At 57.6% G+C, this 53,708-nt stretch carries 68 protein-coding genes and 2 pseudogenes (2 of these 70 running past the window's edge); 37 read left to right on the top strand and 33 right to left on the bottom strand.

What is annotated here, in order from left to right; translation table 11 throughout:
* From AAEZ06_RS13520 to AAEZ06_RS13400, 25 genes are all read right to left on the bottom strand, one after another.
* Window positions 1-133 carry the start of a phage major tail tube protein gene (locus AAEZ06_RS13520; protein ID WP_350614728.1) on the bottom strand. Its footprint begins 371 nt before the window's first position, so only the first 133 of its 504 coding nucleotides appear in the window; its start codon is at window positions 131-133; the stop codon falls past the left edge of the window.
* 12 nt (window positions 134-145) lie between these two features.
* Window positions 146-1,312, bottom strand: a complete 1,167-nt coding sequence (locus AAEZ06_RS13515; RefSeq protein WP_350614726.1) for a phage tail sheath subtilisin-like domain-containing protein — start codon at window positions 1,310-1,312, stop codon at window positions 146-148.
* Between the two features lie 459 nt (window positions 1,313-1,771).
* Complete coding sequence (locus tag AAEZ06_RS13510; RefSeq protein ID WP_350614724.1) at window positions 1,772-2,113, bottom strand: hypothetical protein; 342 nt, start codon at window positions 2,111-2,113, stop codon at window positions 1,772-1,774.
* Complete coding sequence (locus tag AAEZ06_RS13505) at window positions 2,113-4,122, bottom strand: phage tail protein (RefSeq protein WP_350614722.1); 2,010 nt, start codon at window positions 4,120-4,122, stop codon at window positions 2,113-2,115. Before AAEZ06_RS13505 ends, AAEZ06_RS13510 begins: the two co-directional genes overlap by 1 nt.
* Window positions 4,119-4,724, bottom strand: coding sequence for a phage tail protein I (locus AAEZ06_RS13500; RefSeq protein WP_350614720.1), 606 nt, complete (start codon window positions 4,722-4,724; stop codon window positions 4,119-4,121). Before AAEZ06_RS13500 ends, AAEZ06_RS13505 begins: the two co-directional genes overlap by 4 nt.
* 1 nt (window position 4,725) lies before the next feature.
* Window positions 4,726-5,607, bottom strand: coding sequence for a baseplate assembly protein (locus AAEZ06_RS13495; RefSeq protein WP_350614718.1), 882 nt, complete (start codon window positions 5,605-5,607; stop codon window positions 4,726-4,728).
* Entirely contained in the window at window positions 5,604-5,930 is a 327-nt protein-coding gene (locus AAEZ06_RS13490) for a GPW/gp25 family protein (RefSeq protein WP_350614716.1), read from the bottom strand. Before AAEZ06_RS13490 ends, AAEZ06_RS13495 begins: the two co-directional genes overlap by 4 nt.
* 5 nt (window positions 5,931-5,935) lie before the next feature.
* Entirely contained in the window at window positions 5,936-6,211 is a 276-nt protein-coding gene (locus AAEZ06_RS13485; RefSeq protein WP_350614714.1) for a hypothetical protein, read from the bottom strand.
* Window positions 6,212-6,270: 59 nt separating this feature from the next.
* Window positions 6,271-6,846 carry a phage baseplate assembly protein V gene (locus AAEZ06_RS13480; protein WP_350614712.1) on the bottom strand — a complete coding sequence of 192 codons (576 nt, stop codon included), beginning with the start codon at window positions 6,844-6,846 and terminating at the stop codon, window positions 6,271-6,273.
* Window positions 6,843-7,355, bottom strand: a complete 513-nt coding sequence (locus tag AAEZ06_RS13475) for a hypothetical protein (RefSeq protein ID WP_350614710.1) — start codon at window positions 7,353-7,355, stop codon at window positions 6,843-6,845. The genes AAEZ06_RS13480 and AAEZ06_RS13475 overlap by 4 nt, the downstream gene beginning before the upstream one ends.
* The gene (locus AAEZ06_RS13470) at window positions 7,348-8,004 is read right to left on the bottom strand and encodes a hypothetical protein (RefSeq protein WP_350614709.1); all 657 of its coding nucleotides are present in this window, start codon (window positions 8,002-8,004) and stop codon (window positions 7,348-7,350) included. The genes AAEZ06_RS13475 and AAEZ06_RS13470 overlap by 8 nt, the downstream gene beginning before the upstream one ends.
* The gene (locus AAEZ06_RS13465) at window positions 8,001-8,321 is read right to left on the bottom strand and encodes a head-tail joining protein (RefSeq protein ID WP_350614707.1); all 321 of its coding nucleotides are present in this window, start codon (window positions 8,319-8,321) and stop codon (window positions 8,001-8,003) included. Before AAEZ06_RS13465 ends, AAEZ06_RS13470 begins: the two co-directional genes overlap by 4 nt.
* Before the next feature lie 2 nt (window positions 8,322-8,323).
* The gene (locus AAEZ06_RS13460) at window positions 8,324-9,319 is read right to left on the bottom strand and encodes a major capsid protein (protein ID WP_350614705.1); all 996 of its coding nucleotides are present in this window, start codon (window positions 9,317-9,319) and stop codon (window positions 8,324-8,326) included.
* 63 nt (window positions 9,320-9,382) lie between these two features.
* Window positions 9,383-9,727, bottom strand: coding sequence for a head decoration protein (locus tag AAEZ06_RS13455; RefSeq protein WP_350614703.1), 345 nt, complete (start codon window positions 9,725-9,727; stop codon window positions 9,383-9,385).
* A complete protein-coding gene (locus AAEZ06_RS13450; RefSeq protein WP_350614701.1) occupies window positions 9,724-10,863 on the bottom strand; it encodes a head maturation protease, ClpP-related in 1,140 nt (379 codons plus the stop codon). The genes AAEZ06_RS13455 and AAEZ06_RS13450 overlap by 4 nt, the downstream gene beginning before the upstream one ends.
* A complete protein-coding gene (locus AAEZ06_RS13445; RefSeq protein ID WP_350614699.1) occupies window positions 10,860-12,341 on the bottom strand; it encodes a phage portal protein in 1,482 nt (493 codons plus the stop codon). Before AAEZ06_RS13445 ends, AAEZ06_RS13450 begins: the two co-directional genes overlap by 4 nt.
* Window positions 12,341-12,547: a phage head-tail joining protein gene (locus AAEZ06_RS13440; protein ID WP_350614697.1), complete on the bottom strand. Its 207-nt coding sequence runs from the start codon at window positions 12,545-12,547 to the stop codon at window positions 12,341-12,343. The genes AAEZ06_RS13445 and AAEZ06_RS13440 overlap by 1 nt, the downstream gene beginning before the upstream one ends.
* A gap of 1 nt (window position 12,548) precedes the next feature.
* A complete protein-coding gene (locus AAEZ06_RS13435) occupies window positions 12,549-14,561 on the bottom strand; it encodes a phage terminase large subunit family protein (protein ID WP_350614695.1) in 2,013 nt (670 codons plus the stop codon).
* A 4-nt stretch (window positions 14,562-14,565) separates the two neighbouring features.
* On the bottom strand, window positions 14,566-15,123 hold the full coding sequence (locus AAEZ06_RS13430; protein ID WP_350614693.1) for a terminase small subunit: 558 nt from the start codon (window positions 15,121-15,123) through the stop codon (window positions 14,566-14,568).
* 202 nt (window positions 15,124-15,325) lie between these two features.
* Window positions 15,326-15,670: a phage holin family protein gene (locus AAEZ06_RS13425; RefSeq protein ID WP_350614691.1), complete on the bottom strand. Its 345-nt coding sequence runs from the start codon at window positions 15,668-15,670 to the stop codon at window positions 15,326-15,328.
* Between the two features lie 527 nt (window positions 15,671-16,197).
* Window positions 16,198-16,563 (bottom strand): PA0613 family protein, encoded by a 366-nt coding sequence (locus AAEZ06_RS13420; RefSeq protein WP_350614689.1) that lies wholly within the window; start codon window positions 16,561-16,563, stop codon window positions 16,198-16,200.
* On the bottom strand, window positions 16,556-18,772 hold the full coding sequence (locus AAEZ06_RS13415) for a VapE domain-containing protein (RefSeq protein WP_350614687.1): 2,217 nt from the start codon (window positions 18,770-18,772) through the stop codon (window positions 16,556-16,558). Before AAEZ06_RS13415 ends, AAEZ06_RS13420 begins: the two co-directional genes overlap by 8 nt.
* On the bottom strand, window positions 18,762-18,989 hold the full coding sequence (locus tag AAEZ06_RS13410) for a TraR/DksA family transcriptional regulator (RefSeq protein ID WP_350614685.1): 228 nt from the start codon (window positions 18,987-18,989) through the stop codon (window positions 18,762-18,764). Before AAEZ06_RS13410 ends, AAEZ06_RS13415 begins: the two co-directional genes overlap by 11 nt.
* The gene (locus AAEZ06_RS13405; RefSeq protein ID WP_350614683.1) at window positions 18,982-19,500 is read right to left on the bottom strand and encodes a phage regulatory CII family protein; all 519 of its coding nucleotides are present in this window, start codon (window positions 19,498-19,500) and stop codon (window positions 18,982-18,984) included. The genes AAEZ06_RS13410 and AAEZ06_RS13405 overlap by 8 nt, the downstream gene beginning before the upstream one ends.
* Window positions 19,501-19,831: 331 nt before the next feature.
* A complete protein-coding gene (locus AAEZ06_RS13400) occupies window positions 19,832-20,092 on the bottom strand; it encodes a hypothetical protein (protein ID WP_350614682.1) in 261 nt (86 codons plus the stop codon).
* 75 nt (window positions 20,093-20,167) lie between these two features.
* Between AAEZ06_RS13400 and AAEZ06_RS13395 the strand changes: the two genes are divergently transcribed.
* From AAEZ06_RS13395 to AAEZ06_RS13355, 9 genes are all read left to right on the top strand, one after another.
* Window positions 20,168-20,893 (top strand): LexA family protein, encoded by a 726-nt coding sequence (locus AAEZ06_RS13395; protein ID WP_350614680.1) that lies wholly within the window; start codon window positions 20,168-20,170, stop codon window positions 20,891-20,893.
* 313 nt (window positions 20,894-21,206) lie between these two features.
* The gene (locus AAEZ06_RS13390) at window positions 21,207-21,797 is read left to right on the top strand and encodes a hypothetical protein (protein WP_350614678.1); all 591 of its coding nucleotides are present in this window, start codon (window positions 21,207-21,209) and stop codon (window positions 21,795-21,797) included.
* 9 nt (window positions 21,798-21,806) lie between these two features.
* Entirely contained in the window at window positions 21,807-22,091 is a 285-nt protein-coding gene (locus AAEZ06_RS13385; RefSeq protein ID WP_350614676.1) for a phage antirepressor KilAC domain-containing protein, read from the top strand.
* Between the two features lie 155 nt (window positions 22,092-22,246).
* The gene (locus tag AAEZ06_RS13380) at window positions 22,247-22,573 is read left to right on the top strand and encodes a pyocin activator PrtN family protein (RefSeq protein WP_065929207.1); all 327 of its coding nucleotides are present in this window, start codon (window positions 22,247-22,249) and stop codon (window positions 22,571-22,573) included.
* A gap of 48 nt (window positions 22,574-22,621) precedes the next feature.
* Window positions 22,622-23,023: a hypothetical protein gene (locus tag AAEZ06_RS13375; protein ID WP_350614674.1), complete on the top strand. Its 402-nt coding sequence runs from the start codon at window positions 22,622-22,624 to the stop codon at window positions 23,021-23,023.
* The gene (locus tag AAEZ06_RS13370) at window positions 23,020-23,241 is read left to right on the top strand and encodes a hypothetical protein (RefSeq protein ID WP_350614672.1); all 222 of its coding nucleotides are present in this window, start codon (window positions 23,020-23,022) and stop codon (window positions 23,239-23,241) included. Before AAEZ06_RS13375 ends, AAEZ06_RS13370 begins: the two co-directional genes overlap by 4 nt.
* Window positions 23,238-23,780 carry a phosphohydrolase gene (locus AAEZ06_RS13365; protein ID WP_350614670.1) on the top strand — a complete coding sequence of 181 codons (543 nt, stop codon included), beginning with the start codon at window positions 23,238-23,240 and terminating at the stop codon, window positions 23,778-23,780. The genes AAEZ06_RS13370 and AAEZ06_RS13365 overlap by 4 nt, the downstream gene beginning before the upstream one ends.
* The gene (locus tag AAEZ06_RS13360) at window positions 23,777-24,073 is read left to right on the top strand and encodes a hypothetical protein (RefSeq protein ID WP_350614668.1); all 297 of its coding nucleotides are present in this window, start codon (window positions 23,777-23,779) and stop codon (window positions 24,071-24,073) included. Before AAEZ06_RS13365 ends, AAEZ06_RS13360 begins: the two co-directional genes overlap by 4 nt.
* A complete protein-coding gene (locus tag AAEZ06_RS13355; RefSeq protein ID WP_350614666.1) occupies window positions 24,070-24,351 on the top strand; it encodes a pyocin activator PrtN family protein in 282 nt (93 codons plus the stop codon). Before AAEZ06_RS13360 ends, AAEZ06_RS13355 begins: the two co-directional genes overlap by 4 nt.
* A gap of 38 nt (window positions 24,352-24,389) precedes the next feature.
* On the opposite strand, the gene AAEZ06_RS13350 is transcribed toward AAEZ06_RS13355, so the two are convergent.
* The 4 genes from AAEZ06_RS13350 to AAEZ06_RS13335 form a co-directional block, all read right to left on the bottom strand.
* Window positions 24,390-25,634, bottom strand: a complete 1,245-nt coding sequence (locus AAEZ06_RS13350; protein WP_350614664.1) for a PP_RS20740 family protein — start codon at window positions 25,632-25,634, stop codon at window positions 24,390-24,392.
* Window positions 25,631-27,610: an ATP-binding protein gene (locus AAEZ06_RS13345; RefSeq protein ID WP_350614662.1), complete on the bottom strand. Its 1,980-nt coding sequence runs from the start codon at window positions 27,608-27,610 to the stop codon at window positions 25,631-25,633. Before AAEZ06_RS13345 ends, AAEZ06_RS13350 begins: the two co-directional genes overlap by 4 nt.
* A gap of 12 nt (window positions 27,611-27,622) precedes the next feature.
* On the bottom strand, window positions 27,623-28,675 hold the full coding sequence (locus AAEZ06_RS13340; RefSeq protein ID WP_350614660.1) for a DNA cytosine methyltransferase: 1,053 nt from the start codon (window positions 28,673-28,675) through the stop codon (window positions 27,623-27,625).
* Window positions 28,676-28,761: 86 nt separating this feature from the next.
* Window positions 28,762-29,856, bottom strand: coding sequence for a tyrosine-type recombinase/integrase (locus tag AAEZ06_RS13335; protein WP_350614658.1), 1,095 nt, complete (start codon window positions 29,854-29,856; stop codon window positions 28,762-28,764).
* 1,394 nt (window positions 29,857-31,250) lie between these two features.
* Here AAEZ06_RS13335 and AAEZ06_RS13330 point away from each other — a divergent pair.
* From AAEZ06_RS13330 to AAEZ06_RS13320, 3 genes and pseudogenes are all read left to right on the top strand, one after another.
* A complete protein-coding gene (locus tag AAEZ06_RS13330; protein ID WP_350614656.1) occupies window positions 31,251-31,481 on the top strand; it encodes a hypothetical protein in 231 nt (76 codons plus the stop codon).
* A pseudogene (locus tag AAEZ06_RS13325) lies at window positions 31,411-31,743 on the top strand (SOS response-associated peptidase family protein); the annotation flags it as partial. The gene AAEZ06_RS13330 and the pseudogene AAEZ06_RS13325, both read left to right, overlap by 71 nt.
* A 103-nt stretch (window positions 31,744-31,846) precedes the next feature.
* Complete coding sequence (locus AAEZ06_RS13320) at window positions 31,847-32,233, top strand: DUF2513 domain-containing protein (RefSeq protein ID WP_350614655.1); 387 nt, start codon at window positions 31,847-31,849, stop codon at window positions 32,231-32,233.
* 74 nt (window positions 32,234-32,307) lie between these two features.
* On the opposite strand, the gene AAEZ06_RS13315 is transcribed toward AAEZ06_RS13320, so the two are convergent.
* The 3 genes from AAEZ06_RS13315 to AAEZ06_RS13305 form a co-directional block, all read right to left on the bottom strand.
* Window positions 32,308-33,102, bottom strand: a complete 795-nt coding sequence (locus AAEZ06_RS13315) for a DNA adenine methylase (RefSeq protein ID WP_350614653.1) — start codon at window positions 33,100-33,102, stop codon at window positions 32,308-32,310.
* Between the two features lie 158 nt (window positions 33,103-33,260).
* The gene (locus AAEZ06_RS13310; protein ID WP_154845341.1) at window positions 33,261-34,310 is read right to left on the bottom strand and encodes a phage portal protein; all 1,050 of its coding nucleotides are present in this window, start codon (window positions 34,308-34,310) and stop codon (window positions 33,261-33,263) included.
* Complete coding sequence (locus tag AAEZ06_RS13305) at window positions 34,310-36,067, bottom strand: terminase ATPase subunit family protein (protein WP_350614651.1); 1,758 nt, start codon at window positions 36,065-36,067, stop codon at window positions 34,310-34,312. The genes AAEZ06_RS13310 and AAEZ06_RS13305 overlap by 1 nt, the downstream gene beginning before the upstream one ends.
* Before the next feature lie 155 nt (window positions 36,068-36,222).
* Here AAEZ06_RS13305 and AAEZ06_RS13300 point away from each other — a divergent pair, with 155 nt between their 5' ends.
* From AAEZ06_RS13300 to AAEZ06_RS13235, 14 genes and pseudogenes are all read left to right on the top strand, one after another.
* Window positions 36,223-37,053 carry a GPO family capsid scaffolding protein gene (locus AAEZ06_RS13300; RefSeq protein ID WP_350614649.1) on the top strand — a complete coding sequence of 277 codons (831 nt, stop codon included), beginning with the start codon at window positions 36,223-36,225 and terminating at the stop codon, window positions 37,051-37,053.
* Window positions 37,054-37,093: 40 nt separating this feature from the next.
* A complete protein-coding gene (locus tag AAEZ06_RS13295) occupies window positions 37,094-38,116 on the top strand; it encodes a phage major capsid protein, P2 family (RefSeq protein WP_350614647.1) in 1,023 nt (340 codons plus the stop codon).
* Between the two features lie 4 nt (window positions 38,117-38,120).
* Entirely contained in the window at window positions 38,121-38,822 is a 702-nt protein-coding gene (locus AAEZ06_RS13290; RefSeq protein ID WP_350614645.1) for a phage terminase small subunit, read from the top strand.
* Between the two features lie 98 nt (window positions 38,823-38,920).
* Window positions 38,921-39,217, top strand: coding sequence for a hypothetical protein (locus AAEZ06_RS13285; protein ID WP_350614643.1), 297 nt, complete (start codon window positions 38,921-38,923; stop codon window positions 39,215-39,217).
* A complete protein-coding gene (locus AAEZ06_RS13280; RefSeq protein WP_350614641.1) occupies window positions 39,214-39,675 on the top strand; it encodes a head completion/stabilization protein in 462 nt (153 codons plus the stop codon). Before AAEZ06_RS13285 ends, AAEZ06_RS13280 begins: the two co-directional genes overlap by 4 nt.
* Window positions 39,675-39,887: a tail protein X gene (locus AAEZ06_RS13275; protein ID WP_350614639.1), complete on the top strand. Its 213-nt coding sequence runs from the start codon at window positions 39,675-39,677 to the stop codon at window positions 39,885-39,887. Before AAEZ06_RS13280 ends, AAEZ06_RS13275 begins: the two co-directional genes overlap by 1 nt.
* Before the next feature lie 27 nt (window positions 39,888-39,914).
* Complete coding sequence (locus AAEZ06_RS13270; RefSeq protein WP_350614637.1) at window positions 39,915-40,268, top strand: putative holin; 354 nt, start codon at window positions 39,915-39,917, stop codon at window positions 40,266-40,268.
* A gap of 1 nt (window position 40,269) precedes the next feature.
* Window positions 40,270-40,548, top strand: coding sequence for a phage holin family protein (locus tag AAEZ06_RS13265; RefSeq protein WP_105227845.1), 279 nt, complete (start codon window positions 40,270-40,272; stop codon window positions 40,546-40,548).
* Window positions 40,545-41,390: an N-acetylmuramidase domain-containing protein gene (locus AAEZ06_RS13260; protein ID WP_350614635.1), complete on the top strand. Its 846-nt coding sequence runs from the start codon at window positions 40,545-40,547 to the stop codon at window positions 41,388-41,390. Before AAEZ06_RS13265 ends, AAEZ06_RS13260 begins: the two co-directional genes overlap by 4 nt.
* A complete protein-coding gene (locus AAEZ06_RS13255; RefSeq protein ID WP_350614633.1) occupies window positions 41,387-41,590 on the top strand; it encodes an RraA family protein in 204 nt (67 codons plus the stop codon). Before AAEZ06_RS13260 ends, AAEZ06_RS13255 begins: the two co-directional genes overlap by 4 nt.
* Window positions 41,587-42,036 carry an Rz-like lysis system protein LysB gene (gene lysB, locus AAEZ06_RS13250; protein ID WP_350614631.1) on the top strand — a complete coding sequence of 150 codons (450 nt, stop codon included), beginning with the start codon at window positions 41,587-41,589 and terminating at the stop codon, window positions 42,034-42,036. Before AAEZ06_RS13255 ends, lysB begins: the two co-directional genes overlap by 4 nt.
* Window positions 41,948-42,130 (top strand): annotated as a pseudogene (gene lysC, locus AAEZ06_RS13245) (Rz1-like lysis system protein LysC); the annotation flags it as partial. The gene lysB and the pseudogene lysC, both read left to right, overlap by 89 nt.
* Window positions 42,127-42,609: a phage tail protein gene (locus tag AAEZ06_RS13240; RefSeq protein ID WP_350614629.1), complete on the top strand. Its 483-nt coding sequence runs from the start codon at window positions 42,127-42,129 to the stop codon at window positions 42,607-42,609. The pseudogene lysC and the gene AAEZ06_RS13240, both read left to right, overlap by 4 nt.
* Window positions 42,599-43,060 (top strand): phage virion morphogenesis protein, encoded by a 462-nt coding sequence (locus tag AAEZ06_RS13235; protein WP_350614627.1) that lies wholly within the window; start codon window positions 42,599-42,601, stop codon window positions 43,058-43,060. The genes AAEZ06_RS13240 and AAEZ06_RS13235 overlap by 11 nt, the downstream gene beginning before the upstream one ends.
* Here AAEZ06_RS13235 and AAEZ06_RS13230 read toward each other — a convergent pair.
* On the bottom strand, window positions 43,051-43,749 hold the full coding sequence (locus AAEZ06_RS13230; protein WP_350614625.1) for a DUF2971 domain-containing protein: 699 nt from the start codon (window positions 43,747-43,749) through the stop codon (window positions 43,051-43,053). The two genes, AAEZ06_RS13235 and AAEZ06_RS13230, sit on opposite strands and share 10 nt — an antisense overlap.
* A gap of 115 nt (window positions 43,750-43,864) precedes the next feature.
* Here AAEZ06_RS13230 and AAEZ06_RS13225 point away from each other — a divergent pair, with 115 nt between their 5' ends.
* The 11 genes from AAEZ06_RS13225 to AAEZ06_RS13175 all read left to right on the top strand — a co-directional run.
* Window positions 43,865-44,437: a phage baseplate assembly protein V gene (locus AAEZ06_RS13225; protein WP_350614623.1), complete on the top strand. Its 573-nt coding sequence runs from the start codon at window positions 43,865-43,867 to the stop codon at window positions 44,435-44,437.
* The gene (locus AAEZ06_RS13220) at window positions 44,434-44,778 is read left to right on the top strand and encodes a GPW/gp25 family protein (RefSeq protein WP_350614621.1); all 345 of its coding nucleotides are present in this window, start codon (window positions 44,434-44,436) and stop codon (window positions 44,776-44,778) included. The genes AAEZ06_RS13225 and AAEZ06_RS13220 overlap by 4 nt, the downstream gene beginning before the upstream one ends.
* A complete protein-coding gene (locus AAEZ06_RS13215; RefSeq protein ID WP_350614619.1) occupies window positions 44,775-45,686 on the top strand; it encodes a baseplate J/gp47 family protein in 912 nt (303 codons plus the stop codon). Before AAEZ06_RS13220 ends, AAEZ06_RS13215 begins: the two co-directional genes overlap by 4 nt.
* Entirely contained in the window at window positions 45,686-46,303 is a 618-nt protein-coding gene (locus AAEZ06_RS13210) for a phage tail protein I (RefSeq protein ID WP_350614617.1), read from the top strand. The genes AAEZ06_RS13215 and AAEZ06_RS13210 overlap by 1 nt, the downstream gene beginning before the upstream one ends.
* Window positions 46,300-48,309 carry a phage tail protein gene (locus AAEZ06_RS13205; protein ID WP_350614615.1) on the top strand — a complete coding sequence of 670 codons (2,010 nt, stop codon included), beginning with the start codon at window positions 46,300-46,302 and terminating at the stop codon, window positions 48,307-48,309. Before AAEZ06_RS13210 ends, AAEZ06_RS13205 begins: the two co-directional genes overlap by 4 nt.
* Entirely contained in the window at window positions 48,309-48,650 is a 342-nt protein-coding gene (locus AAEZ06_RS13200) for a hypothetical protein (protein WP_350614613.1), read from the top strand. The genes AAEZ06_RS13205 and AAEZ06_RS13200 overlap by 1 nt, the downstream gene beginning before the upstream one ends.
* Window positions 48,651-48,741: 91 nt before the next feature.
* Window positions 48,742-49,917 carry a phage tail sheath protein gene (locus AAEZ06_RS13195; protein ID WP_350614611.1) on the top strand — a complete coding sequence of 392 codons (1,176 nt, stop codon included), beginning with the start codon at window positions 48,742-48,744 and terminating at the stop codon, window positions 49,915-49,917.
* Window positions 49,918-49,974: 57 nt separating this feature from the next.
* Entirely contained in the window at window positions 49,975-50,490 is a 516-nt protein-coding gene (locus tag AAEZ06_RS13190; protein ID WP_350614609.1) for a phage major tail tube protein, read from the top strand.
* A gap of 49 nt (window positions 50,491-50,539) precedes the next feature.
* Window positions 50,540-50,866 carry a phage tail assembly protein gene (locus AAEZ06_RS13185; RefSeq protein ID WP_149412935.1) on the top strand — a complete coding sequence of 109 codons (327 nt, stop codon included), beginning with the start codon at window positions 50,540-50,542 and terminating at the stop codon, window positions 50,864-50,866.
* A gap of 8 nt (window positions 50,867-50,874) precedes the next feature.
* On the top strand, window positions 50,875-50,994 hold the full coding sequence (locus AAEZ06_RS13180; RefSeq protein ID WP_149412934.1) for a GpE family phage tail protein: 120 nt from the start codon (window positions 50,875-50,877) through the stop codon (window positions 50,992-50,994).
* A protein-coding gene (locus AAEZ06_RS13175) for a phage tail tape measure protein (protein ID WP_350614607.1) crosses the window boundary here: on the top strand, window positions 50,984-53,708 show its 5' portion. 5 nt of this gene lie beyond the right edge of the window; 2,725 of the gene's 2,730 nt are visible here — the first part of the coding sequence; its start codon is at window positions 50,984-50,986; the stop codon falls past the right edge of the window. The genes AAEZ06_RS13180 and AAEZ06_RS13175 overlap by 11 nt, the downstream gene beginning before the upstream one ends.

Raw genomic sequence — 53,708 nt, 5'->3', positions numbered from 1 at the left:
GGCCGGCCATACCGCCGCCGCGATACTCGTCGGTCTTGATGGTGAGTTTTGGCAGCGACAAGCTCGGCACATCGCCGGTGAAGTTGATCCCGTCGACGAACAGGTTGGTGTTGAATAACGCTTGCGGAGTCATGTAAGAGCCTCCTTAGGCTTCAAGAACTTCGCGCAGCCACTGGTTGGTGACCTCGACGCGGAAGTTGGGGTTTTCGGCAGGGGGTACGTCGGTAAAGCGGATGTTCCAGTACACCTTGCCCTGTTCCAACTGGCTGGCCGTGTTCAACTCCGTGTCTGCGAACACTTCGAAGTTGATGACCGCACCCAAGTTTTTCAGATCGCGCATAAACGCCTGAAGCCCGTTGGTGACGTCAGAGATGTAGGTTTTGGTGATCGACCGGTCGACGGCCCATTTGTGCCCATAGAGAATCGCGTCCATGACCATGTCGAGCGTGCGGACCCGGGTAACAAATGCCCATTTAGGATCGCTGGAGCACGTCCGGTTGCCCCACAGACGGAAACCATCGTCTCGAATAATCGTGGTGATGCCAGCCGCATTGAGCAGATTGGCCCGGCAGGTTTCGTCACCGTCGAGGTATTCAATCGGCCGGGTGGTGCCAGTGATGCCGACAAACTCCTTGTTCGACGGCGACGCCCAGAAGCCATATTCGGAATCGGTCCAGGCAAACAAACCAGCAGCCCAAGCCGAAGCCGGCGCGTCGATGGTCTTGCTTAGTTCGGTGTCCCAGAACTGCACGCCCGGATCGACCATGAACACGCGCCTGCTGCCAAAGTTCTCGCGGTAGGCCAGAGCAGCCTCATCGGTTGTATTCGGGCCGTCGATAAGGGCCATCGCCCGGAGCTTGCCTGCCAAGCCGTCGAGCGCGGTGCCAATGGGCAGAGACGCGGAGTGTTTCGGCGCGATCAACAAACGGGGCTGTGCATTGAATCGACTTTTGCCGTCCAGCAGCGCTTGCAAGCCAGTGCGCGTGCCATCCGCCAAGACACCGCCGATGATGGCGGACATCTGCAACGCAGGGTCGGCATTGAACGCAACGCCGCACGCGACGATCACTGCCTTTGAGCGGGCGTAGATCGCCTTGATCGCCTTGGTAATTGCGGCATCAGCGCCCCAGGCAGCTACCGCCTCACTTTCACGAGTGATCAAAAACAGCTCGTTGGGCTTGGCGGTGGTCTGCTCCGATACCGTGAAGGTGTCGCACAGCCCGATAATCGACGAGGACGGCAACGAGATGATGCGCGCCCCGGTGTCGACATTGGTGACGGTGACGCCGTGAAAAAATCCACTTGCAGCCATTGTGTTCTCTCCAGAATTGGAAAAGCCCCGCACAAGCGAGGCTTTCAAGGTTTAACGGGGATGTAAAAACGCCCCAACATAGCGGGGCGTTATTCGACTTTCTTAGAAATCCAGGAAGGCACTGCAGGTCGATATTTCGTTTTAGGGAAGTGCTTGGCGATGGGCCAGGCCACACACATTCTTGCGCGGTGGATTCCTCCTGCGTGACTTCAGGCGTGATCCATGCCGGCAGGCCCTGATCATCGCTACCACGGCGCATGTCTGGCTGTGGTGGATGTTGGCCGTACATCTGTCATTCTTTCTCGGTTGCTTCAATGGCATCGCAGGCGCGGATGACGTCGTTGAGCTCGAGAACCCACACGCCGTGGAGATAGTCTGAACCGGCCATGGGTGTTGCCTGCGCCGTGATGGAATGGCAGTGCACAGGCTGCCGCGCGAGCGCCGTATGAGCGACAGGGGTTACAGTGACGTGTCGACCGAAACCCAAGGGAACTGTTCCTGGATTTCTTCGAAGCGAGTCACACCCGCAGCACGAACGGGCTCCCACCCTGGCTCATTCATCACTTGCATGCGCTGAGCCTCAGCAAAGTAGCGATCTGACCCTGTTAGAGGGTCGGCGTATGCCCGCAGGCGCAATGCTTCTATCTGCTCGCGAGTTGGGGGCGACGCAGCAGGATTAAGGTGATCGGAAACCTCGGACTCGCTCATCAGCACAAGTTCTTTCCCGATACATTTATCGTCCGAACCATCTGCAGTGAAGGCGAAAACTTCACCCGTTTTTTTATGTTTGTAATATTTCATCAGCGCAACTCCATCCAGCCGGTAATTGTGTCGTTAGTATCCTGTCTCTCAACCCTGTACGTTGCGCCAGCAGGGACGATTGCTGACACCGTGGCCTGAGAACTCCCGCTGAGATAATGCTCAGCCACCTTTATCCCGCTGACGTAGAGCGCAATGTAGAAATTACCCGCCGCCGGATCTCGGGCCGCGACAGAGACCTGAATCGGCTTCCCGGTGCTATTTGTGTACGTCGTAGCCCAGGCGCGACTGGCGGTCACGTCCTGCCAGGTTTGACCGATGCCAAGAGCCAGGCCAGCGAAACGTCGAGGGCTCATCCAAGTCGAACCGGAAGCGCCCGCAGCCCCCTCGGCAGACGTCGCTTCTCTCAAGTTTCCCGTGTGCCAGAATTCTGACCAGACCGCATAGCTATCGCCGGAAGAGGTTCTAGCGGCGAATCGCTGCTCGCTTGCTGACGCGACCATCTGTAGCAGGTAGGACGAACCACCGGTGACGTCAACTAGGCACCGACTCTGCCCCCATCCTGGTGGCAAACTGGAAACAGCATGCGGAGTTATGAACTTACCCCCAGTCTTATAACTGTTGAGGTCCAATACCTCGGATACAAATTGATTGCCAATTCCCCAACCTGCATTGTCCGCAAGGCTCGCAAGCACAGGGCTCAGGGCCTGCTTTCCTGCGAGAGCGCTGGAAACCGTGGTTGCATAGGTGTTGATGGCGGCCCACGTAAACGCACAACTCGCAATCTGCGCGTTATTCGTACCGGCAGCAGCTGTGGGCGTTGCTGGGACACCAGTAAAGCCAGGGCTGGCGAGGTTGGCTTTTTTCGTCGGGTCGAAGTTCGCCGAATTCCACAAGCTGACCCAGGCAAGAGGTCCCGTCGGCTCTTTGCGCCGAAAGGCAATTTCATCGGAGCCAAGGCTCCAGGCCAGAGTAAAACCGTAATCCGCAATAACCTGATTCAGGGCGCCAGAGCCTGAAAACCCAGGAGGGCGACCGGGCGTATTACCACTACCCAGCGAATAAAGCGCTGTCTTGGTAACTTCGGCGTAATCGGCGGCCGAAAGGCTTTTTGCGAAACCGTCAATAATTCCGTAGCCGTCAAGCGTTGCCGGGTTCGTACCGCCGATAACACGACCGTACTTGTCCACTGTCACCTTTCCGTAGGCCCCAGCACTGACACCTGTACGCCCTGCGACCATTTCAAAGGAAAGTGCGGTGGTGCCTAGGACAATCGGCGCATCCGTCACCAGCTGCCAAACGCTGTCGCCGTTGACCGTGCCAGATTCGACACTGACGAACAGACCAGGCGTAACCTCAACGCTACTGTCTGCGTCCTGGGCGCGCGTCCATACACCTGTCGAGGAAACCACCCACAGACCATTGTCCTTGGCAGCCGTCTGATTCTTCACCAGTACGCGCGCGGCCGAGGGCAGCAACACGCCGTCGATAGTCTGCACGCCGCTCAGCGCGATGTTGCCCGTGGTGGCCACCAACACCGAGTGTTTGAAGTCCATTTTGGCCAACGCCTCAATGATCGAGGTATCAACGTAATCTCGGGTCGCCAGCACAATCGCCGGGTCAATCTTCAGGACGATGTTCGAAGTATTCGCGACGATGAAATTCATCCGAATGATTTGGGTTTTGCCGGTGCCCTGCGCTAGCACCGGCTTGAAGCTCGGAGCACAGTTGGCCACGGCTACCAGATCACCGGCAGCGTCATACAGACCAATTTCGCGAATCCATCTCCCCCCCACGTCGGCCGGAATAACCTGCTCGGTGATGATGATGTTCGGGTTTGCTGGGTCGGTCTTGACCTGATTAACCCCCGCCCGACGCCATTCGTTGATCAGGCGCGTTTGCGTACGACTGGGAATAGGGTCGGTGTTGTTGGCATCACCCACGCCCATCTGCGAAAAAGTCCAGGGCAGGCCCAAGGCGGTTGCGTTTGCCTGCTTCGCCTCACCCACCGCTGTGAGGATGGCTAAAAACTGACTGTTCTGATCAATCATGGGTACACGTCCTGGGTGTCAATTTCATCAATACATATGACCAGGCCATAGGTGCCGGTCACCTCGATATCGCGGGGGGTTGGTGGGTAAACGTCGATCACTTCACCCTCGCTTACACAGGCGCCGATGCCGATGTAACCGGTGGTCTCCAGGCTGATCGCCAAACCGGTCATATGCCGACCGACAGGCTTGGCATCATCAATGAGCCTGGTCAGCTCCTGATGCATTTCCTCAGTAATGCCGGTATCCAGCACGCCGACCTTCAGCGCAAACGTGCCCGGTACGCCCTCGGGCACCGTCTGCCACCACTCCATAACCTCGATCAGGTAGCCCAGCGGCTCGACCACCCGACGCAGTGCACCGATGGTTCCCTTCCGGGAATGGATGTAAAAAGACGCCCGGATCGCGTTGCGTTTTACCGTCTCTGACCACTGGTAATCCCAGCGGTCAACCGACCACTCCCACGCCAGGTGCGGCAACAAATGCGCCGGGCAGGTCGAAGGGTTGTAGAGGGATCGCAACGGGATAACGGTGTGATCCGCATTCGCCGTTTCAATGGCGCGTTCTAGCTGGGTGCTGTTCAGCGGTAGCAAGCTGTTCATGTCAGCTCCCCAGCGTGACGCTGTAACCGGTGCAGAACGCCGCCTGTTCCTTGGTCGGGGCCAGGTCATGCCATCCAGGCAGATCAACCCGGGAAACACCCGCGACATGAACCTGAGCGTCGACGGCAGATCGAGCCACCTCGACGCCCAACCGCTTACGGGGGTTGATCCAAGCCACTAAACGCCGACGAGCTTCGGCAAGAGCCACGTCACTCTCAGGGCCCGGACCTTTCATGTGCAGCACCGCGTCAATGCGGTAATGCAGCACCTGGGCGCTTTGGACCGTCAACCGATCCCCTAGCGGCCGGACATCCTCATCATTGAGCCTGTCCTCGACCGTCGTAAGCAGTTCTGGCCCCGCCACACCGTCACCCTCAAGGCTCAACACCGTGACGGTGACACAGGCCGGTGACGGGCTTTCCGCCGAGGCATCGGCCACCAACGCCGAGGCGTTGCGAGCGTGAAGGATGTAGCTGTTACGCGGCCCAGCCGTGGTCAAGCCTTCATAGGTCATCTGGATGCGCTCGCGGTAAGCATCATCCTGCTCTTTGATTTCCTCGACCGGCGGCACAGAGAGCAGGTCAGCCTTGCGGATCACCAGACGCAGTGTGTTGACATTGGCCCCAAGCTGATCGAGGTCTCCTTTAATCGCATGGGCCAGCAACAAGGCTTTGGCTGCGTCGTTGACCCGGGCGCGGTTACCGACCTTGTTATAGGCGCCCACCTCCAGCAGTTTGACCACCGGATCGCTCTCAAGGGGTGCGCTCCAGTTGTCGCCCATGCTCATGCGAAACGTGCCCAGCCCCTCCTGATAGGTTGCCTCAAAGTCCAGGGGTTCAAGCACGTCCGGCGCAGGCAACAACGACAGATCAACAATACTCATGCTCTTACCTCCAGAATGGCGCTATCACCGTGATACGTCCCCAATAGCTGGATGTTGATCACGCCACCCAACACAGAAAGCACCCTTACCCGTTCAAGCTTGAGGCGCGGTTCCCAGCGCCCCAAGGCCCGGCTGACTTCAGCCTGAACTGCCCCTTTCCAACCTTCGTTAACCGGCAGGTCTACGTAGCGCCGCAGCTTGCTGCCGTACTCAGGCCGATGCCGGCGACTGCCCAGCGGGGTGCTCAAAATGTCTTCAATGGATTGCCGTAAATGCTCAAGGCCGGAGATAGGCAGCCCGGTACGGCGATCCATTCCGATCATTGGGGCTACTCCGTGTAGGGTTCGAGGTCAGGGTGGTTGCGGAGAAATTCGCATTGATCGTCACCGCATGCGGCCACCAGGCCTTTGGCAACCGGGATAGTTTTGCCGTCCAGCATCACCAGAGTGCGCGAGGTGTAGAGCGTGTCGCGGAAAACACGGGGCGGACCGATCTCCGTGGGCTTGAGGTCTGTTTTGTCGAGGGCCTGCATCGGGTCAAAACGCGCCACCGGCACAGTCTCAGCCGAGGGTGTTTGTTCGAGGTCCTGCCTGGGTTTGCTCACAAGTGCATGCTCCAAAAATGAAGAAACCCGCACGCGGCGGGTTGTGGGTAAAGGGTCTGTCAGTGCTTGTGGTTCGGGGTGTTGCCCGTGGTGTCGATGATCGAAGCGCCGCTGCTGATGTTGCCAGTGGTGTGCAACGTGCTGCTGACCGTGGCAGCCCCGTCGATGATCACTTCACCCGTCAAGTAGATCTGGCTCGACACCAAACGAATGCTGGCCGGCGTCACCTCAAACACGGAGTCACCTACCTTGACCGTTGCAGTGCCGGCGGGCAGGTCGATGGTGTAACTGTTGGCCTGCCAGTCGTAAACCAGCGAGCCACCGTCCGGGAAACGCCACACCTCAACATGATCACGGTTGTCCGGCGGCGGGCCAGCGGCGCCATACAGCCCGGGAACGAAAGTACCCATTCCCGCCTGACCGCTCGGGTTGAACAACACACCCTGCTCGCCAATGCTGGGTGCCCGCCAGTGACGGGCCTCACCAGCTGCCAGGCCATGCCAGCGCACCCAGGCGCTGACCCAGTCGCCGGACTGGACCCGAACGGCCGATGCCATCAGGTCCACCCCCACCACCACGCACGGCATCAGCATGGCGGCGATCATCCGGTCATGCTCGGCAGACGGATAACTCATGGCGGCCCCACTGGGCTATCAGTGTCCGGGAAAGCCTCCAGATTGAGTTTGAGCATGCTGGGCTTCTCTTCGGGGAACGGCCAATCCTCAACACCGAGATAGATCGTTTGATCCCACTCCACCAGCCAGACGATGTAACCGTCTAGCTCAGGCTTGGTCCAGTCCTGCACCGCCCGAACGAACGCGGCACATTCAACCTCCAGACCCCAGGTCTGGGCACGCAACAGCACGGCCAACTGAGTCGCCAGTTGAACCGCCTGCCGCTCAGGATCGGCGAGGATCGAGTCGACGATGATCCGCGCTTCGAACTTGCAGACCAGAGTGGTTTCGCCGGTACCTATGTCGGTACCCGGTTCAAACTCGGACATCTCCAGGAACACCGCTGGCAAGGGGATGTGATCCTTGATGTCCGGCCAGGCGGCCACGGTATGGACACCCAACAGATGCACTTGCAGGTGCCGCTCAATGGCTCCGTAGAGCTGGTCGAGAGTCATCGGTTCATCAGACACGAGGCGTCCCCTTCAGGTACTTCTGCAATTCAAAGTTGAGTTCCTGCTCGAGGATCTCCAGCAGGCGTTCATCAGCACGTTTGACCCAGGCATCGAAGTGCGGGCGCGCCTGCTCCAGCGAAACCTTGGCTTTAGCCAGGGGGAAACGGTTGTCGTTTTCCTCAACAAAGCCAGAGCGCCGCCGCCCCTGAGTTGCCTCGGGGTAGTCCTCGGTATTGAAGTGTTTGCTAGCGGTGCGTATCCAGACATCGGCGCTGTTGCCGTAGACCTTTTTGTAAAACGCGCCCTGGTAACGCCGCCCCGCCACCGAAACACCGGTGCCGGTTTGACGTGCCCGACCGATGCGACTGGCTTCGATGGCGTTGAGGCCAAACCACAACTTGCCGCGCATGGTTCCGCCACTGGTGGGGTACGCCCGTAAACGTTGCCGGACGGCGCCGATGGCGATGCGTTCCTGCTTGCCCACGGCCCGGGCGATATGGGTGCGCAACCAACCCAATGTTTTGTTGATGGCCCGACGCTGGGCGGCGGCGGCAGCCTTGGGCACCAACTGCGCAAAGCCCTGGAACGCTTTGAGGTCACTCAATGACGGCTGAATGTTGATCATTCCGCCGTCACGTTTGTGGTGCACGTAGCTGCCAACACTCATGGGCGCTTCCTCAGGATCAAGGCCACCAGGCCATCACCACCAGGCTCCAATTGCAGCAAGTCGTAATTACCACCGCCATCCAAGGCTGGCAGATCAATGACCACCAGTAGGCCCTTGCTCAGTCCATCCGAATCCCTAACGCGGATCTCAAAGCGCGGCTCCCGCAGGCCGGTGTTGAGCTTGCCGAACTGCGGTTGCTTCCAGGGCGCCGAGAACATTCCCAGCACCGGCTCGCTAAGGCCCTCAATCTGGGCCGTGTCGCCCAGGGTTTCGAACACCGTGTCGTCGATGTCATCGACCAGATCGCGGAAGGCCACGGTCAGAGTTCCAGCAGGATCTGCGCCCGAGGCCGCGTGCAAAGGTGCAGCGGGTTGGACTGCGCTTCACCGGCCACGCCCTTGTTGAAATCCATCGGCTCGATCTTGCTGTAGTACGGAAGGCCTTGGGTGTTGACCGTTTCCATGTAGTCAGCCGGTGCGAAGGACGAGATATACAACTCAGGCACGCCCTCGGGAATCAGCAACGCCTTGTCGTCGTGGACGAACGACACGCCGGCAATCTTGCCGCGATAGCGCTCCCAGACGATCCCGCCGAACTCGAAGCTTTCACGGGCATCACCGCGCAAGGCGGCGGCCTGCTGGCTATTGAGGTAGGTCTCTTTGACCGAGCGATGGACGATCAGCTTGTTCCAGAAGTTCTTGCCGCAGAAACCGCGGGAACCGGTACTGGTGATGCTGCCCAGGGCGTCCTCTTGCATATCCAAGGCTTCACCGCATTTGACCCGCAGCTCGGTTTCAGGACTGTTCAAGCCCATCTGCAGCTTCTGGCGACTCACACCAAAGGTCTTGTAGATATCCAACAGGATCGTCTTGCCATCGGCGTCCAGCACCTGGCCATTCAACGCGCCCATGCGTTGGAATTCGTGGGTGGCGTCCAACTGTCGGCGGGCCTTTGCCAGACGCTTGTTGACCACATCCTGCACCCCCTGCAACTCGCTGCGTGTGCCAAAGGCACGAATACCCTGGATCTCATCCGCCTTGATGGTGAAGCGTTCAGGCAGATGCACGGTGTTGAATGGGATCAGTTGACGCCTGGACCCGGCGACCACAAGACCCGAGGTACCACGCTCACCCGCTGGCACCAGGGCCAGGGTGTCGCCGTCTTTTTCGATCTGTACGGTGAGGGTGGTGATGCCCTCCTCACGGAACAGGCCGAGGCTGCTGATGCGGCCCGGCAGGTATTCCTGATCATTGATTGCTGCGGTCAACGAGGAGACGCTGAACGCTTCATCTTCAAAAATGGCGATCTCGGCCATGGGGTACTCTCCAGAAACAAAAAATCCCGCACTCGGCGGGATGGATAAACAGGGGTGAACGTCTTAGCGGACGATCAGAAAATGGACTGCCAGGGCTTTTTCGGCGGCAGGATCGAGGCCGGTCAGGTGCGCTTCGCTGACCTCGGCCATGCGCACCACTGCGCGACCGCGCCTAACTACGTCCGACTCACCCAGAGGGCCGTAAAGGATCGCGGTGGCGTTTTCCGTACCATCCTCGGCGATGGGGTTGTACGGTGAGAATTCACCCGAGAGCGTTACCAGACCGAGGATCTGACCCGGTTGCAGTGCTGCCCCTGCCGCGACGTTGATGGCTTCGCGAGAAATATTGCCGGCACCTTCGGACAGCAGAAATTCCCCCGCGTGCATCGTTTCAAGTTTGACGGTCATGCTCTTGCTCCTTTCGAGGTTCCGTTCTGCGCCGCCTGACGGGATGCCCAGATCGCTTGGGGGTCGGCCTGTTTGGCCTTGATAGTGGGTGCAGGGTCATCGGCCAACGGCAGACTGTTGTCGATTTCAAAGCCACCGCTGCCCACCAGTTTGTCGAACAGACGAGCCCTGACAGCGGCCTCATCCAGGCCGGCAGAGATGAACTCGCCGGTCAGTTCAGGAAGACGTGCGGCAACACAAAGACCGTGCAAGGCTTTCGCCTTGATCAGTGCCGCCTGGACCACGGCTTCGCTTTCTAGCTTGGTCGTGGCGAGCAACGGTTCCACCAGGTTGCTGATGCCTGCCGCTGCACAACCCTGCGTGACCATCAGCGCCAGTTTGGCCGCGTCCAAAACAGGGGCCGGTGCCGCCGGATTGTCCGGCTCGGGAGACTCAATCTCTGGCTCCTCGTCAAGCTGGGCGAGCAGTTCAGCCGGGGCATGCTGGAAACGCTGCAACACACTGCCCTGGCCGAGACAGGCTTTGACCTTGAGACCGTCGCCCACTTCATCAGCCAGGCCCAATGCCACTGCCTCATTGGCGGTGAGCCAGGTTTCTGCGTTGACCATGCGCCGCAACTCGGCTTCGTCGATGTCCGGCGCCTTGGACTTGTAGGCCGCAATGATCGCTTCCAGAGTCTGGTCCAGCACATCGGCGACTCGGCGGAAGTCTTCGGCATCACCACCGGCATAGGTGTAAGGGTTGTGGATCATCAGCATGGCGTTGGCCGCGATCACCACCCGGTGAGCGCCGCAGACCGCGACACTGGCAGCACTCGCCGCCAAGGCATCAATGCGCCCGGTACAGCGCTCTCCCAAGCGCGACAGCGCGTTGTGGATAGCCAAGCCGTCGAACAGATCACCGCCAATGCTATTGAACGCAACAATTACCGGTGAGGCGCCGTCATCCATGGCGCGCAGGTCTTGGACGAATTGATTGGCGGTGACTCCCCAGGTACCAATCTCGCCGTACACAAACACCTCAATGGTGTGTTGCTCTGCTTCGCCGCTGGCCTGGAAGGTGTACCAGGTCTTGTCCGCCACCTTTACTCGTTTACCTGCTTTGTCCAGGATGCGCGGGAGCGCTTTTTTGCTCATGGTTGTTCCTTGTCATCGATCAGCTCGATGGCTTCAAGAGTGGTGTAGTTGAGGCCAAGGCCCGTGGCTCTAGCGAGGTCAGCGGCGTTTTCTGCGTCGACCGTTTCAGCGTCGTAGCCGGTGCGCAGAACCATCTCACTGCGCGAGGCAAAGCCCGCCTGCACTTCCATCCGACGTGCCTGTACGTCCTGCACTGGCTGGATGTAAGCCCAGCCCTGCGGTACCCAACGCGTGCGCAGGTATTCGCGGCGACGTTGCGCGTAGTCCTCCAGCACCAGGGCGCCGGATAACACCGCCATGTCCATCCACGCGGCCCGCACCGGGCGGCACAGCTGATGCACATAAACGCCGAATTGCAGTTGCTCCAAGCGCCGCCGAAACTCGTTGAGCACCACCCGCAGCGCCCGGTCGTTGACCTCCCGCATGTCGCCCGTGAGGATCTCGTAAGGCGTGCCCGACCCCGCCGCCGCCGCCATCAGTTGCTGACGCATGAAGTCCGGGTAGTTGTTGCCGGCGTCCGGTGGTTTGGAAAACTCAACCTCTTCACCAGGACCCAGTTCTTGCATGGTGCCGGGCTCCAGCGCAACCATCGGTGTGAAACCGTCGCGATCAGTGGTCAACGGCTGACCCGTCACCGGATCGCGAGGCGTCTGCCCCGTATCAGGTGCCGGCCGGCTGATGAAGCCGGCAAACAAGTTGGCGACTTCTTGCCGGAACAACACCGCGTCGTCGTAATTGTCCAGGCTGCGCAGTCGCTTCAACACAGGCGCCAGGCGCGGAACACCGCGCAACTGGCCCGGCTCGACCGGCTCGAAAATGTGCAACACCTGGGCGGCCGGCACGCGCACTAATTGGTTGTAACCGATGTTCAACGACGACGAATCGCGAGGGTGTGAGCGGTACATCCAATAGGCCACACGTTTGCCGGTGGGGTTGAACTCGATCCCGGCACGGATGATGTTGCCGTTTTTGGTGGTCTCGAACTTGTCGTGCGGGACAAATTCAGGAGCCAGGGTTTGCAATTGCAGCGGCACCGCCAAGCCTTCATCCAGGCTGCGCGGACGCAACCGGACAAAGCACTCGCCCGACGTTTCAACCGTGCGAGCGACAAGGGCCTGCTGGCCGTAGAAGTCGGTCAGCTCATCAGCGTCCGCCTCATCCGCCCAGTCCTCCCACAGCTCCTGCATCAACTTGCGCAGATCCGCGTCATCCGTTTTCGGCCTGGGGTTAATACCGGTGCCGATCAGGTTGCTGACGCGCTTGTCGATGACGTTGAAGGCATACGGATCGTTACGCACAGCCGCCCGGGATCGAGCGCGCAGGTTGCGTAGCGCCGGGGTGTTGATGCTGTTGATACCGTTGTCGCTGGCTTCCCAACTGGCCGAGCGGCGGCCCTCCCCGGCGCCTTCGTAGCTGGCCTTGATGTTTGACGGCAGCAAAAATCCACTACGGGACAGCGTCGGAAAGTGACGAGCCATTAGAGTCCCTTGCCTCCGTGGTAAAGCCGAACCACCCGCGAGCGGGGGCCGGCGGCATTGGTCAACGACGTGCGGATCTCTTCGCGAGCCCGGAGCAGTTCATCGACCGTGCGGTACTCGACGGTACGGTCGCTGTAGCGCACGGTCTTTTCACCGCGTGCAATGGCGCGCTCGATGGCGTCGAGATGCTTCTGGGTAAAGGACATATCAGCGTCTCTTCAGGTAACCGCTGGTGGAGCTGCGGCGTGGTGGGGGTGTAGCGGGTCGCGATTGGGCGACCGGGGCAACAGGTTGCGACTGCCGCGCTGCAACTGGTTCAGGTGTTTCGTTGTCGTCGATGCGCTCACCCTGCACAGGCTTGATGCCCAGCGCTTCGTCAAACAAGCCGGACTGAGCCAGCGACTGCCGTACCCGTTCCCAGTCGTGCTCCTGGTAACGGTTGATGCCCAGGTAGTGGGCCATTGCCAGGCAGTACACCATCAGGTCGAGCGCTTCGTTGCGCTCGGCCTTACCCTTGACCCACTCAATGCGCTTGTGGCCTCGGACGTAACGGGCAACCTTGCGCTCTGCCACGCACTGGGCGAAGAACTCGTCCGGTAGGTCGTTGGCAAAGTGCAGCGCGCCCGGCCCGGACTCAAACGGGTAACGGTTGTAGATCCAGTCCTTCGCGGTGTCGGTACCGACGAACCACAACTCGGCGCCGCCCCGTTCGGTCTGGCCCTTCCAGGTCACATCGACCATGGACGGGCGCTGAGCGATCACCGGTTTGCCGGGCTTGCTCGCGCCTTTGATGGCGAAGACGTTGCGCCAGCGACGGACGCGGCAGAACTGGTAGACCTCGTCGGTGTGGTGGCCGCCGGAGTCGACGCCCGTCGCGAGAATCGCCAGCCCAACACCGCACGGATGCCGGTAACGAACCTTGAGCTTTTCGTCGAGCACGGCCCATGTACGCTCATCGGCAGGGTCGCCCCAGATCACCTGGTGGTCGACCACCCAACGTTCCATGCCGACGCCGAAGCCCATGACCATCAGTTCCAGGCGGTTGGCCTGCACGTCAACTGCGCCCGTCAGCATCAGCACAAAGGGCGGCATGGTACCGAGGGTGTACGGTTCCAACCTCGCCCGAGCGATCAGCACCTCGGCCTTGGTTTGCTCTTGCGCGCTGTCCCAGACCTTGGCTAGACGGGTGTTGTAGAACACCTGCATGGGCTCAAGATCGCCTTTAGCCTTGGCTTTCTGGGCCTTCTCAAACTGCTTGGCGAGTGACTTCCAGTCCATCCAACCTAGCGGCGAATACAATGCGTTGAGATGGAAGCCCACCGTTTCGCCATCGCCCTCGGCATGGGCACGCCATTCGCCTTTGGCGAGCATCTCGCCCTTGTGGTACTCCTCGATCAGCACATCACAATCTGGGCCAGCGCACTGGTAATGCACGACACTGTAATCTTTCGAGTAGTGCAGCCGCTCCCACTCCAAGGTTTGCATGTGCCCGCAGCTCGGGCACGGCACGTAGTAATAACGCTGGTCACTGCCCTCGAACAAATCGTCGATCCGTGACGCACCCTTGATCGTCGGCGAGCTGGAGAAGTAAAACTTGGCGTTGCGGCCGAAGGTACTGCCCCGTGTTTCTGCCAGTTCAATGGGGTCGCCCTCCTCACCGATGTCCACTTCCCAACGGTCAATCTCATCGCCATAAACATATCGCGCAGACAACTCTGAAAGGTTGGCCGCAGAGCCGGCGGTGGTGACGTACAGCGATCCGCCTTCAAACTCTTTGGTGTCCATGGTGTTGCGTGAGTCTCGCGACCGACTGGAGGCGACACGCTCACGCAGCACGGGCGTGGCCTTGATGGTCTTGTTGATTCGAGATGACACCCGTTTAGCCAAGCCGAGGCTGGGTAGCAGCGCGAGGATGTTGGACGGCGCCATATGGATCAGACCGCCGATCCAGTTCAAACCGATCTGCGTTTTCATCAACTGCGAGGCAACCATCGTGATCACGCGCTTGCAGGGGTGAGCCGGCGATAGACAGCGCATTGGCTCGCGGGCATACGGCGTGCGCGAGGTACGGTACTGGCCTGGCTCAGCGGCACCAGTATCACGCGGGATCCGCATGTACTCGTCGGCCCACTGGTCAATCCAAACATCCGGGTCGGGCCGCAGCCCACGGAAATACGCCTCACGGTACACCTCTGCACCGTCAGGAATTTCCGTAGGCATGGGCTTAACTCGTGGTCAGTGCATGTTCAAGATCAGAGGAAGACATACGTTCAGCGTCCTCCAGCGAGCGCCGAATGGCTGCCGTCAGGTGCCTTTCGATTTGCCAAGGATCGGTCATCGCGGCCAGCTCCGGTGCAAGTTGCGGGGACATCCCCAGCAGTTGATCCCGCAGCAGGCGGCCCGCGTTGTAAGCACCGGTTCCCACGGCTTCGCGGTCCACCAGAGAGCCTTGCTGTTTGCGAAAGTTGGCTTGTTCTTGCAGGGCAAGGTAGTGCTCTCGCAGAGCGCGAGACTTCTGAAAATCTGCCGCCTGCCCGACTTGCGGCACCGCAGGTTCTTCGACGGCTGTTTGAGCCTCTCGTTGAAGGCGAAGCCGATTGTGGCGGTCGGCGACGGCGGCTTTGCTTGGGTCAGCAGACTCAACCAGCAAAGCTTCGGTGGCTTCCAGCTCGACCTTGCCGTCCTCAGTCAGCACCAGCCGATCCTGATTAGCCAACTTGGAAACATAAGATTTAGCCCAACCACGTCGTGCCGCAAACTCCGTTTTGCTGATTACGGTCATGTTGGAATGTCCTGTTCACCCAATGAATACTGGGGGTTCACCTGTTCACCTCAGTTCACTAAGCTGGTGAACTGTCCGCTAACGCTTTCCCGCGAGTCCCATGCCCCGTGCCCTTCAAATACCGCCAGGGTCCCCGGCAGTTTCTGGCGCACCATTTTGATACAAACCTCTACAGACCACGTATTACGTGGCCTACAGCACATTAAGCCTGGCCGCCGCCCGACGGCGGTACATCGCACACACCCAACCGCCTGGCAGCCCAGCGTTCGTACAAGCCAATCGCGACATCGGCACCGGCCATCGCGGTGAGGCAGCCGATGCTGCCCGCCGCCAGGACCGACACTCCCGAAGCGTGGAGCAACATCATCGTGGAGAGTCCGCAGACCACACAGGCACCGGATCGAAGGAGCAGGCGGCGAACCAATGACCAACCGCTCACCCCTGCCTTGTCGGCCCGCCATGCCTCGCCCGATATCCCGCCAACCAGGGACAGCATGATCACCATCCAAATCGGCATCTCAATAAGCGCTTGCTGCTCGTTCGTCATCGCCCTACCCCATAAACGCGAAAACCCGGCGCAATGGCCGGGTTCAGTGTGGTGGTGCGTGCCGCTCTCTGCGGTCGCACCTATCGAAGATGGGTACTTTTTACAGGTGGATTATCATGGCAGCAAGCTAGTTTTAATGCCATGGAGCAATACGGGTGCAACACAGGTATGACGCAGGTGTGACGGAGGTACAACGCATTTAATCGGCTATCGCTTCTAATACCATGTCCTACCTGTCCCACTGTTCAAAGTCGAAGTAGGACAGCTACAGGCGCCTAAATTCGGGGCTCTGCCCTACTGTCCTACCTTATTTACTTTTCTCTTGTGTATAGAGAGAAAACTAAAAGCACGCATGCGCGACACGGGCGCGATTACATGCCCGCTATGCTTACATGTGCATGAGGTGGGTAAAGGTTGGACAGTAGGACAGCCCAGCAACGACGCGGCCTGCGCCTGTCCAGCTACACTAAATGGCAGTCGGACAAGGCCGGACAGTAGGACAGTGGCACGCGGAGTGATGCCAGGGGTCATGCAGCCTTCCCCATCAACATGCCGGCGATGCCCACATGGGCATCATGCAGCCGACGGTAATAGGTCGGCGCGCTGCAACCGCAGTGCAACATCTTCTGCGAGAGGAAGCTTTCGTAGTTGCAGTAGTGCTCCAACACCACCAAAGCCAGTTCAGGCGCCAGGTGTTTGTTGACGATCAGCTCTATATCCGCCGATTCATCCAGCAGCACCCTACTACCGCGAGTCCCGCGTATCAGCTCGCCCTTGCACTCCATCAACATGGCGATCATGTTCCCGCCAGTCGATCCGCCGTAGGTTGTGGTCACCGGCGAATGCAGATCCTGCGCCCAGAGCTTGAGCATCTCATCGATTCGCTTAATCAAAGCAAGGCTCCTCCACCAGAACCGTCTGCAAGGCAGAAGGACGTCCCCAGGCCGCTGGCTTCTGATAGGCCCACTGCCGTATACCGCTTTTAGCCAGAGCGGGCATTCGCTTCTTCCGCCAGCCGAGACGGTGCATGATTGCGCCCACTCGCATCTGCTCGGGCTTGCCCCAATGGCCGAAGTCCAACTTGAGCGCCTGGGTCAATATCTCGTTGCCGGTGGCGGTTTCTCCAAGCTGCGACTCCTCCAGCCAGTTGAGAATCAGCCCTTCCCACTCATCCACCACGAACCGTTCGTCCTGTGCCTCGGCGAACATCCAGGATTCGTCTTTGGTCACCCACCAGATATCGCCGGCCTCAAAGCAGAACAATGCTTCGGCCCACAGCTGGTCGCGGATCTCGCGCAGTTTTTCCAGATCAACCTTGTTGCAGAACACCGGCCAGTAACGGCGGTTGCCCGTGGCGTCCTTGAGGTATTCCTCTTGGTTGGTGGTACCCACGAACACACACTGGCGTGGCACGTCATTCGTTCTGCGGCCGTAGCTCTCCCGATAAGTGTCGGTGGACGCCGAGAAGAACTGTTTTGCCTTGGTGCTCTCGGCCTTGTTGAAGCTATCCAACTCCCCCAGCTCTACGATCCACTTGCCGCGAATCGCCTGGAAGCTGTCCTTGTCACCGAGGGCAAAGGGTGTGTCCATAAACCACTCGCCACCGAGAATGCCCATGGCCGTGGACTTACCTTCACCCTGCCCGCCTTCGAGGATCATTACCGAGTCAGCCTTGCAACCTGGGCGCATCACCCGAGCCACCGCCGAGATCGGCCAGCGCTTGCCAACCTTCACCGAGTATTCACTGGCCTGGACGCCAAGCACATCAGTCAACCAGCTTTCCAACCGAGGCACGCGGTCCCATTCAAGTTTCTCCAGGTACTCGCGCACCGGATGAAACGCATGGTCGTGGGCAACCACGCTCACCGCCTCGATCACATGCGAGGCCTTGACCCGCAGGTTGTACTGCTGCGCGAGCCACTTCATCACCCGCATGTCATCGATGTCAGCCCAGTCGCCGGCACCGCCGCCAAAAGGGGCAGATCGCAGCTTGATGATCTTGGAGCTGAACACGCTGTAACCGATCACGCCGGCCCAGCGTTCGTCGTTGCCCAGGATCAGTTCGACGTTTTGCATGTGTGCGATCAGCGAGCCGTTTTCAGTACGGGCCAGTTGATCCTTCCAACCACCGGCTGCAGGAGGCTTGACCACCGCCAACACCTGACGGCGGACAGCCTCCAATCCCTCGGCGACATGTAGATCGTTGAAGTCGGTCCACTTGATCTCACGCTCGCCGGAGAATACTGGTGCGACCACTTGACCGCCGACGATCAACGCGGCGTTGTCGGCTTTATCTTGACCTGGGTTCCAGGGCTCACCGTTGGGGCGCTTGGTTTTCCAGTCATCATCCCGACAGATGATCAGCGGGCAGCCGGGAAAGCGCTCGCGCATTGCCTTGGAGACCGGCAACAGGTTGCCTGCATCGAAGGCGATAGCGACTGTCAGCGAGGTCGCCATATGCAGGCTTGCGCCCGTGGCGTAACCCTCACACACCAGCACCGGCTCGCCCGGTTCAGGGTGTGGGCCGATCAGATGAAAGGCGCCCTCTTTCGACATGCCGTAGGGCCAATAGGCCTTATCGCGCCCGGTGTCTTCTTGCTTCGCCGGGAAGATCACCTGCAGGCCGACGATCTGATCCCGCACGTTGCACATAGGCACCAAAAATGCGCCAGTTCGTGGCGCATAGCGGACCTTGAAGCCGACGATCTGTTTTCGATCCAGATAGGCGCTCTTGCCCTTCTCCGGCATTCGCTTGAACAGGCTGGCTGCACGGTTGGCCGCTCGGCGTGCCGCGTTGGCCGCAACCTCAGCGGCCTTGCGTTTGGCCTCTTCCTGGCGGGCGCGCATGACTTCACGCTCTTCCGGGCTCATGCGACCGGCCTTCACCTTGATCTTTTGCGACTCACCCGAACGCCAGTCACCGAAACTGCCGAAAATTAGCGTTTCGTTTTTCTCGGTGCGATGTTCGTGGACTACATACCAGCCGTTTTTTTCCTTGCCCTTGTCCTGGGAGGTCTTGCAGCGGGTCAGCTTGCCGAACACCAGAGGCTGCTCGGGCTCAAGGCCGTAATCCGCGAACTGATTGATGACTTCATCGAGCATAACGAGCCCTCTTCAAGTCATCCACAGACTGGCACTCAATGCAGAAGGTGCAGCCCGGCTGCGCTAACCGCCGAGCCTCTGGAATCGGTACGTCGCAACTCTCGCAGAACATAAGGGAGTGCAGCACCGTGACTGATTTGAGGGCACTACGAGCAGCAAGTGCTTGGTCCAGGCGCTCTTGCACCAGGTCATTAGCAAAGTCAGCAATATCAGCCACGGTCATTCCCCCGGGTAGACTGGTTGACGTACGTGGCGCGGTTAAACATCCCCAGCAACCCCCGAATACCGCGAAACACCTGTAGGCGGATCTCGGCCAGCTCCTGATCGCTGACCACTCCATCACCAATGCTCTTGGCCCAGGTGTCAGCCAGATCAGCCACCTGCCGAAAATAAACAGCAATGCCGGTGGTCAAGGTCTCGGGCATGTCGTTGGTGTAGGCCTCTGCCAGCTCCTGCCAGGTCGTGTCGCCAACCAACGCATGCACCGCATCGAGGATGCGACGGTCCTTGGTCAGTTCGAGGATCTCGCCGAACTCCTGAATATTCACGGAGTGGCTGGGATGGGTAGGAGAAAGCTTGTGCTGGAGTGTGGTGGGATTGCGGCCGGTGGTGACGGCGATTGCAGCAGCGCCACCGGGATAGTCCCGAGCAGCGTGGTAGAGCGCCAAATCGAGCGGCAGGACTTCCCGCGTTGCTCGATCAACGCAACTCAGAGCGATTCGGCTCATGGCATTAATCCTTATAAGTTGCCAGTGCCGCGCGACGTGCAGTGGTGGTACATTTGCCGCGTGGCTTGAAAGGGCCCAAACGCCGGCAAGATCCTCAAGATCGAAACCGGCACCGTGCCGGGGCGAGCGATCCGTCGCTTACCCCTGGCGCAACAGCTGCCCAATCTGTGGTGGAGAAGGCAGCAACACCAAGGCATCCGTGCCCTGGAAAGCGCGGTAAAGATCGACGGTTTGCATGTGGTGTGCCCGCCTATCTTTATCGCGACCCGACAGCGCTGTGGTGGTGCGTGTCGGGAGGAACTGGGCGGCCCTTGGGTCGCCTTTTTTCTAACTACGCTGCAGCTTTTTGCGGTGCAGATGCGGTAAGCAACCAAGCAGCCTCGAACGAGTTGCCCTTTTGCTTTGCAGCCGTTGCCAGAAGGACAGCATATTTCGTTTCACCGGTGTAATCGGTTCGCGGCAAGCTGGCTGCCAGGCGCCACTTATTCAGCGCCTGATAGCTCCTGTCACACACCTTCGCAGCGGCTCCGATACCACCGACTGCTTCAAAGGCAAACGCTATGGCATTTGGAAAGTCTGACGGGTTCAGCATTTGGACCTCCTTCAACTGTTGGTTGATAGTAAGGATCAACTGACAGATTAGCAACTCCTATGTGATCATCAACCTATGATTGATAAAGAAAACTTGCGCTACATGTTCGCTGAAAGACTCCATGCAGCACTTGATAACCAAGGTGTCCGCAAGCATGGGCGTGGGTCTGACATCATTAAGCAACTCAAGTCCAAGGGCGTCATCAAGACGCCCCAGGCTGTGAGTAAATGGCTCAACGGAGCAGCAATTCCGGAGGTTGATAGCCTCACAGTGCTATCGGAATGGCTAGGGTGTCGCCGAGAGTGGCTTGAGCATGGAGTGATGCCTGTTTTCCCTGAACGGCCCTCATCTCAAGCGGCCCATGAAACTACCGGCAATACCATCATCACTAGCGCTCATATGGGAAAAGTCCCACTAATATCCTGGATTCAAGCTGGATCGTGGTGCGAAATCCCTTCAAGCGTCGAATCCTTTGATGCAGAACTATGGCTCCCTTGCCCCGTCAACATCAGCAAGTCTGGGTACGCACTACGCGTAGTCGGTGACTCAATGACCAACTATGGACCAGGTAAAAGCTATCCGGCAGGATGCGTAATTTTTGTAGACCCTGAGCTAGCTGTAAACAACGGCGACCGGGTAATTGCCACGATCCCTGGCACTAATGAAGCAACCTTCAAAGTCCTAGTACAGGATGCAGGAAAGCATTTTCTAAAGCCTATCAACCCACAGTACCCAATCATAGAACTCACAGAAGACATGCAAGTCTGCGGCAAGGTCATAGGAACTTTCACTCCCGAATGACTAACTGAACAGCCACGGCTAGATACGCGCCTACCAGTCAACGCAATAATCTGTGCCTTTTTTCACCTGTAGGTTGTTGACTTATTTTAACCATTGGTTGATATTCGCCTCACTCTCCCACCACAGAGCGAGGCAACACCATGCACACCACAGCCACCCTGCACGTCCACCCGGCCGTTGCGAACCCCTTCCGCATCTTCGAGGTCCGCCGTCTGGCTCAAGATTGCGGCTGTACCTTCATCGCATCCAAACCCAAGCTGAAACAACGCACTGCGCCTGCTCCGTTTGATCCGAATGGCGGAGGGCATGCGGCATGAGCAAGCTCAAACTCGACAACCGCACCCTGACTCTGCTCAAAGCCCAGGTCAACTTGACCGAGACCTTCAACCACGTCCTGCGAACCGAACCACAGCGCCTGGCCCTGTCCTTTCGCCTGAAAGTTGAGCGCCGCAAAGCCGACACGCACTTCACCGTTGAGCTGGGCGTCGAACGCCACACGCTGACCCTGCCCAACAGCAAAAAGATGCATCTCAGCCTCGCGGACTTCATTGAAGAGATCGTCAACGGGCCAGCCGATCCAAGCAGCCAGGTCGAATCAGCGTCCCTGCCGCACGCAGACCGACGCTACGGCGTGTTTGAGATTGAACACAAGCAGCGCGTGTTCGACCTGGTGCAAACCGGCGGCGCGCTCAGCCTCGATATGGGCTTTGAGCAACCGATCAACCTGGCAATCCACCGCAACAAAACCCGCGCTGGCATTACCACCATCATGAGCATCGGTGTCAGAAAGCCGCGCACCAAGTGCTTCACGGTGTACGGCAGTGACGTGGAGATCTACTCCATGGTGGCCGAATCCATAACTCACCTGGCAGCCGTGGCGACTCCCGCCGCGCATGCAGCCTAGGAGGCAGAGATGGAACGTAGCCTGGATAAAGCCGCCAAGTACTTCGGCCTCACCCGCCCCAAACTGATCTCGCTGATGCGTGACAAGGGCTTGCTCACTGACCGCAACCTCCCGGCGTTCCCTGTCCGTGACCGGGAATACCTGCGGATCAAGAACGGCAACTGGTACCACGAGACGGCCGGGATGCAATACAGCCAGTCGACGAAGGTCCGGCAAGCCGGCATGCCCTGGCTGGCGATTCAGTTAGGCCTCGAACTGCCAGCCATCCCGGCAGACAACCGTGACGTGGCCTAGGGAGTACGCCCGCCAGATCGTCGCCATGCACACACGCGAGGAGCGCAATGCCGCGCTCCTCGAAGTGCCGGAGCATCTGCGGGAGTTGACTAAACGCCATTGTTTGAATGCCTGGAACCACCCTTCACGACTCAAACGCAAGGAGGCCGCCGCCCATGAGCAACAACAGTCAAACACCGCTACGGCTGCAACCCGCGCCGGATAGCGCAACCGTCGAGATGCTGCACCAACTCTTCGGAGACGTGCTTATCCCCCTGGAAAAGCTGCGCGTGCATTACTTCAAGAACCTCAACGAGAAGACCTTCACCGAGGCGATCAACAGCGGCCGCATTCAGCTGCCAGTTACCACCCTGGATCACAGCGTCAAAGCGTTGAGGTATGCCCACATCAAGCACGTCGCAGCACTGATTGATATCCGCGCCTACAGGGCGGATGAGGACATGCCGCGACCACAAACTGATTCAACCGAGCCAGAGCAGTAAAACCAACGGCTGCCACCACCAGCCAACAAACCACCAGGAGCACACCACATGACCGTAATTCAAATCTGCGCACTGATCAGCATAGTAATCGCCGCCGGTATCCTCTACTGGTTCGGCTATCGAGGCGGCCTCACGGACGGCAAAAATGATGGCTACGACGAAGGCTATTCTGACGGGTACGTCTTAGGCCGGGACGAAGCTTCAGCCGCATACGCAGCCTCTCTCAAAGAAATGTCAGATCAATGCATGCACACCGAACTCCTATTGAGCCGGGAGCCGCAAGACCGTTACACCCTTCTCGCCATTGCCGAAAAGCTGAAGCTCGCCGCAGACACCTTCCTCGCCGTTAGATCCGAAAGCCAAGCAACGCAGGCACTTGCCCTACGTGACAAGGCACTGAATATGGCTGCGCTGATGGACCGTTTCGAGCTGAAGGGGGATGCCGCATGAGCCGAGCCATCCCCATGCTGCGCCTGACACCCCAAGCCGCCGGCACACTGCAGCAGCAACAAGCTAAGGCCACCAAGGAACTGCGCGCACTAACCCTCTACAGCAAAGAGTTCGACCGTCAGCTGAAAGCGCTGATCGGTTATGACGCTCTGCGCCAATTGCACAAGGCCACGGACAACGCCCTGCTGCTGGCGGATCCGGTAAAGGAGGCAGCATGAACTGGATCCTCACCTCCACCGGTAAGCGCTTTGACTTGTTCGAACCCGACGCCGACATGATCGATCCACGCGATATCTCGCATTCGCTGGCCCATTTGTGCCGCTTCAACGGCCACACCCGCGAGTTTTACAGTGTGGCCCAGCACAGCTGCATCGTCGCTGAGCTGGTGCCGGAAGAGCACAAACTCGCGGCATTACTTCATGACGCACCCGAGGCGTACCTGGGCGACATGACCCGACCGCTCAAGCAGTGGATCTCTGCCTACCGGCACTTCGAGGATGTTATCTGGGAGCGCGTTTGCGAGCGCTTTGACCTGGTCCTTGAACTCCCTGACTGCGTGCACCAGGCCGATCTGATCGCACTGGCGACCGAACGACGCGACCTCATGCCAACCGATCCGGCTATCTGGGATTGCTTGGCCGGCATCGAACCCATGGTTGAAACAATCCGTCCTTGGTCTGCCGCCGAGGCCCGAGTCACCTACCACCAGCGGCTGATGGACCAACTCGCTATCGAACATCGGAGGAAAGCGGCATGAAGAACCAACAGGACTACACCAGCGATCTGCCCGCTTTGCTCCGCGCTGCAGACAGTGTCGACACGCTAGAAACAAACAGTCTCTGCTGCGTAGCAGCAGGCATTATTGCTCCTTCCAGCGCCACTGCCGAGGCACTTATACCCCACGAAAAGCTGCGCGGGGCAGCGCTCGCTGATGCAACGCTGAACGCTCAGACACGCCCGCTCGCGCAGCCTGCTGTGGGGTATGCGCAGCTCTGCGAGTCAAAACGCTGGGTAAAGATATCGATGAATGAAAGCCAGGAGGTGCCATGAACACGCTATTTTTACTCATGGCGCAATACAACGGCAGAGCGATCATTCCCCTCAGCCAAGTTTGTGGTGACTACATGGGGTTGACCGTTGAGAAGCTAAAAAGCAAATGCCTTTCAGGGGAGATCGATCTTCCCATTGTAAGGTTAGGTGCCGTCAGCCAAAAGGCAGCTCTCGGAGTTCATTTAGCAGATTTAGCTGACTACATAGATAAACAACGAGCGAAAGCGTCTGCAGAGCACGAAAAATTAATGGGTAGAAAAACGATTATACCAAGTTGACGACATGGGGGAGAGCATCTCTCCCCCATGAAAACTAATCAAGCAATCCCGCGATTAGCTAACCAGCTTTTGACTTTACCATGATCATCTCGAGCCCAATCAACGTAAGATGCAATGTCATATCTAGCCGACTTCATTAAACTCGTAGATGAATGAAGCATTTCTTCGAAAACATCGTCATCAGCCATATGCACATCAACATTTATTAACTTCGAAACGGATTCGACAATGGTTAATCTGGCTCGGCTAACAGCAGCAGCGACATCCTCTGCATTTAGATTCGCCCCGGCCCCAGCCAATCCAAACGCGTCTATGGCTTTATTGGGAATATGTTTGCACCAAAAACCAAAAGACATCATATCGCAAGCATCACCTTCCCGCTGAACCACGTTGTAGCCGAAAAGCTGTAGCATTTTTGACTTATGGGCAGGGGGACGACCTGCTAATGCGCTCAAGACCCACTTACCGATTCCAGCGCTCACCAGATTATTATAAGAAGGAGCGTCAACTTTATTGACGTCAATACGTCGTTCAACGAGCACTTCCTTTCCAAATATCTCAAGCTCGTTACATTTATTATAAACAGCCTCATCCAAATCAAAAATCTGCTCTAAAGCCTCAACAAACTTTCTAAATGCCCCCTCATGAACCATATCTTGATTTGTTCGGGTGGTGACAAAAAATAGCCAATCTTCAGTTCGATTATCTGCCTGATGCCTTAGCAGCTTAAAAAGGGCATCATAGTAATTGCTTTGCTTTTCCTGCGGGGGCGACTCAAGCATACTACGACACAAATCGATGTTTATAACATCATAACTAGAAGCTCGTTTAATGATATGTTCCTGTGCAATTGATTTATCTACACACAAACGCTCCAATTGATCCTCATAAACATCAGACGACGGATCTATGTATTGCAATCCATGAAGCTCATTGATAGAAATCAATTGATCCATGGTAGCTTCTTTATCACCCGCTGTAATCTCATTCAAACCAATAAATTTCAGCCGAACTTCTTTAGCAGCACAAACAGTGTAAAGCGAACGCACATCGAGCAAATCGGACCCAGGAAGACTTAAGTATTGAAGCGACCTACCCTTCTCCTTCAACCGAAGGTGATCAATCAAATTTGCTGCGGCAGTATTCCATTGTTTATTTCGAATATATTGCTTTCTAGGTTTATGCCAAGGCCAAAATTTTGTCTTGAGGGAAACCGAGCCATGGGCAACATCATCATAACCAAGACCAACATCCAAATCGTCTCCGCTATCCATGCTCATCATTTCTTGATATCCATAAGGAAAATTTTACCAATAGCACCTATGAGACGCTCGACCTCGACAGGACTCAAACTAGATAAAAGCCCGTAAGACTCTAGGATTTCAGCAACTGCTACAAGTTTATCTTCATGTAGCCCCAAGCGTGCCTTTTCAGTGGAGGTAGCACCTCGAGTGCTCGAAAGAACCGTCTCTCTATTAATAGAGATCGTTCCAGGTTCATCCAAGAGCGAAGGCTGATCACCTTTCAAAGCAGAATAGAAGCGCACGGATCGATTTTCAGTAAAATCAACCACAACTGAGTTAATATTTGATTTAACCTGCTCTATCTTTAACTTGTTTTGCAAAGTAGCAGTATCTTTGCTCAGCGCCTTGTGCTTGCTCATAAATTGGCGCAAAGCGTTATGCATCCACCGCTTCAGATATTGAAAATGCGGATGTGCAATATTAAACGATTCCCTATCGATATTTAGTGCCGAGTCAAGCCCTTTGATTGCAAACACCTCACCAGACAGTTGCCTCAATCGAGTTTGCTCTGAAATCTGGTAATCCAAAAAAGCGGAATCAAACAATGTACCATTAGCACCATTGATTCGAATCAAGCAGCCATTATGCTCAAGAGGAACCACCTTACTGTTCCAGAGCATATAATATTCAAACTCAAGCTCACCACCTCGATATGTTTCAGGCACGCTACTTAACGAAGGGCTAGCTCTACCAACGAACATTAATTGCCCTCTGGCCCTATCAGCTTCGCCCGCGATGGATATTGGCCGGCGCAGTTCAACCCCATCAATAGTAACCGAGAATGGAAGTTTACTTTCTTCATGCCTAGCCATTAATCCGAGCTTAGACTCTAGCGTCTCTTCACCTTGAAGTTCGAGTTTCTCCGCGGCACTACCTCTACCCCCATTGTTTATCAAGTAAATCTCCACATTATCGGAGGCAGATACTTCATAGGGGTGTTTTTCGATATACTGAATAGGCACTGATAAACTGATTGACCATATCATTCTTAGATATGAATCAAGGGAGTTTAGCAACTTAACATTTCCACGCTTCGAGTCCGCGACAAGCGAGCTCACCTGCGTAACTAATTTTCGAAATTTATCTACAGGGTCATCTGAAGGGAGCCACGGCAGCTTTGACGTAGTGATCAAGACATCTGGATTGTTTGGATCAATCTCACCAATATGAAAATCTGGCTCTCTAGGGAGATCCTTAAGCTCGTCCTCTAAATCAAACTCAACCTCTTCAACATCCCCACCTACAGCTTCCCGCTCAAACTGAATTGCATTCCACAATAGCTTCGACTGCAAGCTTTCTTGTACAAATGGTCGGACATTCAATAGTGTAATTTCTGTACCCGACGAGTCCAGATCTTCAGCAGGGACATATGTTATCTCTGCCTTCCCTGTAACATAATTATCTTCATCCGTCTCAGCTACAACATCGGCCTGCGGGCGTAACAAAATATCGCAGACCAGACGCTTATTATCCCCTTTAACCTTCGAGACGATAACAATGTGATGAGTAATCTGTGAAACCGAAAAAAGCCCAATACCAAGCTTCCCGATCAATCGGCGCTTCATGGGACTGAGATTTCTATCCAGTTCACTAGTTACGTCATGATATTTGCCATCCTTGCTGCGCTTTAAACTGCCGCCGATATTGCAAATAATATGAGCTAGTGTATTTTCATCCAATCCATGCCCATTATCTCTAACAACGATTTTCGAGAAGCGAGGCGCATCGGTAAAAACCCGCACCTCAGTTGCATCGGCGTCATAGGAGTTTGCTATTAATTCACGAAGCGCCGAAGCTGGCTCCCTGTAGATCCCATCCGTTATTCGTGCAAACACACGCTGGTTGGTTTTTAACGTCGCCTGCACAGGAGTATCATAAAACTTCGACGCGGCTAACTGACGACGCAATATTACTTCTTCATCAGAGAGTCCAATTTCACTGCTAATGTCATCCATAACCAGCTCACCTTACATAACTTGTGCCATTATCGATTCTGCTATCCTCTCCGCGACCGGAGGCGGCACAGCATTCGAAACTTGCTTGACCTGCTGACTCATATTCCCTTCAAGTACATATTTAAAAGGAAATCCTTGTAACTGCAAAGCTTCGTAGATGCTCAAACGTCGCTTACCATTCGGATGAACATGTATTTCACGATTCCCATACGCAACCGTCCTACTCGGTTTCATCCAATCCAATTGAATAAATGAACGACCACCGACAGGCATCACTCCCGTTTCAAAGCGCTTTGATTTTGGTCGGGAGGTCCAATGATTTTGATGAAATGGAATCGATTCTGCGACTAAATTTCTCGATAGATAAACGGGATCGGGCAAATCGCTAATGACATCACCGACGACCTTCTCTTTCAAAGGCGACGGCGCTGGAAATACAAACTCACTGACACCAGAACTCTTACACACACCAATTATAAACAAACGTCGACGGGCTTGGGCAACCTGATAATTTCTGGCGTTCAGCTCTCGCTCATAAATATTAAAGTTTTGCGAAAGCTCTTTTCGCAACCCTTCTAGGAAACTTTTATTCTTCTGAGCCCGGATTTCTGGTACGTTCTCAAATACGAAAAACTTCAAACCAAATTTATGATAAAAAGAATTCACGATAGCTGCATACTTGAGCGCTAATTGATTTCGTGGATCTTCTGCATGTCGCCCTGTGTTGCCACGAGAAAACCCCTGGCAAGGAGGTCCGCCAATGATTCCAGCAATTTCTGGATTTTCACCACACGTCTCAACGATAGAATCACACAGCTGCTCTACAGTTGTGTCCAAGAGATCAACAACGCGCCCTAAATCCCCTGGATGATTTCTGTTGTATGTTTTTATTGCCGCGGCGTCATAATCTGCGGCGTAGCAAACTTCAAAACCAGCGTTGGTAAACCCGAGATCAAGCCCACCCGCACCGCAAAATAAACTAACAACTTTATGTGAATGAGATGAGAGGCCGTTGCCTTCAGTCTTATTTTTTACTATAGCCATATTAGCGACTGAAGCTTCCATTAAAAAAACCTGCTCAAAAATTACAGCCTTATACCACATGCAGCAGAGGCGCTCAATCCACTATATTGAGACCCATGCACCTAAAATCATGATTGAATTGTTGCTTTAAGCCACACCCAACCTTCGTAAATATCTCCCCGGCCGCGCAAATGCGTGTACCTCCGGAGCGAGTTCCAATCTCTGTGCCCCGACACGCTCGACACCCTCGGAATATCCCAATCCATCTCGAACAGCCGACTCACCCCTTCATGCCGCAGGTCATGAAAATGCAGGTCTTCAATCCCCAGCATCGGGCAGGCCCGCGTAAAGGACGCCGACACCGACCTGGCGTTGTAGGGAAAGATTTCCTTCTCCGTTTTGGGCATGGACTGCAGAATTGCCCAGGCCTCATCCGGCAAATGACACCACACGTCATTGCCGATTTTTTGTCCGGGGTTCTTCATGTCCCTTACGAGGATGGCCTGCCGGGCGCAATCGAGATCCTCCCAACGAATCCGCGTAATCTCCTCCTGGCGGCGCGTCGAGAAGATCGCAAAGGCGATCAGCTTCGGCATGTCGATCTGGGCTTTGCGACGCGTCTGCATCTCGAAGTAATGCACCATGAGCTTGTCCAGCTCTACCAGCGCCGGCCGACGGTTGCGCTCTTTGCTTTTGCTGACCATACCCAGCTTGCGCAACACCTTTCGCGCATCCGACATGGCCAGCGGGTCTACCTCATAACCCCAAGCCGGCCGCGCCACAGACAACACCGCCCCCAGGTGCGACAGATCGTTGCCGACTGTCTGCGCCTGGACGCCACCGCCCTCACTGCTCATCCGCCATTGCGCGAATTCCACCAACTTCTGGCTGGTCAGCGCCGAGTCGTCGAGCTCGCCCAGCCAGGTATCCTTGATCGCCTTCAACGTGGCGTTCTTGGTCTTCCCCAGCGGACGGATCTTTTCGTACTCGTCCAGGTATTGCTCGATCATTTTCTTGATCGTCACACCTTTACGATTTGCGCGCTCGATGCCACCAGGTTCCGCCAGCTCTGTCTCCCGGCGCTTGATCCAGGCCTGGGCGACCTGCTTACGATCGAAGGTTTGGCTTTCCTGATAAACTGTCCTCCCATCCCGATTGATCCGTATCTGCGCCGTGTAGGCCGTCGAGTTGTCCTTGCGCTTACGTGATGTGATCGTGCCCATTTCCAGTTGCTACATTGCTGAATTCGATTGCTACATTGTAGCAACCCACTTCAAAAAACAAGGGAAAATGGGTAAAAACCGCTGTATAAAAGATCAGTATTAATGAATTTCGAAAAAGCTGAAGCCCACGTAAAACATAGCCATCGCCACCCTGAGCTGTCGCACCGCTTCAGCGTTGCGCCGATGATGGATTGGAACTGCTAATCCTACAGGCCCCGTAATACAAGCCTTTTAGCGCACCCCAAAAGTTCCCGTACCACTTCTGTACCACTCCCCATCTATATCCAACATTCCAGGCCGGGCTAACGCCGTCGTACGTGCGTGCCTGTCGCTCCAATCCTGACACCACCTACTCATGCGACGGCATCAACAAAACGATGCAAGCATTACGCGTGCGCATCACACGTATAGGGGCCTGGAATACACAATCTTGAGGGGGGGCAAAAAAAGAGTAACATAAGTAATCTTGACCGTTTTTTAAGCTCAAGCCATTGAAACTAAAGGGTTTTGTATTCGAGCCAAAAGGTAATCTTTAAGTAATATTGAAGTAATCTGATTACTCTTTATAAATGTAATTCTCACTTTTATAAAAACCCTTTAAAAACAATGGCTTGCCAAACAATTACCTTTTCAATTACTTCTCTGTTACTCCTTTTTGTAATACCAAACCCCACGGAATACGTGGCCTCCAGCCCATTCCCCACTGGTGGTTACTGAAATTACTCTTTTTGAAATACCCCCCCTCTACCTGCACAGCAAAGCCTCCAGACCTTTCGAATAAATACCCCCTCGGTGCAGGGTTCCGCAGGCTTTCAACCTCCCCACAACGCCGAGCAGAGCCCCAGCCTGGACCGCTGAGAATGGTCTGCAGGTGCGCAGAAAAAGTGACCCATTTAGCCCGCAGGCGAGGTGGGGGGACGACGGCGCGCGCCGAGTGCTGAAGCACGCTACTGCCCCGATGTAGCACGTCAGTGGCCCTGCATGTGGCACGCCAACTCCCCGGACCGACAGTGGCGAGCCAGGTACTGCCCTGGGTGCGACTGCTCGCGGGCCGAGACGTGCTGAAGGCCCCCGTGTTTATTGGGCTGCGTGGCCGCTTGCGCTTGCCGTGACACCTTGCAAATGCTATGTTTGACTGGGTTTTTTCATGCTATTGAAGGGCAAATTTTCATCTATCCCAGCTGACTTTTTTAGACCCGAATCCTCCCCCCTCCTACACTTCGTCGCCTCAAATCGCTTCATGGACAAACGTCAATTTCTGTATATACATACAGTATTGGATTCGTACCCATGAACAACGATGAAGACACCCTCGCTGGCTTGGCCTCTCTACTCCATTGCAAATGTACCAACAGCACTGCCGCCTACTGGAGAACGAGATCCAGGAACTGAACGTGCAATTGCGCAAAGCTCGGGAAGATGTTTTCGGAATCAGTCAGATGCTGCTGGATACCCAGGCGAAGAACACAGAGTTCGCCGGGTACCTACGTCAAAGGGGCGGCGAAGCATCTGAGATGCGAAAGCAGATCGACACCCTGACTACTTCACTGCGCGTATCTGATCCGCAGGCGGGATGGCGCGCCGATCCTGTGCGCAGCTATCGGCCAACTACCAGACGCCGATGAAGGCGCAGGCGAGCATGACGGCTTTGTGATCATCACCGCCGATAGCGCTGGTGGCATGGTGGACATCCACGACAGAAGGCCCGTGGTACTTGCGCCAGACCTTGCCCGCGAATGGCTGGACCCAACAACGCCGAAGGAGCGTGCCGAGCAGATGGTGTTGCACCAGGGCGTGCCGTCCGAGACCTTTGAATGGTTCAAGGTCAGCACCGCCGTGGGCAACGTAAGAAACAAGGGAGCCGATTTAATTCAGCCAATGCCCTAGAAATAAATTTCCACCGGAGATCTAAGCGGCCTTGCTAATGGCGTTGTAGTATCAAGTGTCGCTCGGTATTGAGCGAAGCCTGAGACGATGTAAGGAGACACGCATGCAAAGAGATATGGATTTGATGAGACTTGTGGTGCTTGAGGTTGAGAAGGACCATCAGGGACCAAATGAACTGGTTAGTTACGAAGACTTCGAAACCGACATGGTGATTGATGGGTTCACCCCAGCCCAAGTCGAGTATCACCTCAAACTGGCTATACAAAGCAGGATTTTTGATATTCCGGGTAACGCTGGGGGGCTTTATATTTTTTCGGGGCTAACTCCATCTGGGCACGATTTTGCGGACTCGGTAAGGGACGAAAAAATCTGGAAAATGACTAAGGAGGGAGCGCTGAAGGCAGGCGGTTTCACGTTCGAACTACTAGGCCAATTAGCGAAGGGATTGGTCAAGCAGCAAATCGAAAAGCGTACAGGTATAGCCCTGTGAAGAAGTAACAAGCCACTACCTCAGCAGCAGCTTGGTTACGCGGATATGGACTCATACCCGCTTTCCCTATTGATTCAGAACAGCATTCCAAGCGCTTCTGGCACCCAGTTCATTATTACTAATTCTCCGCTAACCTCCGCTTTCGCTTGGCGTTGGTTCGTAGTGCTGTATCGGATATCCAGCATTTCGAAGTGAAACCCGTCAAACACCTGCCGGATATCTGGGTGATCGTTGATGCTGACCATCACCTTGCCCTTGCAGCGGCGCATGAAGTCGGCCATCCGCTCGTAGTTTTCAAACGGGAAGTCCACGCCATAGCCTGCGGTCTGCCAGTAAGGCGGGTCCATGTAGTGGAAGGTATGCGGCCGATCGTACCGCTCCGCGCATTCCAGCCAGCCCAGGTTCTCAACGTAAGTGCCTGAGAGGCGCTGCCACGCGGCGGATAGGTTCTCCTCGATCCGCAGGAGGTTGATCGCCGGCCCCGTGGTGGCTGTGCCGAATGTCTGCCCACTGACCTTCCCCGCAAACGCATGGTGCTGCAGGTAGAAAAACCGCGCAGCCCGCTGGATGTCGGTGAGCGTTTCCGGCCTGGTCATCTTCTGCCATTCGAATACCTGGCGAGAGCTGAGTGCCCACTTGAACTGGCGCACGAACTCTTCCAAGTGGTTCTGCACCACGCGGTACAACGTCACCAAGTCGCCGTTGATGTCGTTGAGGACTTCAACCGGCGCAGCCTGGGGGCGCATGAAGTAAAGCGCGGCGCCGCCGGCAAAGACCTCGACGTAACATTCGTGAGGTGGGAACAGCGGGATAAGACGATCTGCAAGACGGCGTTTGCCGCCCATCCACGGGATAATTGGTGTGCTCATTAAGTGATCCTTGTTTCGACAATTGGATTCGCTTAGGCTTCGCCCCCCCTGCGCAGTGGGGCGAGGCCTTGGCTGGAGCACTCGGCTGGTTCGAGTGTTTCAGCGTCGAACCGGTGTTGACGCACCGGTTCGTCGCCTCGTTTACTGCGCAGGGGGTTTTAGGCCCCCACGGGAATTTCATAGGGTTTGAAGCGCACAACCTCCTCCCCGAGCCAGTCATTCACCTGCGCCATACGCGCCTGAATCGGCTCCAGTTCATTGGCTGCATAAATTTGCGCCGCCTCCCTGATTGACCCAAACCCACCCGCGTTCTGCGGCACGATGCCCATGAGCTGCGGCGGAATGCGTAAGCTGGCCAACACGTCGTCGCGGGTCTGGTTTTTGATCGAGTTGAATTCGTCCTTCGCCGTCACTTCGCTGACCGGGATGATCTGCAACCCATCCTTTTTGCCGTTCGGCGAGTACACGAACAGGTTGCGGAAGTTGCCAGGCCCCTTGGAGTCCTTCAGCGCTTTGCGCAGGGAGTCGACGTCCGCTTCGTTCTGTGCGGCGTCGGTCATGTAGAGGATGAAGCCGGCATGACTGCCGTTTTCGTAATACTTGCGGCGAAACAGCGTGGCCGACTCGTTCAGCAACGCCGATTGCAAGGCGCTGATCCACTCGGGCAGTCCGTACACCTCTTGGTGCAAATCCGCCTCCCTCAAATGGAAGACGGTGCCTAGTTCAAACTCGTGCTCTTCCTTCCAGCCCTGGACCATGAACTGCCGCCCGTCCTTGCCAGAGCGCATGTACTTCGCCAGCGGCGGCACCAGCTCGCGCACCGGGCCGAGCATCGAACGCCGCCCTTCCAGGTACCCGTTGCCCAAGCACAGAAAGTCCAGGGCGAACTGTTCGAAAGCCGCGCGCGACAGCAGGCGGTGCGGGATAAAGGTCTTACTCAGCAAGTTGCGCTTGAACATGAGCCCCGAGTGCAGATGCACGCTGGACCCCACCGAGCGCGCGAGGCCATCCAGTGAAAGCGGCGGCTCGTACCACCGCCCGTTAAACCAGCACTCCAGGTAATCGAACACCTCCCGGCCGCTAAGCACCGGTGATGGATCGCCAAAACTGAACGCCTCCATCTTGCTGTCACTGCGCGGAATGAATTCCTGCGTTGCAACCGTGGAAGCCTGGGCCACTTGCTTGGTATTTCTGCGGCGGTTCGACATCAAAAAATCTCCATCCGCCCGGTGTTGGCAGTGGTCTGCCCCTCCAGCGGTTCGTTGTGCAATGCGTGAAAGAGCGCCCATGCCAGATCGGCGTGGCCGGTGTTGTCGTTGCGGCCGGCGGTATAGGTGAATTGACGGCCGCCTGCGGTGATGGTCTTGCGGATAGCCATCAGCGACTGCGCCATGTCGGTCCAACCCGCGTCGAACTCCAGCCGGCCCTTGTGAATCACGTCGTACGCCTTCAGTACCAGGCGCGTCTTGACCTCGGGCGAGTAGCTGAAGGTGGTGACGTTGGGGAAGAATTGGCGCACCAGCTGCGCCACGCCGCTGCCCAGGCCGGTGACATCGATCCCGATGTACGTCACCCAGTAGCGGTTGCACACAGCTTTGATGAAGCTGGCCTGCGCTGCGAAGTCCATGCCGCGAAACTGATGCCGCTCCAGCAACCGAAACTTGCCCCCCGGTACCAGCGGCGGCGCGACCACCACCATGCCCGAGCAATCTCCGGTTTCAGCCGGGTCATAACCCACCCACACCTGGCGATCACCGAACGGCCGCATGGCAAACGGCTTGTAGTCCTCAGCCCACTCAACCCAGCTGTCGACCATGCACGGCTGCAACACTGTCAGCGGGAAGATGCTGGCACCGTCGTCGACGAACTCGCACATCAGCAGGTTGGCGAACGCCTCGGGGCTGTACTCCCGGCGCAGTTCCTCAATGTCGAACAGGTCGCAACCGCCCTGCTCTGCGTCGAGGATGGTGACGATCTGGCGCCACAACCGATCCTCACAGAACCGACCTTGCTGGAGTGCGCCGTGGGTCACGTCGACCTTGGTGTGCTGCGCCGCTGGCTTGCCCTTGTTGAAACGCTCACCAGTCCAGAAGGTGTAGGCCTCATGGGCCATGGTCGACGGCGTCGAGAAGTAGGTTTTTCGCCACTTCTTGTGCATCGCCATACCCGACGCGACCTTGTTCAGCTCCTCAAACTTGAACGTCCAGAAGAACTCGTCGAAGTAGAAATTGCCGTGGTAGCCCTGGGCGGTGCGCGCGTTGGTGCCGAGGAAAAACAGCTCGGCGCCATTCGGCAAAACGATGGGATCACCGGTCAACTCGACGCCGATAACCTCACGGGCAAATGCCTGGATGTAGCCACGAAATAGGTAGGCCTGGTTCTTCGAAGCCGACAGGAAAATCTGATTGCGCCCGGTCTCCAGCGCATCAATAAAGGCCTCGCGGGCAAAGTAGTAAGTGGCGCCGATCTGACGACTTTTGAGGATGACGCGGGTGCGCTGATTGCCCGCCCGGTACCAGTCCTTCTGGTAGTCGAAACACCCGTCGATAAACGCTTCACGCAGCAGCTCAATCTGATCTTCGCTGATGTCGTTTTTCGGGGTCTTTTTCTTTGGCCCTTCGTTGCGCTTGGCAAGGTTGGGGTTGAGTTCGGTTTCGGTACCACCGCCCTGGAAACGCTGAATGCGGGCCTGGCGCTCCAACTGCCGGTGCAGCAGGTCGATCTCTTTGAAGTCGCCGCCGCTCTTGCCTTCCTTGAGGATCAATTGCACCAAACGCGCTTCCAGTGCCCCACCGATGCGCTCGACGTTATCCGCCCGGTCCCACTCGTCGCGGGCCTTCCAGCTGTGTAGCGTTTTTTCCTTTTCGCCCGTAGCCTCGGCAATCTCGCAGATACGCCAACCCATCCAATACAGAAATTTGGATTGGCGCCGGGGATCGATTGGGAGCAGTTCAGTCGTAGTCATGGCCGCGATGCTGCCGCCCGCGCCTGCGAGTCAGTAGCGCCGCCCCTTGTAGTCACGATCTCTACAATCCCGTCCCGTTGCCGCAACTCGCGCGCGTCACGACCATGCCCCTCATTGCAACGCACTTAGCGCCCAACGCATTGAGGATTCCCGGCATGAAGAAATTTCGCAGCAATTGGTTCCGCGTCGCCGTCGAGGGCGCTACCTCCGACAAGCGCACTATCAAACGCAGCTGGCTGGAACAGGCAGCGAAGAACTTCAACCCGTCGACCTACGGCGCCCGTATCTGGCTGGAGCACTTCCGCAGCCTACTGCCCGACAGCCCGTTCAAAGCCTACGGCGACGTGCTGGCAGTAAAAACGGAAGAAGTGGAAATCAATGGTGTGAAAAAACTGGCCCTGTTCGCCCAGGTCGAGCCGACGCCCGATCTGATCGCCATGAACAAGGCCAAGCAGAAGATTTACACCTCGATTGAAATTGACGACAGCTTCTCGGACACCGGCGAGGCCTACATCGTCGGTCTGGCAGTGACCGACTCCCCGGCCAGCCTGGGCACCGACGTGCTGTCTTTCTCCGCGCAGAAGCCAGAATCCAGCCCATTCAAAGACCGTCACTATTCCGCGACGTCGATGTTCACCGAGGCCGTAGAAACCGAGTTGCAGTTTGAAGAAATTGAAGACAAACCCGGTCTCGGCGCCCAGCTCTTCAGCAAGGTGCAGGCACTCCTCGGCGGCAAGCAGGCGAAGGACGATGCCGAGTTCGCCCAGATCGGCCAGGCCGTCGAAGCGATTGCCGATCACGTCAAGGATCTGCCTGATCAACTCGCCGCCGAGAAGAAATTTTCCGGCGAGCTGAACACCAAGGTCGAGCAGCTCAGCAAAGACCTGATCGAGCTGAAAACCGTCCTCGGTGACACCCAAGACCACTCCCAAACCCAGCGCCCACCGGTAACCGGCGGCGGCAAACAAGCCCTGGCTGAGTTCTGACCTGCGGCCTTCACCGCCTAGCCCACTATCGGAGACACACATGCGTAACGACACTCGAAAACTCTTTACCGCGTACCTCGGCCAGGTCGCACTGCTCAACCGCGTTGAATCGGCTACAGCCACCTTCAGCGTCGATCCGACTATCCAGCAGAAGCTGGAGACCAAGATCCAGGAGTCGAGCGAGTTCCTGACCAAGATCAACATCATCGGCGTCGACGAACAAGAGGGCGAAAAAGTGGGGCTGGGCGTCGGTAGCACCGTTGCCAGCCGCACCAACACCGCCCTCAAAAAGCGTGAACCACGCGCCATCGGCACTCTGTCCAGCGACAAGTTCCGGGCTGAACAAACCGACTTCGACACCTACGTCAATTACAAGCAGCTCGACGCCTGGGCCAAGTTCCCGGACTTCCAAACCCGCCTGTCCAGTGCAATCGCCCAGCGCCAGGCGCTCGATCGCATCCAGATTGGTTTCTACGGCACCACTGCCGCCGAACAAACCGACCGCACGGCGCACCCGCTGCTGGAAGACGTCAATATTGGCTGGCTCCAGCAATACCGCACCCATGCACCCGACCGCGTACTGAAGGAAGGCGCAGTCGCCGGCAAAATTACCATCGGTAAAGCCGGCGACTTCAAGAACATCGACGCCCTGGTCTACGACGCCATCCAATTGCTGGACCCTTGGTTCCGCCGCAACCCTGGCCTGGTGGTGCTGACCGGCCGCGAGCTGGTGCACGACAAGTTCCTCGCCCTGGTCAACAAGGACCAAGACGCGACCAACACCCTGGCGAGCGACCTGATCATCTCGCAACGTCGCGTGGGTGGCCTGCCGCTGTACGAAGTGCCGTACATCCCCGAAGGCACGATCCTCATCACCACGCTCGCCAACCTGTCGGTGTACTGGCAGATCGGTGCCCGCCGCCGCTACCTCAAGGAAGAGCCAGAGTGGAACCGCGTCAGCAACTTCGAATCGTCGAACGAAGCTTATGTGGTCGAGGAATACGGTCTGGGCTGCCTGCTGGAAAACATCACGCCGGTTGAAGACGCAGGCAGCGAGGGTTAACCCCATGGCACTCAGCATCGCCCAAGCCCACCAACGCCGCGCTCGCGCGGCGATGGAGGCAGCAAAAACGGCACCACGGCAATCCATGGCCGGTGCAACAGCATACGAGCACCAGTTGAATCAGCTGCTGCAAGACCGGCTACGCCTGAAAGCCATCCAGTCCAACGAAGGCAAGGCCGCGCTCAAGCTGCAACTGCTGCCCGAGTACATCCCGTATGTCGAGGGTGTGCTTGCAGCCGGCAACGGCGCTCAGGACGACGTCATGACCACCGTCATGGTCTGGCGCGTCGACGTCGAGGACTACAGCGGCGCCCTGGACATTGCCGACTATGTGCTCAAACACAAGCTGATCATGCCGGACCGTTTTGAACGCACGACCGGTTGCCTGGTAGCGGAAGAAATCGCCACGGCCGCGCTGAAAGCGCAAAAGGCTAATGGCAGTTTCGACCTGGACATCTTGCACCGCACCGTCGAACTGACCGACGCCGAGGACATGCCGGACCAGGCCCGCGCCAAGCTGTACCTGGCAACCGGCCGCGCGACATTGGATGGCATCACCGCCGAGGAGCCAGGCCCGCCCGGACAGATTCAGGCCGGTATCGACCTGCTCAAACGGGCGATCGAGCTGCACGACGGTTGCGGCGGCAAGAAGGATTTGGACGGCGCCGAGCGCCTACTGAAAAAACACGCTGCCACTGGTAGCTAACCGAGCGTCCCCACGCACCCCGCCGGCTCGGGGCGGATCGGCCAGGCCGCTCCTCCTGAACGTGAAGCCCCGACCACCGGCGATCTATCGGAGCAGTCATGAACACCGCCTTTGCCAACCTCTACCAGAGTGATTTCACTCCTACGGAATCCGAACGGCGCCTGTCAGCTGCGGCAGAACAGTACATCGCCGAGACAGAGGCTTACGACCGCACCGTCTGCACCGGCCCAATCAAGCACGGCGCCATCATGCCGGCCAGTTCGCACGAGTTCGTCCTCGTGAATCGGAACGCCATGCGAACAATGGACCGCCTCTGTACGCAACACCCCGAATTCAACCGGCAGCAGATCCTGCGCGAAGTTTCCCGCGCAGACATCCGAGGCCCTTCCCATTGAGCGCATTCGTAGCCAGCGGTCCCATCACCGGCGGCCATATCAATACCGACCCGTTCTGGCCCTCAATCGACCTTGAGCAGCTGCGCGCGACGCTTCGCATCGACAACAGCGTGACTCCGGCCCGCCTGGAGACTGCCGTAATCGCTGCAGCCATCAACCTCAACCGTGAATTGAAGTCGTGGAAAGCAAAGCAACTGGCTGCCGGCTACGCCACGTTGGCCGATGTGCCCGACGACAAGATCAAAGATGTATCGGTTCAGGCCCATCTGTATCGCCGCGCGATCGAGGCCGGTACCGGCGCCGAAGTTTGCGAGCGATACCGCGACTACAGCGCGACCAATACCGGCTCCGATAAAGCCGAAGAAACAGCCCCAACGATCGACGATTACCGCCGCGATCTGCGCTGGGCCGTCCGTGACTTCCTCGGGTTAAGCCGCACTACCGTGGAGCTGATCTGATGCCCGTCGCCGTCCGCGCCAATCAAAACGACACGGTCGACGCCCTCTGCTGGCGGCACTACGGCCGTACCGCAGGCGTGACCGAGTCCGTGCTTGAAGCCAACCCCGGGCTGGCCGACCACGGCCCAATCCTGCCGCAAGGCCTTGTCGTCAACATGCCCGAAGCCCAAACCAGCGCGCCCCAGCGGCAGATGGTGCAGCTATGGAACTGACCCTCTGCAACCAAGGAACCCCCCACCATGGCTGATCCGACTTCCAGCGTTGTAACTGGTCTGCTCATTGGCTTGGGCCTGGCCAGCGTCACGCCAGTCATCGATGACGGCGCGCTATTCGGCGCCATCCTCGGTGCCTGGCTGGTTACCAGTACCAAGCGTGACCTGAAGGTCTGGCAACGGCTGGGATCTCTATTCCTGTCGGCCGGCGTGGGCTACTTGTTCGCGCCCATGGCCTTACAGGCAATCCCGTTTATCACCAGCGGTGGCAGCGCCTTTCTCTGTGCCCTAGTGGTCATCCCGATCAGCATCAAACTGATGGTTTGGGTGGAAAAGGCGGATATCTGGGACATCTGGCGTCGCATCAGAGGGGGCACCTGATATGCAGAACATCGAACTGGCCGTGCAGTTGATCGCGGCAATCGCCTACTTGCTAAGTGCCCTGCGCCTGGCTTGCTATACCCGAGGCGATGCTCGGTACCGGCGCAGCATCTCGCTGCTGGCAAGCGTGTTTGGCGCCACGTTGTGCATCTGCGGTCTGGAAATTCTGCTGGACCGCCAGCCCACCAGCCTCGGGCAGGCCGCTTCCATCGTGCTGCTCTGCATCCTGATTTTCCGTTCACGCGGCAACGTCGCCGCCCTGTTGAGGCCCAGCGCATGACAACCACCCTTCGCCACGGCAACCGCTCGCAAGCGGTGCTTATCCTGCAAAAAAACCTCAACAAGCATGGCGCCAACGTGGTGCCGGACGGTGACTACGGCGCCGCCACCGAAGCCGCTGTCCGCGCATACCAGGTCAAAGTGGGCCTGGTCGCCGACGGCGTCGCCGGTTCCAAGACTCAAGCCAGCCTTGCTGGTGGAGACTGTGCCCAACTGCTGCGCAACAACGACCTGGTAGTCGCTGCCGAACGTCTCGGCGTGCCGCTGGCGAGCATCTACGCGGTCAATGAGGTGGAATCCAAGGGCAAGGGCTTTCTCGACAACGGCAAACCGGTGATCCTGTTCGAGCGGCACATCATGTATCGCCAGCTCGCCATGGTTCGGCACCCTGGTGATGACCCGGCCGAACTCAAACGTCACGCTGACCAGCTCGCCACCTCCAACCCGGCGCTAGTCAACCCGAAGGCCGGCGGATACATCGGCGGTACCTCCGAGCACCAGCGCCTGTCCACGGCCCGCCTGATCGATGACACCGCCGCTCTGGAATCGGCGTCCTGGGGAGCCTTCCAGATCATGGGGTTCCACTGGAAGCGCCTCGGCTACGCCAGCGTGCAGGACTTTGTGGCGGCGATGAGTGCCGGCGAATCGCAGCAGTTCGACGCCTTCACCCGCTTCATTGAAACCGACCCGGTGCTACACAAGGCGTTGAAGGCCCGCAAATGGGCCGAGTTCGCCAAGCTCTACAACGGACCGGACTACCTGCGGAATCTCTACGACACCAAGCTCCAGCGCGCCTATGAGCGGCACGCCGGCTGCGAGTGCGGGCAAGGGGTGGCGGCATGATTGACTTCGAAGCGCTGCAAAAGCTGCGGGTGCAGGACGGCGATCTGCTGGTAGTACCGGAGTCGACCGAACAAAGCGACATGGAGTTGTTGGCCGAATCCATCCAGATCATGAGCGGCGCACGGGCCGTAATCGTGCGTGGCCCGATCAAGCAGCTCGATACCGCCGATATGAACAAGCTCGGCTGGTACCGCGCGTGAGCATCTTGCGCCAGGCCCTGTATGGCCTCGCCCTCCTCGGCGCCCTGGTGCTGCTGATCTGGGTCCAAGAAACCCGCATCGACGTCGCTGAAGGAAAAACCGAACGGGCGCACGATGCGGCCAAGACCGCCCGCGCCGACGCCGATCGCAACCTGAAAACCGCCAACACCCTCGAAGACACCCTGAAACAGGAACGCACTGCACAGAGCACCCTGCGTGCCCAGCAGGATCAGCTGCGCCAAAGCCTCGCCACACGCGAGCGAAAAATAGAGGAGCTGAAACGTGAAAATGACGAACTTCGGAAATGGGCTGATCAGCCTTTGCCTGGCGCTGCTCGCCGGCTGCGCGAGCGCCCCGCCCTCACCGGCGCCGCCGCTTATCGTGACTGGCTGTCCGGCCGTGGTGCCTTGCCACCTGCCGGCGACCAGCCCCCTCAAAAACGGTGACCTTTTGACCGAAGAAGATCGCGTCGAAGCCGCCTGGGCTGACTGCGCGGATCAGGTCGACATGGTCTACAAACACCAGCAGGCCAACCCATGAACAAGCCAGAAAGCCTGCGCGCTCACCTGCTGGCCACAGTCGCCGACTTCAAGCACGACCCCGACCGCCTGTTGATCTTCATCGACAATGGCAAGGTACGTTGCACGGCCGCACATACACTGTCTTTTGAATACAGCTTTGACCTGCAGATCATCCTCACCGAGTTCGCCGGCCACCCTGACAGCGTGATGCTGCCGATTCTGGGCTGGCTCAGCGTCAACCAGTCCGAGCTGCTCGAAAACCTCGACAAGGTAAAAAACGGTATCCAGTTCGAAGCAGATATCCTCGACAAGGATAAGGTAGACCTCAGCATTACCCTGGCACTTACAGAGCGCGTAGTCGTTGGCAAGGACGACCAAGGGCTCACTACAGTGAGGCATCCGAACGAACCGCAGTACGTGGCAAGCTACCTCGATCCGAACTGGAAGCCAGGGGCACAAGGCAACACCAGTGAATGGATGGTGCCTGATGGCAAGTAACCTGGAAGCACTGGAGACCTGGGCTGCGGTGCTGCTGGATCGGCTGGAGCCAGTGGAGCGCAGCAAGCTCGCCCGGAGCATTGGGCAGGAGCTGCGCCGCAGCCAGCAGAAACGCGTGATGGCTCAAGAGAACCCGGACGGGACGAAGTTTGCGCCACGCAAACAGCGAAACCTTCGCGGGAAGCAAGGACGTATTCGGCGAAAACTAGCGATGTTCAAAAAGATGCGAACTGCCTCATATCTGAAAGTTCGAGGCAACACTAACGCCATTACCGTTGGTTTCACCGGGCGTATAGCCCGGATTGCTAGGGTTCACCAGTACGGATTGAAGGACCGAGCGGAACGCGGGGCACCAGATACACGTTACGAACAACGTGAAGTGCTGGGGTTTACTGATGCGGACTTAGATATCGTCCGAGACCAGCTTTTACAACATCTGACTCAAAGCTGATCAGCCAATATCTCTTCAATCTCGATTTGGTCTGGTGATTTATAAAGAGCCGAGCGTTGAACGTTCCCTTCGAATCCAAGATGTTCTTGAAAAAAGAATTTGAAGGCGCGAACCAATTCATCCGGGGCTCTTGGATCAAGAAGAATTCTATCGATAAAGTTATGCGGATCGACTGGAACGGTGAATCCTTTATGCTCCTGCAAAAGATCCACAGACTTAGCATATAGCGTCCCACGCCATTCCTTTTCGTGGTCGAATGCTTGACGCTTCATATAAAGCGCATCTATCGCTCGAGAGATTTTAAAGGCCTCATTTAAATCTTGTCCTATTTTTTTTGCCTTCCAGTCCAACTCGCTCTGAGGATAATAGCTAACCTCCGCGACTCTAAACTGATAGTTTTTTAACTTAGCGGACGACTTCAAAGCAGCTCTCAACTTTGAGTCGGTGGTGGAGACTCTGACGCCCATACCATTATGTGAATAGATACGCCACATAGCATCGGATATTGGAGCACTGCTCCAGCACTGAGCGAAAACCGCATTAACCTTTGAATGCTTTATACGTTTCTCATATGGATCATCCCAAGAGTTTGGACTGGCAAAAAACAGCTCCTTCTTTTCAAAAATCTGAACAACCCTTGTGAAGTCCAAAATTCGATACAACCGTTGAGGCTTTTCCGTCTTTGCCATAACACTGCTCCTACTTATTTCCCGCACTGTAGCAATTCGAGGATCGCCTTGTAACGTGCAGTCCTACAAAGCCTGAGCGCTGCACTAGCGCGCGCGAGCAATCACCATCGGCGCCATGAACGACTTCGCCGCCCTCTCCCGCATGCTCGAAAACCTCATCCGCTTCGGCGTCATTGCCGCCGTGCAGATGGAGCCCCCACGCGTGAAGGTAAAAACCGGAACCCTCACCACCGCTTGGCTGCCGTGGCTAACCCTGCGCGCCGGTGCTGATCAGGAATGGGACCCGCCCACCGTCGACGAACAGGTGATCCTGTTCAGCCCATCCGGCCAGCTCGCCAACGGCGTCGTCCTGACCGGCCTATTCAGCGACCACATCCCAGCCAACGGCAACCGCGCCGGCCTGCACCGTCGCACCTACGCCGACGGCACAGTGATCGAGTACGACAGCGTCGCCCATCACCTCAACGCGACCCTGGCCGACGGCGGTACCACCAACCTGGTCAGCACGGGCGGCATCAATCTCGTCGGCGATATCACGCACCAAGGCGACTACACCCAAACCGGCAACCAGAACGTCACCGGCACCGTGACCGTCTCCGCTGACGTGATCGCGGCCAACATCAGCCTGGTCAAGCACCTGCACGGCGGCGTGCTGGTGGGCAACGCGAAGACGGGAAAACCAGAATGAACCGAGAAACCGGCGCAGCCATCGGCACTCTGGACCATATCAGCCAGTGCATAACAGACATCCTCACCACCCGCATCGGCACCCGAGTGATGCGCCGCGAATACGGCAGCCTGCTACCCGAGCTGGTAGACCACCCATTCAACGACGCCACACGACTGCGCGTGTACGCGGGCACGGTCATGGCGTTGATGCGTTGGGAGACCCGTATCAGCCTCAGCCGCGTGCAGTTCCTCGGTGCGAACCTGCAAGGTCAGTCGGTGCTGGAGCTGGAAGGCACCATCGTCGACACCAATGAGCCGCTAAGCATGAGCCTGCCGCTGCAACTGGGGGGGAGCGTATGAATTCCTTTGCTGCGATTGACCTCAGCCAGCTCCCTGCGCCACAAATCGTCGAGCAGATCGACTTCGAATTGATCCTGGCCGAGCGTAAGGCCTACATGATCAGCCTGTGGCCGATCGAGCAACAGCCCGAGATTGCTGCCCGCCTCGACATGGAGTCGGAGCCCCTAGCCAAGCTGCTGCAAGAGAACGCCTACCGCGAAACCATCTGGCGTCAGCGGGTGAATGAGGCGTCCATGGCGAACCTACTGGCCCTGGCTAAAGGCCCCGATCTGGACCAACTGGCGGGCAACTTCAACGTCCAGCGCCTGGTGGTTCAGGAAGCCAAACCAATGGCAGTCCCGCCTGTAGCGCATCTGATGGAGAGCAACGAAAGCTTGCGCGAGCGGGCGCAAATGTCCTGGGAAGGACTGAGCACCGCCGGGCCGCGTAACAGCTACATCTTCCACGCCCGAGGCGCAGACGGCCGGGTTGCCGATGCCACGGCTGAAAGCCCATCGCCGGCAGTGGCGGTGGTCACCGTGCAATCGCTACTCGGCGATGGCACGGCACCGGCCGATCTGATCGCAGCGGTCAAAACCTACCTAAGCGACGATGACCGCCGCCCGGTAGCCGACCGCCTGACAGTCCAGGGCGCGCAAATCCTCCGCTACCAGGTCAAAGCCAAGCTGTATCTGCTCACCAGCGGCCCCGAGTCGGAACCGATTCTCGCCGCCGCTGAGCAGCGCTTGCTGACATACGTCAGCCAACGTCGGCGCCTGGCAATGGAAGTGTCGGAATCCGCCCTGCACGCCGCGCTGTTTGTCGAGGGTGTGCGCAAGGTCGTACTGGAAAACTGGGTCGACATCGTTGCCACCAAGGCCCAAGCGCCCTACTGCACCAGCGTGACCGTCACGCGGGGTGCCGAGTAATGGGCGCTCAGCAGCTACTTCCGGGAAACTCCACGCCGCTTGAGCGTCAGGCAGCGCAGGCGCTCGCACAGATTCAGCGCGTACCGATCCCACTGCGGCAGTTGTGTAACCCGGATACCTGCCCGGTGTCTGTGCTGCCCTACCTGGCCTGGGCCTTCTCCGTCGACCGCTGGGACAGCAACTGGACCGAGGCCACCAAGCGCGCGGCCATTCGTTCATCCCGCTACATCCACGCACACAAAGGCACCATCGGCGCATTGCGCCGCGTCGTCGAGCCGTTGGGCTACCTGATCGAGGTGATGGAGTGGTGGGAAACCGTACCGGAAGGCGTGCCTGCCACCTTTGCTTTGAAGGTCGGTGTGCTAGACACCGGCATCACCGAAGAAATGTACCTGGAGCTGACCTGGCTGATTGATGACGCCAAGCCCCTCACTCGCCACCTGACAGGCCTCGCGATCAGCCTGGAAAGCACCGGCACCGTGTTCATAGGGGCCTGCGTGTACGAAGGCGACGAACTCAGCGTTTACCCACCGACGCAACGCGACATCGACGTCAGCGGCGCGTTTCGTATCGGTGGCCGCGAACATCATATCGACACGATGGACATCTACTCATGACCGACCAAAACAGCCAGTTCTTCGCGATCCTCACCGCTATCGGCGAAGCCAAACAGGCTAACGCTGCAGCTCTCGGTACGGCCTGGACCTTCGCCCAGATGGCCGTGGGTGATGCCAACGGCACGGACCCAATTCCCAGTCGCACTCAGACGAAACTGATCAACGAGCGCCGCCGTGCGCCGCTCAACCAGGTAAAAGTGGACCCGGGCAACGCCAGCGTAATCATCGCCGAGCAGATTATCCCAGAGAGCGTCGGCGGTTGGTGGGTCCGTGAACTTGCGCTGTACGACGCGGATGGCGACATGGTTGCCGTTGCCAATTGTGCACCAACCTTCAAACCGCTGCTCGCCCAGGGTTCGGGCCGGACCCAGGTGATTCGGATCAACTTGATCGTCAGCAGCACGGCCAATATTGAGTTGAAGATTGATCCCAGCGTCGTGCTGGCGACTCGTGAGTATGTCGACACCATGGTCGTCGAGGCATTGGCGAAGCTGGACTTCAAGCATTCGGTGTTGATGGCTACCACCGCGAATATCGTGTTGAGCGGTCTCCAGTCAATTGACGGGGAATTACTGTCGGCCGGTGCTCGGGTGCTGGTGAAGAATCAAACCCTGGCTAAGGACAACGGTATCTATGTCGTACCAGCGTCGGGCGCATGGAAACGCGCCCTGGACGCAGACAGCAGCGCAGAGGTAACGCCAGGACTGTTTGTCAGCGTTGAGAAGGGCACGGTAAACAGCGATAGCGTTTGGCAGTTGGTGACGGATGCGCCGATTGTCCTGGGCACCACCGCGCTTTCCTTTGAGATGGTCGCAGGGCGCACGGGTGTCAGTGCCGGGGCCTACGGAAAGGTGACAGTGGACAAGTACGGTCGTGTTATCGGCGGTACCAATCCGGCAACGCTTGACGGCTACGGAATTATTGACGGTTTCGCAAAAAGCCTTTCGGCAGCTGATTACGCCGAAGTCACCAAGACAGCGCTTTATGCGCTGGGCGGCGGTTCTACGGGCGGTCGTCCCCCTGGTTTTTCAGGTTCTGGCGCGCTGAATCAGGTTATGGGCGATTATGGATTTACCTTGGCTTGGAGCCTTGGGTCCAATGAAATGGCCTTTCGGCGCAAAGACCCGGCGGGCGTTCTTGCCTGGTGCAGCTTATGGAATTCGTCGAACTTTGACCCGACGCTAAAAGCCAACCTGAAAAGCCCGGTGTTTACGGACACACCAACCGCCCCCACAGCCGCTGCCGGGACCAACAACGGACAGTTGGCAAACTGCGCGTTCATCTGGACAGCCATCAACACCTATGCAACCACGGTTTCCAGCGCTCTTGCAGGAAAGCAGGCCCAGAGCCCTGTGCTTTCGAGCCTTGCGGACAATGCAGGTTGGGGAATTGGCAATCAATTTGTGTCCGAGGTATTGGACTTCAACAGTTATAAGACTGGGGGTAAGTTCATAACTCCGAATGCTATTTCCAATTTGCCTGCCGGGTGGGTGCAGAGTCGGTGCCTAGTTGACGTCAGCGGTGGTGCGTCCTACTCCCTACAGCTGATCGCTTCAGCGACCGAACGACGATTTGCCGCTCGTACCTCTGCCGGTGATTCCTATTCGGTCTGGTGTGAGTTCTGGCACAACGGGAACTTGAGCGAAGCGACAGCTGCCGAGGCGGCGGCTGGCGCTTCCGGTTCGACATGGATGAGCCCGAGGCGTTTTGCGGCCTTGGCTCTTGGCATCGGTCAAACCTGGCAGGACGTGACCGCCAGTCGAGCCTGGGCTACGACGTACACAAACAGCACCGGAAAGCCTATTCAGGTCTCGGTCGCGGCTCGCGATCCGTCAGCCGGGAATTTCTACATTGCGCTCTACGTCAGCGGGATAAAGCTGGCTGAGCATTATCTCAGCGCGAGTTCTCAGGCCACGGTGTCAGCAATCGTCCCTGCTGGCGCAACGTACAGGGTTGAAAGGCAGGACACTAACGACACGATTACCGGCTGGATGGAGTTGCGCTGATGAAATACTACAAGCACAAAAAGACGGGTGAAGTCTTCGCTTTTGCGGCAGATGGTTCGGACGATGAATGCATAGCTAAAGAACTTGTTCTTATGAGTGAGGCTCAGGTTTTCGATCACCTCAACCCGGCCTTGCCGCCACCGACTCGACAGCAAATTGAAGCTGCACGACTGCGGGCATACGCCGAACCTTTGACAGGATCAGATCGCTACTTTGCTGAGGCTCAACGCATGCAGGTGATGAATGAGCCGGGGTGGGAGTCCGTGCGTGATGCAGGTGTGGCGCGCTTTGAAGAAATCCAAGTTCAGTTTCCCTGGGCCTCAGTCGACGAGACCCTGTAGCCGTCGCCGTTACAAACCGTGCCGCTCGCCCAACCGGCGCGCGCGCGGCAGCCTGTGCACTGTCATTCCATCACAGCGTAGGCAACCACCCATGGCCGGTTCAGACTATCTCCACGGCGTGCGGGTCATCGAACTCAACGACGGCACCCGCCCCATTCGCACCATCCCCACCGCAGTCATCGGCCTGGTTTGCACGGCTGAAGATGCAGACCCACTTATGTTTCCGCTGGACACGCCCGTCCTGCTGACCAGCGTTCAAGCCGCCATCGGCAAAGCCGGCGTCAAAGGCACCCTGGCGACCAGCCTGCAAGCCATCGGCGACCAGACCAAGCCCTACGTCATCGTGGTGCGGGTCAAGGAAGGCGCCGACGAAGCCACCACCACCAGTGCCTTGATCGGCACCACCAACGCTAACGGCCAGTACACCGGCATGAAGGCCCTGCTCGCCGCAAAGGCCCGCGTTGGCATGACGCCACGCATCCTCGGCGTGCCAGGTCTCGACAGTTTGCCGGTGGCCACCGCCCTGGTGTCGGTTGCCCAAGACCTGCGCGCCTTCGCCTACGTCAGCGCCTGGAACTGCAAGACCAAGGAAGAGGTAGTCGCCTACCGCGAGAACTTCGGCGCCCGTGAAGTCATGGTGATCTGGCCGGACTTCCTCAACTGGGACACCGTCACCAGCAAGACCGTCACCGGCGCTGCCACGGCGCGCGCCCTGGGCCTGCGAGCGAAGATCGATCAGGAAATCGGCTGGCACAAGACCATCTCCAACGTCGCCGTCAACGGCGTGACCGGCATCAGCGCCGACGTGTTCTGGGATCTGCAAAACCCGGCCACCGACGCCAACTACCTCAACAGCAACGAGGTCACCACCCTCATCAACGAGGGCGGCTTCCGCTTCTGGGGTAGCCGTACGTGCAGCGACGATCCGCTGTTCGCCTTCGAAAACTACACCCGTACCGCGCAGATCCTCGCCGACACCATGGCCGAGGCACACATGTGGGCAGTGGATAAGCCCATGCATGCATCCCTAGTCAAAGACATTATCGACGGCATCAACGCCAAGTTCCGTGAGCTGATCGCCCAGGGCTACCTGATTGGCGGCAATTGCTGGTACCCGGAAGACATCAACGACAAGGACACCCTCAAGGCCGGCAAGCTGACGATCGATTACGACTACACGCCTGTGCCGCCCCTGGAAGACCTCACCTTGCGCCAGCGTATTACCGACCGCTATCTGATGACGTTCGCCAGCAAGATCAACAGCTAAACCGGGCCTCCCCGCAAGGGGAGTTAACCCCACGCCAAATACCCGGAGAACACCGCCATGGCACTGCCACGCAAACTTAAGAACCTCATGCTGTTCAACGACGCCAACATCTACAGGGGGGTGGTGAAGTCCGTCACCCTGCCTCCCCTCGGTCGGAAGATGGAAGCCTATCGCGGCGGCGGCATGAACGGTCCGGTAAAGGCTGACCTGGGCTTTTCCGACGACGGCATCCAGTTCGAATGGAAGACTGGCGGCCTGGATCTGATCAGCCTGAAACAGTTCGCCATGGTGAACGCTTCGGGCGTGGCGCTGCGCTTTACCGGCGCCTTTGAGCAGGACGACACAGGCGAAGTCAGCGCCGTGGAAGTCGTTTTGCGTGGCCGTCACGAGAGCATCGAGATGGGCGAAGCAAAGCCAGGCGAAGACACAGAACACACCATCAAAACTACCTGCACTTACTACAAGTTGACCGTCGACAACGAGGAAATCATTGAAATCGACCTGCTCAACTTCATCGAGAAGGTCGGTGGCGTCGATATGTTGGAGAAACAGCGCAACGCCCTGGGCATCTGACCTTCCGAACCTAAATTTGCAATTTCAACCGACATCAGGAGCTTTACCGATGAAATCCCAAGACACCCCAGAACAAGCAGGCGTCAACGACAACATCATCACCCTCGATACACCGATTCAACGCGGCCAGACGATGATCGAGACGATTACCCTGCGTAAACCGTCCTCCGGCGAACTGCGCGGCGTCAGCTTGGGCGACCTACTCAACCTTGACGTCGCCAGCCTGATCAAAGTCCTGCCGCGTATCAGCACGCCCACCCTCACCCCACAGGAAGCCGCCGCTCTGGACCCTGCTGACCTGGTCGCCATCGGCAGCAAGGTCATCAGTTTTTTGTTGCAGAAGTCGGCGAAAACGGAAGCATCCCTCGGTATGTAGAGGACGCCATGGCCGACCTGGCCGTGGTTTTTCATTGGGCGCCTACCGACATGGATCGGCTGGGCCTGCAAGAACTGATGGACTGGCGCGAACGGGCGCGGATTAGGAGTAGCGTCGATGGCGAATGATTTAAGACTGCGCGTGTTGCTCGACGCCATCGACAAAGCCACCCGCCCGTTGCGCCGTATCATGGCCGGCAGCAACGATACGGCCAAGGCGCTGAAGGCAGCTCGCGACCAGGTCAAAGCCCTGAACAATCAGCAGGCTGACATCAGTTCGTACAAAAAGCAGCAAGGCGCCATTACCGCTACCGCCACAAAGCTCAATCAGGCGCAGGAACAGCTACGTCAGATGAAGGCCGCCATGCGTGCCAGTGGTGGAGCAGCATCGGGTAAGTTCAAAAATGACTTCAGGAGAGCCCATGAGGCTGTCCGCGACCTCACCGGAAAGTTGCAGGAACAACGCCGCGCTTTGTCTCCCCATGCGGCAAGGCTCAAGGCTGCCGGCATCGCTGCCAACAAACTCGGAGAACACGAAGCACGATTGAAAAGAGAGGTCGACGCAGCCAACCGCGCCCTTAAAACGCAAAGAGACCGCCTGGCGGCTATCGGCCGCGCGGAACAGGCACGAGCCAAGGCACGTGGAAGGTACGACCAGCGCCAACAACTCGCCGGCTCGGCCGCCATGGGCGGTGCTGCCGGCACAGCGATGGCCTACGGTATAGGCCGTGGGCTGTATGCCCCTTTGCAGGAGGGCAAACAATTCGCACTTGAAGAGAATCGCGTCGCCGCCCTGGGGTTAGGGCAGGAAGACACGGGCAAAGCGATCGAATTTGCCAAACGCATGAAAACCTACGGCACCAGCGTCACCGAGAACCTGACGTTGGTGCGCGACGCCATGACCGTGTTCGCCGACGAGCATGAAGCGGAAATGGTCGCCCCTACCCTGGCAAAAATGAAGTTTGCCAACCACGCCATGTACGGCGAAGAAGAAGGTGCCGACAACGAACGCAAGTTCATGGACATGCTCAAGGTGATCGAGCTGCGCGGCGGCCTTGCCAGCAAAGAGGCCTTCATTAATCAGGCCGATATCGTGCAGAAGGTCCTTACTGCCACAGGGGGCCGTGTTGGGCCGAATGAGTGGCTGAACGTAATCAAAACTGGCGGCGTCGCGGCCAAGGGCATCAAAGACGAGGCCTTCTACTACCAGATGGAACCACTGGTGCAGGAGATGGGTGGACACCGCGTGGGTACGGCCATGATGAGTGCCTATTCCAACGTCTATCAGGGCAAGACCACTAAGCGCGCCGCCAACAACATGGAAAAGCTGGGGCTGGTCGACCCATCGAAGGTCAAACACGACAAGGCCGGCCAGATAGCCTTTCTGGACGTCGGAGCGATCAAAGGCAGCGAGCTTTTCCGGGAAAACCAGTTTGAGTGGATGGAAAAAATTCTGTTGCCGCAGTTGGCCGCCAAAGGTATCACGGACAAAAAACAGGTACTGGATAGCATCGGCAGTATCTTCTCCAACCGCACCGCATCCAATTTGTTCGCACAGATGTACCTGCAACGCGAGCAGATTCACAAAAATGCCAAGCTGAATGCCGGGGCCGATGGCATTGACCAACTCTATGACAAGGGCATGAATACCGCTCAGGGTATGGAACTGGAGTTGCTCGCTCAGAAGGCCAATGCCTACCGTGAAATGAGCCAAGCCATTCTGCCCACCTACATCGAGGCGCTGAGAAGCATCACCGCCGCTATCAAAGGTGTAACCGCCTGGATGAAGGAAAACCCAGCCGCTGCCGCTGCCATGGTGAAAACCCTGATGGTGGTCGGCGTGCTGGCCGGCGTCTTCGGCGCGCTGGCCTTGACCCTGGCCAGCTTGATCGGCCCCTTCGCCGTGGTCAGTTACGGCATGGCCTTATTTGGCCTCAAGAGCGCGGGCGTTGTGGGTGTAGCACAACGGCTATTTCCTACGCTGATCGGTCTCGCAAAAAACGCAATACCGATGCTCATGCAGGGTATTCGTTTGCTAGCCGTGACCATGGGTGGCGCGCTATTGACCGCCGTGCGGACGGTGGGTATTGCTCTGTGGGGCCTGGCGGCCAACCCAATTGTTCTGATCATCGCCGCTGTGGTCGCGGCGATTGCCGGCGGCGCTTACCTGATCTACCGGAACTGGGACGCAGTGAAGCTGTATTTCAGCAACGCCTGGACAGAAATCAAAGCGGGATTCGACGGGGGCATCGGCGGCATCATCGCCACGCTTGTGAATTTCAGTCCCCTCGGACTGGTTTACCAGGCCTTCGCCGGGGTGCTCAGTTACCTGGGCATTGAGCTACCGTCACGTTTCACCGAGTTCGGCAGCATGATCGTCAACGGTCTGATCAATGGCCTGCTCTCCGGCATGGGTTTGGTGAAAGACACTATCGTATCGATCGGTGATTCGACCATCGGATGGTTCAAGGAAAAGCTCGGAATCCACAGTCCATCACGCGTGTTTGCAGAACTGGGCGGCTTCACCATGGCCGGCCTGACGCAGGGGCTTGAAAAAGGTGAAGGGGGTCCGCTGGCGGCGCTAACCTCTTTCAGCAAACAGCTCACCGCCGCTGGAGCCATGACCCTCGGGACAATGAGCGGTACCGCCTTGGCGGTCGATGACCGACCTCCCATCAGCGCCATGAACAGCCCCAGCTACGACAGCCACGATCAATACGAAATCAATATCCATCCCGCACTGGGAATGGACGCCATGGCGATTGCGCGGGCAGTGCGCGCAGAGCTTGCCCGCATCGACAGCGAGAAAGGCGCCCGAACCCGTAGCAAACTGTCTGACCTGG

It is taken from the genome of Pseudomonas sp. HY7a-MNA-CIBAN-0227, from assembly GCF_040310325.1.
In the GTDB taxonomy this organism is placed as follows: Bacteria; Pseudomonadota; Gammaproteobacteria; order Pseudomonadales; family Pseudomonadaceae; genus Aquipseudomonas.
This window is presented reverse-complemented; position numbering and strand designations above follow the sequence as displayed.

Coding starts and splice junctions, on each gene's coding strand:
- AAEZ06_RS13385 (WP_350614676.1), top strand. CDS start 21,807: ATGGAACGTAGCCTGGATAAAGCCGCCAAGTACTTCGGCCTCACCCGC.
- AAEZ06_RS13180 (WP_149412934.1), top strand. CDS start 50,875: ATGGCCGACCTGGCCGTGGTTTTTCATTGGGCGCCTACCGACATGGAT.
- AAEZ06_RS13290 (WP_350614645.1), top strand. CDS start 38,121: ATGGCACTCAGCATCGCCCAAGCCCACCAACGCCGCGCTCGCGCGGCG.
- AAEZ06_RS13430 (WP_350614693.1), bottom strand. CDS start 15,123: ATGACCGTAATCAGCAAAACGGAGTTTGCGGCACGACGTGGTTGGGCT.
- AAEZ06_RS13350 (WP_350614664.1), bottom strand. CDS start 25,634: ATGATGAGCATGGATAGCGGAGACGATTTGGATGTTGGTCTTGGTTAT.
- AAEZ06_RS13345 (WP_350614662.1), bottom strand. CDS start 27,610: ATGGATGACATTAGCAGTGAAATTGGACTCTCTGATGAAGAAGTAATA.
- AAEZ06_RS13230 (WP_350614625.1), bottom strand. CDS start 43,749: ATGGCAAAGACGGAAAAGCCTCAACGGTTGTATCGAATTTTGGACTTC.
- AAEZ06_RS13405 (WP_350614683.1), bottom strand. CDS start 19,500: ATGAGCCGAATCGCTCTGAGTTGCGTTGATCGAGCAACGCGGGAAGTC.
- AAEZ06_RS13400 (WP_350614682.1), bottom strand. CDS start 20,092: ATGCTGAACCCGTCAGACTTTCCAAATGCCATAGCGTTTGCCTTTGAA.
- AAEZ06_RS13285 (WP_350614643.1), top strand. CDS start 38,921: ATGAACACCGCCTTTGCCAACCTCTACCAGAGTGATTTCACTCCTACG.
- AAEZ06_RS13295 (WP_350614647.1), top strand. CDS start 37,094: ATGCGTAACGACACTCGAAAACTCTTTACCGCGTACCTCGGCCAGGTC.
- AAEZ06_RS13185 (WP_149412935.1), top strand. CDS start 50,540: ATGAAATCCCAAGACACCCCAGAACAAGCAGGCGTCAACGACAACATC.
- AAEZ06_RS13445 (WP_350614699.1), bottom strand. CDS start 12,341: ATGGCTCGTCACTTTCCGACGCTGTCCCGTAGTGGATTTTTGCTGCCG.
- AAEZ06_RS13235 (WP_350614627.1), top strand. CDS start 42,599: ATGGCAAGTAACCTGGAAGCACTGGAGACCTGGGCTGCGGTGCTGCTG.
- AAEZ06_RS13395 (WP_350614680.1), top strand. CDS start 20,168: ATGATTGATAAAGAAAACTTGCGCTACATGTTCGCTGAAAGACTCCAT.
- AAEZ06_RS13470 (WP_350614709.1), bottom strand. CDS start 8,004: ATGAGTGTTGGCAGCTACGTGCACCACAAACGTGACGGCGGAATGATC.
- AAEZ06_RS13225 (WP_350614623.1), top strand. CDS start 43,865: ATGAACGACTTCGCCGCCCTCTCCCGCATGCTCGAAAACCTCATCCGC.
- AAEZ06_RS13380 (WP_065929207.1), top strand. CDS start 22,247: ATGAGCAACAACAGTCAAACACCGCTACGGCTGCAACCCGCGCCGGAT.
- AAEZ06_RS13435 (WP_350614695.1), bottom strand. CDS start 14,561: ATGCCTACGGAAATTCCTGACGGTGCAGAGGTGTACCGTGAGGCGTAT.
- AAEZ06_RS13360 (WP_350614668.1), top strand. CDS start 23,777: ATGAAGAACCAACAGGACTACACCAGCGATCTGCCCGCTTTGCTCCGC.
- AAEZ06_RS13460 (WP_350614705.1), bottom strand. CDS start 9,319: ATGGCCGAGATCGCCATTTTTGAAGATGAAGCGTTCAGCGTCTCCTCG.
- AAEZ06_RS13335 (WP_350614658.1), bottom strand. CDS start 29,856: ATGGGCACGATCACATCACGTAAGCGCAAGGACAACTCGACGGCCTAC.
- AAEZ06_RS13490 (WP_350614716.1), bottom strand. CDS start 5,930: ATGATCGGAATGGATCGCCGTACCGGGCTGCCTATCTCCGGCCTTGAG.
- AAEZ06_RS13450 (WP_350614701.1), bottom strand. CDS start 10,863: ATGAGCAAAAAAGCGCTCCCGCGCATCCTGGACAAAGCAGGTAAACGA.
- AAEZ06_RS13220 (WP_350614621.1), top strand. CDS start 44,434: ATGAACCGAGAAACCGGCGCAGCCATCGGCACTCTGGACCATATCAGC.
- AAEZ06_RS13375 (WP_350614674.1), top strand. CDS start 22,622: ATGACCGTAATTCAAATCTGCGCACTGATCAGCATAGTAATCGCCGCC.
- AAEZ06_RS13340 (WP_350614660.1), bottom strand. CDS start 28,675: ATGGAAGCTTCAGTCGCTAATATGGCTATAGTAAAAAATAAGACTGAA.
- AAEZ06_RS13300 (WP_350614649.1), top strand. CDS start 36,223: ATGAAGAAATTTCGCAGCAATTGGTTCCGCGTCGCCGTCGAGGGCGCT.
- AAEZ06_RS13510 (WP_350614724.1), bottom strand. CDS start 2,113: ATGAAATATTACAAACATAAAAAAACGGGTGAAGTTTTCGCCTTCACT.
- AAEZ06_RS13495 (WP_350614718.1), bottom strand. CDS start 5,607: ATGAGTATTGTTGATCTGTCGTTGTTGCCTGCGCCGGACGTGCTTGAA.
- AAEZ06_RS13265 (WP_105227845.1), top strand. CDS start 40,270: ATGCAGAACATCGAACTGGCCGTGCAGTTGATCGCGGCAATCGCCTAC.
- AAEZ06_RS13455 (WP_350614703.1), bottom strand. CDS start 9,727: ATGACCGTCAAACTTGAAACGATGCACGCGGGGGAATTTCTGCTGTCC.
- AAEZ06_RS13255 (WP_350614633.1), top strand. CDS start 41,387: ATGATTGACTTCGAAGCGCTGCAAAAGCTGCGGGTGCAGGACGGCGAT.
- AAEZ06_RS13320 (WP_350614655.1), top strand. CDS start 31,847: ATGCAAAGAGATATGGATTTGATGAGACTTGTGGTGCTTGAGGTTGAG.
- AAEZ06_RS13275 (WP_350614639.1), top strand. CDS start 39,675: ATGCCCGTCGCCGTCCGCGCCAATCAAAACGACACGGTCGACGCCCTC.
- AAEZ06_RS13195 (WP_350614611.1), top strand. CDS start 48,742: ATGGCCGGTTCAGACTATCTCCACGGCGTGCGGGTCATCGAACTCAAC.
- AAEZ06_RS13355 (WP_350614666.1), top strand. CDS start 24,070: ATGAACACGCTATTTTTACTCATGGCGCAATACAACGGCAGAGCGATC.
- AAEZ06_RS13260 (WP_350614635.1), top strand. CDS start 40,545: ATGACAACCACCCTTCGCCACGGCAACCGCTCGCAAGCGGTGCTTATC.
- AAEZ06_RS13370 (WP_350614672.1), top strand. CDS start 23,020: ATGAGCCGAGCCATCCCCATGCTGCGCCTGACACCCCAAGCCGCCGGC.
- AAEZ06_RS13215 (WP_350614619.1), top strand. CDS start 44,775: ATGAATTCCTTTGCTGCGATTGACCTCAGCCAGCTCCCTGCGCCACAA.
- AAEZ06_RS13440 (WP_350614697.1), bottom strand. CDS start 12,547: ATGTCCTTTACCCAGAAGCATCTCGACGCCATCGAGCGCGCCATTGCA.
- AAEZ06_RS13270 (WP_350614637.1), top strand. CDS start 39,915: ATGGCTGATCCGACTTCCAGCGTTGTAACTGGTCTGCTCATTGGCTTG.
- AAEZ06_RS13505 (WP_350614722.1), bottom strand. CDS start 4,122: ATGATTGATCAGAACAGTCAGTTTTTAGCCATCCTCACAGCGGTGGGT.
- AAEZ06_RS13500 (WP_350614720.1), bottom strand. CDS start 4,724: ATGAACAGCTTGCTACCGCTGAACAGCACCCAGCTAGAACGCGCCATT.
- AAEZ06_RS13425 (WP_350614691.1), bottom strand. CDS start 15,670: ATGACGAACGAGCAGCAAGCGCTTATTGAGATGCCGATTTGGATGGTG.
- AAEZ06_RS13515 (WP_350614726.1), bottom strand. CDS start 1,312: ATGGCTGCAAGTGGATTTTTTCACGGCGTCACCGTCACCAATGTCGAC.
- AAEZ06_RS13315 (WP_350614653.1), bottom strand. CDS start 33,102: ATGAGCACACCAATTATCCCGTGGATGGGCGGCAAACGCCGTCTTGCA.
- AAEZ06_RS13415 (WP_350614687.1), bottom strand. CDS start 18,772: ATGCTCGATGAAGTCATCAATCAGTTCGCGGATTACGGCCTTGAGCCC.
- AAEZ06_RS13480 (WP_350614712.1), bottom strand. CDS start 6,846: ATGAGTTATCCGTCTGCCGAGCATGACCGGATGATCGCCGCCATGCTG.
- AAEZ06_RS13210 (WP_350614617.1), top strand. CDS start 45,686: ATGGGCGCTCAGCAGCTACTTCCGGGAAACTCCACGCCGCTTGAGCGT.
- AAEZ06_RS13305 (WP_350614651.1), bottom strand. CDS start 36,067: ATGACTACGACTGAACTGCTCCCAATCGATCCCCGGCGCCAATCCAAA.
- AAEZ06_RS13365 (WP_350614670.1), top strand. CDS start 23,238: ATGAACTGGATCCTCACCTCCACCGGTAAGCGCTTTGACTTGTTCGAA.
- AAEZ06_RS13310 (WP_154845341.1), bottom strand. CDS start 34,310: ATGTCGAACCGCCGCAGAAATACCAAGCAAGTGGCCCAGGCTTCCACG.
- AAEZ06_RS13200 (WP_350614613.1), top strand. CDS start 48,309: ATGAAATACTACAAGCACAAAAAGACGGGTGAAGTCTTCGCTTTTGCG.
- AAEZ06_RS13190 (WP_350614609.1), top strand. CDS start 49,975: ATGGCACTGCCACGCAAACTTAAGAACCTCATGCTGTTCAACGACGCC.
- AAEZ06_RS13205 (WP_350614615.1), top strand. CDS start 46,300: ATGACCGACCAAAACAGCCAGTTCTTCGCGATCCTCACCGCTATCGGC.
- AAEZ06_RS13240 (WP_350614629.1), top strand. CDS start 42,127: ATGAACAAGCCAGAAAGCCTGCGCGCTCACCTGCTGGCCACAGTCGCC.
- AAEZ06_RS13390 (WP_350614678.1), top strand. CDS start 21,207: ATGAGCAAGCTCAAACTCGACAACCGCACCCTGACTCTGCTCAAAGCC.